General features: G+C 50.6%; 46 protein-coding genes. 12 read left to right on the top strand and 34 right to left on the bottom strand.

What is annotated here, in order from left to right:
* Window positions 1-72: 72 nt before the first annotated feature.
* The 9 genes from TPRIMZ1_RS0107690 to TPRIMZ1_RS0107650 all read right to left on the bottom strand — a co-directional run bounded on the left by TPRIMZ1_RS0107690 (window position 73) and on the right by TPRIMZ1_RS0107650 (window position 9,025).
* Window positions 73-1,041 (bottom strand): carbohydrate kinase family protein, encoded by a 969-nt coding sequence (locus TPRIMZ1_RS0107690; RefSeq protein WP_010257329.1) that lies wholly within the window; start codon window positions 1,039-1,041, stop codon window positions 73-75.
* A gap of 10 nt (window positions 1,042-1,051) precedes the next feature.
* Window positions 1,052-1,936: a serine O-acetyltransferase EpsC gene (epsC, locus tag TPRIMZ1_RS0107685; protein WP_010257327.1), complete on the bottom strand. Its 885-nt coding sequence runs from the start codon at window positions 1,934-1,936 to the stop codon at window positions 1,052-1,054.
* A gap of 13 nt (window positions 1,937-1,949) precedes the next feature.
* Window positions 1,950-2,858 carry a patatin-like phospholipase family protein gene (locus tag TPRIMZ1_RS0107680; RefSeq protein ID WP_038078179.1) on the bottom strand — a complete coding sequence of 303 codons (909 nt, stop codon included), beginning with the start codon at window positions 2,856-2,858 and terminating at the stop codon, window positions 1,950-1,952.
* Between the two features lie 135 nt (window positions 2,859-2,993).
* The gene (locus TPRIMZ1_RS0107675) at window positions 2,994-4,742 is read right to left on the bottom strand and encodes an ABC transporter ATP-binding protein (RefSeq protein ID WP_010257323.1); all 1,749 of its coding nucleotides are present in this window, start codon (window positions 4,740-4,742) and stop codon (window positions 2,994-2,996) included.
* 81 nt (window positions 4,743-4,823) lie between these two features.
* The gene (locus TPRIMZ1_RS20465) at window positions 4,824-4,979 is read right to left on the bottom strand and encodes a hypothetical protein (protein WP_157784194.1); all 156 of its coding nucleotides are present in this window, start codon (window positions 4,977-4,979) and stop codon (window positions 4,824-4,826) included.
* Between the two features lie 44 nt (window positions 4,980-5,023).
* Window positions 5,024-5,611 carry a hypothetical protein gene (locus TPRIMZ1_RS0107665; protein ID WP_010257320.1) on the bottom strand — a complete coding sequence of 196 codons (588 nt, stop codon included), beginning with the start codon at window positions 5,609-5,611 and terminating at the stop codon, window positions 5,024-5,026.
* A 34-nt stretch (window positions 5,612-5,645) separates the two neighbouring features.
* On the bottom strand, window positions 5,646-7,535 hold the full coding sequence (locus TPRIMZ1_RS0107660) for a heavy metal translocating P-type ATPase (protein ID WP_010257316.1): 1,890 nt from the start codon (window positions 7,533-7,535) through the stop codon (window positions 5,646-5,648).
* A 30-nt stretch (window positions 7,536-7,565) separates the two neighbouring features.
* Complete coding sequence (locus TPRIMZ1_RS19715) at window positions 7,566-8,597, bottom strand: M20/M25/M40 family metallo-hydrolase (protein ID WP_010257312.1); 1,032 nt, start codon at window positions 8,595-8,597, stop codon at window positions 7,566-7,568.
* A 155-nt stretch (window positions 8,598-8,752) separates the two neighbouring features.
* Window positions 8,753-9,025 carry a metal-sensing transcriptional repressor gene (locus TPRIMZ1_RS0107650; protein WP_010257311.1) on the bottom strand — a complete coding sequence of 91 codons (273 nt, stop codon included), beginning with the start codon at window positions 9,023-9,025 and terminating at the stop codon, window positions 8,753-8,755.
* 195 nt (window positions 9,026-9,220) lie between these two features.
* Here TPRIMZ1_RS0107650 and TPRIMZ1_RS0107645 point away from each other — a divergent pair, with 195 nt between their 5' ends.
* From TPRIMZ1_RS0107645 to TPRIMZ1_RS0107620, 6 genes are all read left to right on the top strand, one after another.
* Window positions 9,221-9,973, top strand: coding sequence for an amino acid ABC transporter ATP-binding protein (locus TPRIMZ1_RS0107645; RefSeq protein WP_010257308.1), 753 nt, complete (start codon window positions 9,221-9,223; stop codon window positions 9,971-9,973).
* 64 nt (window positions 9,974-10,037) lie between these two features.
* Window positions 10,038-10,850 carry a transporter substrate-binding domain-containing protein gene (locus TPRIMZ1_RS0107640; RefSeq protein ID WP_010257305.1) on the top strand — a complete coding sequence of 271 codons (813 nt, stop codon included), beginning with the start codon at window positions 10,038-10,040 and terminating at the stop codon, window positions 10,848-10,850.
* Between the two features lie 33 nt (window positions 10,851-10,883).
* Window positions 10,884-11,573 (top strand): amino acid ABC transporter permease, encoded by a 690-nt coding sequence (locus TPRIMZ1_RS0107635; RefSeq protein ID WP_198429914.1) that lies wholly within the window; start codon window positions 10,884-10,886, stop codon window positions 11,571-11,573.
* Between the two features lie 11 nt (window positions 11,574-11,584).
* On the top strand, window positions 11,585-12,256 hold the full coding sequence (locus TPRIMZ1_RS0107630) for an amino acid ABC transporter permease (RefSeq protein ID WP_010257300.1): 672 nt from the start codon (window positions 11,585-11,587) through the stop codon (window positions 12,254-12,256).
* A complete protein-coding gene (locus TPRIMZ1_RS0107625) occupies window positions 12,253-13,269 on the top strand; it encodes a uroporphyrinogen decarboxylase family protein (RefSeq protein ID WP_010257298.1) in 1,017 nt (338 codons plus the stop codon). Before TPRIMZ1_RS0107630 ends, TPRIMZ1_RS0107625 begins: the two co-directional genes overlap by 4 nt.
* Window positions 13,270-13,313: 44 nt before the next feature.
* Window positions 13,314-13,793, top strand: coding sequence for a flavodoxin family protein (locus TPRIMZ1_RS0107620; protein ID WP_010257294.1), 480 nt, complete (start codon window positions 13,314-13,316; stop codon window positions 13,791-13,793).
* 184 nt (window positions 13,794-13,977) lie between these two features.
* Here TPRIMZ1_RS0107620 and TPRIMZ1_RS0107615 read toward each other — a convergent pair whose 3' ends face one another.
* From TPRIMZ1_RS0107615 to TPRIMZ1_RS0107605, 3 genes are read right to left on the bottom strand one after another with little or no spacing between them, the layout of a single operon-like run.
* The gene (locus tag TPRIMZ1_RS0107615) at window positions 13,978-14,793 is read right to left on the bottom strand and encodes an energy-coupling factor transporter transmembrane component T family protein (protein WP_038078176.1); all 816 of its coding nucleotides are present in this window, start codon (window positions 14,791-14,793) and stop codon (window positions 13,978-13,980) included.
* 8 nt (window positions 14,794-14,801) lie between these two features.
* Window positions 14,802-16,535 (bottom strand): ABC transporter ATP-binding protein, encoded by a 1,734-nt coding sequence (locus TPRIMZ1_RS0107610; RefSeq protein ID WP_038078161.1) that lies wholly within the window; start codon window positions 16,533-16,535, stop codon window positions 14,802-14,804.
* 1 nt (window position 16,536) lies between these two features.
* The gene (locus tag TPRIMZ1_RS0107605) at window positions 16,537-17,088 is read right to left on the bottom strand and encodes an ECF-type riboflavin transporter substrate-binding protein (protein ID WP_010257287.1); all 552 of its coding nucleotides are present in this window, start codon (window positions 17,086-17,088) and stop codon (window positions 16,537-16,539) included.
* 213 nt (window positions 17,089-17,301) lie between these two features.
* Here TPRIMZ1_RS0107605 and TPRIMZ1_RS0107600 point away from each other — a divergent pair, with 213 nt between their 5' ends.
* On the top strand, window positions 17,302-17,529 hold the full coding sequence (locus TPRIMZ1_RS0107600; RefSeq protein ID WP_010257285.1) for a hypothetical protein: 228 nt from the start codon (window positions 17,302-17,304) through the stop codon (window positions 17,527-17,529).
* Window positions 17,462-17,926 (top strand): PIN domain-containing protein, encoded by a 465-nt coding sequence (locus TPRIMZ1_RS0107595; protein ID WP_332829112.1) that lies wholly within the window; start codon window positions 17,462-17,464, stop codon window positions 17,924-17,926. Before TPRIMZ1_RS0107600 ends, TPRIMZ1_RS0107595 begins: the two co-directional genes overlap by 68 nt.
* Before the next feature lie 161 nt (window positions 17,927-18,087).
* Here TPRIMZ1_RS0107595 and pgmB read toward each other — a convergent pair whose 3' ends face one another.
* From pgmB to TPRIMZ1_RS0107560, 7 genes are all read right to left on the bottom strand, one after another.
* Window positions 18,088-18,786 carry a beta-phosphoglucomutase gene (gene pgmB / locus TPRIMZ1_RS0107590; RefSeq protein ID WP_010257281.1) on the bottom strand — a complete coding sequence of 233 codons (699 nt, stop codon included), beginning with the start codon at window positions 18,784-18,786 and terminating at the stop codon, window positions 18,088-18,090.
* Window positions 18,776-21,043, bottom strand: a complete 2,268-nt coding sequence (locus TPRIMZ1_RS0107585; RefSeq protein ID WP_026043599.1) for a glycoside hydrolase family 65 protein — start codon at window positions 21,041-21,043, stop codon at window positions 18,776-18,778. The genes pgmB and TPRIMZ1_RS0107585 overlap by 11 nt, the downstream gene beginning before the upstream one ends.
* Before the next feature lie 5 nt (window positions 21,044-21,048).
* A complete protein-coding gene (locus TPRIMZ1_RS0107580; RefSeq protein ID WP_010257275.1) occupies window positions 21,049-21,900 on the bottom strand; it encodes a carbohydrate ABC transporter permease in 852 nt (283 codons plus the stop codon).
* Entirely contained in the window at window positions 21,897-22,772 is an 876-nt protein-coding gene (locus TPRIMZ1_RS0107575) for a carbohydrate ABC transporter permease (RefSeq protein ID WP_010257272.1), read from the bottom strand. The genes TPRIMZ1_RS0107580 and TPRIMZ1_RS0107575 overlap by 4 nt, the downstream gene beginning before the upstream one ends.
* Window positions 22,773-22,886: 114 nt before the next feature.
* Window positions 22,887-24,110: an ABC transporter substrate-binding protein gene (locus TPRIMZ1_RS0107570; protein ID WP_010257268.1), complete on the bottom strand. Its 1,224-nt coding sequence runs from the start codon at window positions 24,108-24,110 to the stop codon at window positions 22,887-22,889.
* Between the two features lie 192 nt (window positions 24,111-24,302).
* On the bottom strand, window positions 24,303-25,295 hold the full coding sequence (locus tag TPRIMZ1_RS0107565; protein ID WP_010257264.1) for a LacI family DNA-binding transcriptional regulator: 993 nt from the start codon (window positions 25,293-25,295) through the stop codon (window positions 24,303-24,305).
* 62 nt (window positions 25,296-25,357) lie between these two features.
* Complete coding sequence (locus TPRIMZ1_RS0107560; RefSeq protein WP_010257262.1) at window positions 25,358-26,479, bottom strand: MalY/PatB family protein; 1,122 nt, start codon at window positions 26,477-26,479, stop codon at window positions 25,358-25,360.
* Window positions 26,480-26,604: 125 nt separating this feature from the next.
* On the opposite strand from TPRIMZ1_RS0107560, the gene clpB reads away from it, so the two are divergent.
* Window positions 26,605-29,211, top strand: coding sequence for an ATP-dependent chaperone ClpB (gene clpB, locus TPRIMZ1_RS0107555; RefSeq protein ID WP_010257259.1), 2,607 nt, complete (start codon window positions 26,605-26,607; stop codon window positions 29,209-29,211).
* A gap of 8 nt (window positions 29,212-29,219) precedes the next feature.
* Here clpB and TPRIMZ1_RS0107550 read toward each other — a convergent pair whose 3' ends face one another.
* Together TPRIMZ1_RS0107550 and hflX are read right to left on the bottom strand one after the other, a co-directional pair.
* On the bottom strand, window positions 29,220-30,407 hold the full coding sequence (locus TPRIMZ1_RS0107550; protein WP_010257255.1) for a Fic family protein: 1,188 nt from the start codon (window positions 30,405-30,407) through the stop codon (window positions 29,220-29,222).
* Window positions 30,408-30,571: 164 nt separating this feature from the next.
* Window positions 30,572-31,843: a GTPase HflX gene (gene hflX / locus TPRIMZ1_RS0107545; protein WP_010257251.1), complete on the bottom strand. Its 1,272-nt coding sequence runs from the start codon at window positions 31,841-31,843 to the stop codon at window positions 30,572-30,574.
* 358 nt (window positions 31,844-32,201) lie between these two features.
* Here hflX and TPRIMZ1_RS0107540 point away from each other — a divergent pair, with 358 nt between their 5' ends.
* Window positions 32,202-32,609 (top strand): helix-turn-helix transcriptional regulator, encoded by a 408-nt coding sequence (locus TPRIMZ1_RS0107540; protein ID WP_010257249.1) that lies wholly within the window; start codon window positions 32,202-32,204, stop codon window positions 32,607-32,609.
* Window positions 32,610-32,737: 128 nt separating this feature from the next.
* On the opposite strand, the gene TPRIMZ1_RS0107535 is transcribed toward TPRIMZ1_RS0107540, so the two are convergent.
* Complete coding sequence (locus TPRIMZ1_RS0107535) at window positions 32,738-32,962, bottom strand: hypothetical protein (protein ID WP_010257246.1); 225 nt, start codon at window positions 32,960-32,962, stop codon at window positions 32,738-32,740.
* A 126-nt stretch (window positions 32,963-33,088) separates the two neighbouring features.
* Here TPRIMZ1_RS0107535 and TPRIMZ1_RS0107530 point away from each other — a divergent pair, with 126 nt between their 5' ends.
* Window positions 33,089-35,245 carry a hypothetical protein gene (locus TPRIMZ1_RS0107530; protein WP_010257243.1) on the top strand — a complete coding sequence of 719 codons (2,157 nt, stop codon included), beginning with the start codon at window positions 33,089-33,091 and terminating at the stop codon, window positions 35,243-35,245.
* A 2-nt stretch (window positions 35,246-35,247) separates the two neighbouring features.
* Here TPRIMZ1_RS0107530 and TPRIMZ1_RS0107525 read toward each other — a convergent pair whose 3' ends face one another.
* From TPRIMZ1_RS0107525 to TPRIMZ1_RS18630, 3 genes are all read right to left on the bottom strand, one after another.
* Entirely contained in the window at window positions 35,248-36,237 is a 990-nt protein-coding gene (locus TPRIMZ1_RS0107525; RefSeq protein WP_010257240.1) for a peptidoglycan DD-metalloendopeptidase family protein, read from the bottom strand.
* Between the two features lie 61 nt (window positions 36,238-36,298).
* Window positions 36,299-36,973, bottom strand: a complete 675-nt coding sequence (locus TPRIMZ1_RS0107520; RefSeq protein ID WP_010257239.1) for a bifunctional nuclease family protein — start codon at window positions 36,971-36,973, stop codon at window positions 36,299-36,301.
* Window positions 36,974-36,982: 9 nt separating this feature from the next.
* Window positions 36,983-38,059 (bottom strand): polyprenyl synthetase family protein, encoded by a 1,077-nt coding sequence (locus TPRIMZ1_RS18630; protein WP_010257236.1) that lies wholly within the window; start codon window positions 38,057-38,059, stop codon window positions 36,983-36,985.
* Window positions 38,060-38,089: 30 nt separating this feature from the next.
* On the opposite strand from TPRIMZ1_RS18630, the gene TPRIMZ1_RS0107510 reads away from it, so the two are divergent.
* Entirely contained in the window at window positions 38,090-38,722 is a 633-nt protein-coding gene (locus TPRIMZ1_RS0107510; protein WP_010257231.1) for an SAM-dependent methyltransferase, read from the top strand.
* An 11-nt stretch (window positions 38,723-38,733) separates the two neighbouring features.
* On the opposite strand, the gene purD is transcribed toward TPRIMZ1_RS0107510, so the two are convergent.
* The 9 genes from purD to TPRIMZ1_RS0107465 all read right to left on the bottom strand — a co-directional run.
* Window positions 38,734-40,068 (bottom strand): phosphoribosylamine--glycine ligase, encoded by a 1,335-nt coding sequence (gene purD / locus TPRIMZ1_RS0107505; RefSeq protein ID WP_010257225.1) that lies wholly within the window; start codon window positions 40,066-40,068, stop codon window positions 38,734-38,736.
* Between the two features lie 113 nt (window positions 40,069-40,181).
* Window positions 40,182-41,156: a biotin synthase BioB gene (gene bioB / locus TPRIMZ1_RS0107500; RefSeq protein WP_010257223.1), complete on the bottom strand. Its 975-nt coding sequence runs from the start codon at window positions 41,154-41,156 to the stop codon at window positions 40,182-40,184.
* Window positions 41,157-41,166: 10 nt separating this feature from the next.
* Window positions 41,167-42,828 (bottom strand): bifunctional phosphoribosylaminoimidazolecarboxamide formyltransferase/IMP cyclohydrolase, encoded by a 1,662-nt coding sequence (gene purH / locus TPRIMZ1_RS0107495; protein ID WP_026043594.1) that lies wholly within the window; start codon window positions 42,826-42,828, stop codon window positions 41,167-41,169.
* 11 nt (window positions 42,829-42,839) lie between these two features.
* The gene (locus TPRIMZ1_RS0107490; RefSeq protein ID WP_010257218.1) at window positions 42,840-43,994 is read right to left on the bottom strand and encodes an aldo/keto reductase; all 1,155 of its coding nucleotides are present in this window, start codon (window positions 43,992-43,994) and stop codon (window positions 42,840-42,842) included.
* Window positions 43,995-44,006: 12 nt separating this feature from the next.
* A complete protein-coding gene (purN, locus tag TPRIMZ1_RS0107485) occupies window positions 44,007-44,585 on the bottom strand; it encodes a phosphoribosylglycinamide formyltransferase (RefSeq protein ID WP_010257215.1) in 579 nt (192 codons plus the stop codon).
* 120 nt (window positions 44,586-44,705) lie between these two features.
* On the bottom strand, window positions 44,706-45,791 hold the full coding sequence (purM, locus tag TPRIMZ1_RS0107480; RefSeq protein ID WP_010257211.1) for a phosphoribosylformylglycinamidine cyclo-ligase: 1,086 nt from the start codon (window positions 45,789-45,791) through the stop codon (window positions 44,706-44,708).
* Window positions 45,792-45,826: 35 nt separating this feature from the next.
* On the bottom strand, window positions 45,827-47,269 hold the full coding sequence (purF, locus tag TPRIMZ1_RS0107475) for an amidophosphoribosyltransferase (protein ID WP_010257208.1): 1,443 nt from the start codon (window positions 47,267-47,269) through the stop codon (window positions 45,827-45,829).
* Entirely contained in the window at window positions 47,244-47,957 is a 714-nt protein-coding gene (gene purC, locus TPRIMZ1_RS0107470) for a phosphoribosylaminoimidazolesuccinocarboxamide synthase (RefSeq protein WP_010257204.1), read from the bottom strand. The genes purF and purC overlap by 26 nt, the downstream gene beginning before the upstream one ends.
* Window positions 47,954-48,168 (bottom strand): AIR carboxylase family protein (locus tag TPRIMZ1_RS0107465; protein WP_010257201.1); only part of this gene is annotated, 215 nt, incomplete at its 5' end. The genes purC and TPRIMZ1_RS0107465, both read right to left, overlap by 4 nt.

Here is a 48,168-nt window from a genome sequence, read left to right as displayed (position 1 = left end):
AAGCGTGCGAGCGCCGGGGATGCCCCTCCCTCCGCCCGTCTTTGCCGATAAGTACTACAAGAAGAGAGCCACTTACTTCAGCGATTCTACTTCCTTCAGCGTAGGCGGCTCCGCGCCCTGCCGAGAACAGACCAGAGAAGCAGCCCGGTTAGCAAAGTAAAGCGCATCGTACAGTTCTGCTTCGGTAAGGGAGGCCAGAGCGGACTGGGACATCTTGCCCCGGAGTTCCAGCCAGGAGAGGAAGGCGCCGTGGAAGGTGTCCCCCGCGCCTATGGTGTCCACCACCGGAAGGTCCACCACCGGGGCGCTCACCCGGAGAACCTTGCCGTCCTCTTTGCGGAGCAGGGCCATGGCGCCCTTAGCTCCCAGGGTGGTAAGGGCCATACGAGGCCCCAGGCTCAGAACTTTTTCCAGGGATTTTTCCAGACCCAAACCGGGGTAGATAAAATCAAAATCAACTTCGGAAATTTTGGCAATCGTAGCGTAGCGTACCCAGTTTTCAAAGCGCCGGACATACGCCTTTTGATCCCCGATCATAAAGGGCCGCACATTGGGGTCCAGGGAAATGACAAGAGCAGAATTACTGTCCCTGCGGGCTTCCCGCACAATGAGTGATTCAATGGTGGAAGCCGACGGCTCCATGGTTAGGGCGATGGAACCGAAAAGGACGCACTTGATTTCGGCGGGCAATTCTTTGGGCAGATCCTCCGGGGAAAAGGAACGATCCGCGGCGCCTTCGGTATAGAAGACGTACTGAGGCTCCTTGCCCTTTTCCAGCTTAACAAAGGCCAGGGTTGAATTCTGATCCGTCCGGCGGATCAAATCTATCCCCACCTTATTCTGAACAAGCCCATTCACCAGGGCTTCACCGAAAAAGTCCGTGGAGAGTCTGCTGAGGAAGCGTACCGGTACTCCAAGCCGCCCGATGGCTATGGCGGTATTGTAGGGACTGCCCCCAAGACAGGGTAAAAAGCCATCCCCCCTGCCGGGAATATTCAACGGCACCATGTCGATAAGCGCTTCACCACAGGATAAAATCATACCACACCCCTTATTTAGTCCGAACCACCTGATCGCCGCTGGTGGTATACACCATGGCCCCGGGGGGCACCGATTCGGTGATCCATACATTGCCCCCGATGGTACTTCCCCGGCCTATCACCGTTTCGCCGCCCAGGATGGTGGCCCCGGAATAAATGGTTACCTTGTCTTCGATTGTGGGATGCCGTTTCTTGCTAACCCCATCCTTTTTGACCGAAAGAGCGCCCAGGGTTACCCCCTGATAGAGTTTAACATTTCTACCGATCACCGTGGTTTCTCCAATCACCACCCCCGTGCCATGATCAATAAAAAAGGATTCGCCAATTTCAGCGCCCGGATGAATATCGATCCCCGTACGGCCATGGATGAGCTCACTCATGATGCGGGGGATAAGCGGTACCTCCCGGGTCCAGAAAAAATGCGCCATACGATGGATGGTGATAGCCTCAAATCCCGGGTAGGACAGGATCACCTCGGCGGTGCTTTTTGCCGCTGGATCTCCCTCAAAGGCGGCCTGCAGATCCTTGGCAAGCATACCCCGGATAAGGGGGAGCTCATCAAAAAAATCATTCACAATAAGCTCCGCCGCCACATGGCACCCGTCATGGCCGCAGGAAGCTTCTCCGAGCCGTGAAGAAAAGGCGATGCTCTTTTCAACTTCCCCGATAAGCTCCCGGGCTAGGTGGTACACCTTTTCGGCGGTGGATAGATGCAGGTTATCGTGATCCAGGGCTCCGAATTCCCGGAACCCCGGAAATACCAGCTCGTCCAGCCCGCGGAGTATATCCGCAATACTGTCGCGGCTGGGTAGATTCTCGCTGCCCGCCTGGTTTACCAAACCATAGGTATCGTAGGAACGAACCAGGGTTTCTATACTTCTATGCAGTCGTTGCAAGGACATCCTCCTTTCAAGTACCGGAAATACCACATTCGCGGCGCCGCCTTCGAGTGGCATAGGCGATCATCCCACCGCTGAAAAAGGGGAGCACCGCCTCTTTGCTCTCCCTTACCGCCCGTTCGCCAAGTTCAATGAGTTCCCGCTTTCGCGAAAAGTCAAAGGGTATTGCCCCATTAGCGGCGTGTATGGTTAGGGTCGCCCCGGGCCGGCGCTTTCTTTCCATTCCGTCAAGCATTATCTCAATAGAACGATACACAATTTTGGAAAAGGTTTTAAGATCCGATAGGGCCACCGGCTGCAAAAGCCCCACATCCACCGCCAGGATCCGCTTAAATCCTTCGTCCTTGGCTATACGCACGGGCATGTTATCACAGAGCCCCCCATCCGCCAGGCAAAGCTCCCCCTCCCAGTAGGGTTCAAAAAACCCCGGAAAGGACATGGACCCCCGCATAGCCCGGGCGACCGAACCGGAACTAAACACCACTTCCTTGCCGCTGACCAAATCCGCCGCATTACACCGGAAGGGGATACGGGTTTCCGCAAAGGTCTTGCCCCCGGACAGATCCTCAAGCAATTTCAGCACCTGCTGCCCCGAATCGATCCCCGGCCGGGTTGCGGCGTTTCCTAGGATCTGCCCGGTCTGAAATATCTTCCCCATGGCGCCGGATATCTTAAACACGAAGCTATCCAGATATTCGGTGATATCAAAATCATTGATAAGAAACCGGGACAGTTCCCCGGGACTCATACCACAGGCATAGAGGCCGCCAATAATGGCTCCCATGGAAGTCCCCACCACCAGGGAAGGCTCGGGGATCCCCATCTCCAGCAGGGCGTTTAACACACCCACATGGGCTATACCCCGGGCGCCTCCGCCGGCCAAAACCAGGGCCCACTTTAGATTTTTTTTAATACGCATATTCTCGTACAATATCGGGATAATATCCCCGGTGCAAGGGGAAAAGCCCCGGCGGCGTTGTTCAGATACACCCGCGATTCCTTCATACAAGCTAATGTATCACGGATTATGTAAAAAAATCCATCCGAGTAAGCCCTAGGTTCTCAGTTTCGCAGAATCAAACTGCGCCGCGTACAGTTCCGCGTAGATCCCGCCCTTAGCCAGAAGCTCGTTGTGGGACCCCTGCTGCTGGATGCCGTCGTCGGTGATCACCGCGATTGAATCGGCATTGCGGATGGTGGAAAGCCGGTGGGCGATGACTAGGGTGGTACGGCCCCGGGAAAGCTCCCCGAGGGCGCGCTGTATCCGCAGTTCCGTGGCGGTGTCCAGGGCGGATGTCGCCTCGTCCAGGATCAATATGGGTGGGTTTTTCAGGAAGATCCGGGCTATGCTGATCCGCTGTTTCTGGCCGCCGGAAAGTTTTACCCCCCGTTCACCTACCAGGCTGTCGTAACCCTCGCTTAGTTTCATGATATCATCGTGGATATCCGCCCGTTTGGCGGCGGCGATCACCTCATCGTCCGTAGCATCGATCCTGCCGTATTTGATATTGTCCCGGATGGTTCCGGCAAAGAGGAATACATCCTGCTGGACTATACCGATATTACGCCGCAGCGATTCCAGGGTAATATCCCGGATATCCATGCCATCAACAGTAATACTACCCTTCTGGATTTCGTAGAACCGGGGCAGGAGATGGCAGAGGGTGGTCTTACCGCCCCCGGAAGGACCCACCAGGGCAATAGTTTTCCCCGCCGGAACAGACAGGTTAATGTGGTTAAGGACCATAATATTGTTATTGTAGGAAAAACTCACATCGGCAAATTCGATATCCCCCCGAACCTTATCCAGGGCTGCAGCGCCGTCCTTATCAATAATATCGCTCCGGATCCGCATGATCTCTATAAACCGGTTAAACCCGGCCATACCGGTGGTGTACTGCTCTACAAAATTCTGCAGCCGCCGGATCGGCTGTAGGAAGGCGGCTACAAAAAGATTACAGGCGATAAGCTCCGGCAGGGTCATCCTGCCCTTCATGATCAAAAAACCTCCGGCGGCAATCACCACCACGTTGAGTATATGGAGCAGGAAATCCAACCGGCTCTGAAAATTTGCCATGGAACGAAAATAGTATTTCCGGGCGGTTTTATAGTTTTCGTTTCCCCCGCGGAATTTGGTGGTTTCATAGGACTCGTTGGTAAACGCCTTGGCTATCCGGACGCCTGAAATACTCGATTCCAGAGCAGCGTTTATTTCGGCGGTCCGTTCCTTTACCTTCCGGGCAGTCTTCATCATATTGGACCGTGACCGGAGAATATGAACTATCATGAAGGGTACAAAAACTAACAAAACCAGGGCCATTTCCCAGCGGATAGAAAAGACCAGAAATATGGAACCCACAAAGGTGATAATAGAAATGAACAGATCCTCCGGGCCGTGGTGGGCAAGCTCGGTTACCTCAAAGAGGTCGGTGGTCACCCGGGACATAATATGGCCGGTACGGTGGTTATCGTAAAAAGAGAAGGGCAGCTGCTGGAGATGGCTAAAAAGATCCCGGCGCATATCCGCCTCAAGGTATACCCCAACGGTATGCCCCCAATAGGTAATAAAATAAGTAAAGCCCATACGGAGCAGGTACATGATCCCCATGGCGGCGATCATGATGAAAAAGAATTTGTACAGACTGTTGGGCAGAAAATGCTCAATGGTATACTTGGTCATCATGGGGAAGGACAGATCTACGGCGGCGATTAGAGACGCGGCGAACATATCCGCCGCAAAGAGCTTCCAATGAGGCCGGTAATAGGAGGCGAATATCCTCAGGGACGATTGTTCAAGATTCATGTCGTACTAACACTCTCAGTATATTCTGCCATGAATATGGTAATAGAGGCTAGACTTAGAATTGGGATATCCGGCAGACCCTTAGGTATTCCTTTGCCCTGAGGCAGAAGAAGCTCCATCCTTTTCCTTGTTTTCGGTCTTCTTTTTCATATCCACCCCATCTTCTTCATCATCTTCGCCAAACAAGGCGTCCATTTCTTCCACATCGTCCAAAATACCATGTTTTCCTTCGTGCATAATCATCTCCTATAAAGTAAATTTGCCGATTTGATCAGCCGTTATCATGAATCCAAATCCACCAGTACAATTTTCTTCTTCCGGTAATTTTTTTCACAAATTTCAATCCAATCTTCAGGGATATCAGAAAGTGGAAATCTTCCCACCATAACAGGATCATAGCCGCCCGGATAATCAATGGTATCATGGGAAATGATATCCGATTCCTGACATAATATCTCCAACCCAAATTTATATACTTCCAGGTTTTTTGTATCAAGATCGATAAAGTACTGCCAGCGGTTACGCCATGCTTCCAAAAAGCTTTCATAGTTTACTAAATAGCGAAATCCGTCCTTTAACGGCTCGGTAATATCCTTTGTGTATTTTAAAGCCATGGTCCACGTAAAATCGTCCGTCCAGGTTTCAGGGGGTACATATTTTTTATAGGCTTCCCGCTGTTCCCTGGTCATGGGACTTTCTTCTTCTACCAGGATCAGGTTTTCATAGATGGTGTTCAACTGTTCTGCCGTATGCCCCCTGCACAGACGAACCACCTTTCTCCCCAAGCCGCGTAGATGAGCATTACGATGGCAGTAACTTAACTTGACTTTTCCGTTTTTACGGAAAACCAAACACCCCTTTTTAACCATATCTTTCCTCCTTTATAAAACTATGCTTTGTCTATTACAACTCACCCGCATAACGGTACCCCAATAAACGGGAAGAATTAAGTACTACAAAAATGGAAGATGCATTATGAATCACCGCCGCCGTTATCGGATTCAGAAATCCAAGTCCGGAAAACAGTACGCCGATAACATTTACTATCACCGCAAAAATCCAGATGTTCTGCCGTATAATACCAAAGGTCCGGCAGCATAAGGCGAAGGTAGCGGGCAGCATATCAATATTGTCTGACATCAGGGCAATGGAAGCTGCTTCCACCGCCGTATCAGTCCCTGCGGCTCCCATGGCAATGCCCACGTCGGCCAGAACCAGAGCCGGGGCATCATTTACGCCGTCACCGACCATGGCAACGACCTCGCCCTTTGCCTGCATTTCTTTTATAGCTTCCAGTTTTTGTTCAGGCAGAAGATTAGCCCGAAACTCTTCTATGCCAACTTCATCGCAAATAGCCTTGGCTGTGTATTCATTATCCCCGGTCAGCATAACTATCCGCGAAATGCCCCTTTCCCTTAATTGCTGCACCACCCTCGGCGCAGATTCCTGTATCGTATCGGCTACGGAAATAGCCCCCAGGATACGGTTGTTATCCGTCACAACCATTACCGTCCGGCCCAGAGATTCCTGTTTACGGACGAATTCTTCAATCGCAGTATTTCCTCCGGGGGGCAAATCGGCTAAAAGTTTTTTGTTAGAAACTTCATATAGGTTGTTTTCCAGGCGTACCCTGACCCCTCGGCCATAGAGCATTTCAAATTCACCATTGGGGATATCTTTCATGGATAAGGATTTTTTTTTGGTCAGGTAATTAATGATAGCCCTTCCTATGGGATGGCCCGAATTTTTTTCTACTATCCCAAGGGCGTATAAATAATCCTTTTCGGAAGTATCCATCGTAATGAGGGTGTCCAAAACTTCGGGGGCGCCTTTTGTCAAAGTGCCTGTTTTATCAAGGCACAGGGTAGTAACCTTAGCGAACCGTTCTATAACTACCCCGCCTTTGATCAAAACCCCGCGTTTGGCCCGATTACCAACACAGGCCACAACGGCGGTTGGAGTGGCTAATACCAGCGCGCAGGGACAGGCAATAACCAAAATCGTCATAACCCGCATAATGTCATGGGTAATAAAAAAGGTAATAGCGCATATTGAAAGAATAATCGGTAGGAAATATTGGGCAAATTTGTCAGCCGTCTTTTGGGCTTCACCCTTGTTTTCCTGGGCTTGTTTGACAACTTGGATTATTTTCCCCAAAACAGTATCACTGCCAAGACTTTCTGTTTCAATCTCTAGTACACCATTTTCATTCAGGGTGCCTAAAAAGACCCGATCCCCGGCTTTTTTGTCTACCGGCATGGATTCCCCGGTTATGGAGGCCTCATTAATCGCGGCTTCCCCTTTTTTTATGACGCCGTCAACGGCAATTTTATCCCCCGCCAGTATTTGGATATAATCGCCCCTCCGTATTTTTTTAATGGAAACCACCTGATACTCCCCATCGATCAGCTTGCGGCAGGTAGCGGGAACAAGGTGAATCAGCTCCCGAACGGCATTCTTGGTTTTTTCCATGGTTAAATCTTCTAAGAATTCGCCAAAAATCATCATAAAAGCAACAATAGCCCCTGAAAGGTATTCACCTACCAGGGTAGTACCAATCAAAGCCAAAACAACAAGCATCCCCGCAGTAATTCTCTTTTTCGCAAAGGTGGCCTCAAAGGTCGACTTACATACCACAAATCCGCCCATGGCCAAGGGGATCAGGGCAAAGGGCAAGGGCAAAATTTCCGGCCAGACAAATTCAAATAGCATCGCGGTGAATATCAGAATCGCTAAAACAGCAGGGAAAATAAAAACTCTGTAATTGAAACCGTGTTTTATAGTTTTTGCCATAAACTCCTTCCCTTATAAATCAAACAAAAGTTACCAGCCGGCCAATGTCTTCAAAACAGAAAAAAAATAATTATATGCAATGAGCAGGGACTCCATGCTGATATACTCATAATCTCCATGAATTCCACCGACATGATTATGGGGGTCAAGGGGAAAAAACCCCCAAGTCTCGATATGACACGCACGCAGATAACGGTTATCGGTATATCCCGGACTTATGAAAGACATAACCCTGTAATCAGGATTAATTGCAGACAGACTGGAGGAAAGAACGGCAAAATTCCTTTCCTGAAAATTGTTGGTTCCCCGTTGCTGAAGAAATGAAATCAAACCATGATAAAAGTTTTCTTCCGGAATGTGACGTTTTCTGCTGTTAAAAGGCAATTCCGCCAGATATTGCAGGGTGTTTTTATCGAACCATTTGGCAGCCAGGGCTTTCCGGTAGAGTTCCCAACAGTCGGAATCCGGCAGGGACGACTCGCCGCCTATTCCGGAACCTTCGTGTTCTCCCGTTTGCAGCGTAAAATACCATAATTCTCCCGATTGAACCGGAATGCCTCCGCCTTCTCCAAACGCCAGAACAACAGAAGAAAAAACATTGGTATGTTCCAAAAGCCATTTAATGCCCAGCTCACCACCGTTCTCTTCATCCGCCGTGGCGGCAAAAAGGATGGTTTTTTCGGGGGTAATTCCTTGTCGTTTCAATTCCTGCAGCAACATACAAAAGACCGTGATGTTCCCCTTGCAGTCCAGGGCGCCCCGGCCAAAAATACGATTTTTTAGTATCTTCCCCTTTATGGCAGAATATCCCCCCGGACTTTGGGCGTTTTCGGTATCCAGGTGGGTTAAAAGAAGGATACTTTCCGAACTTGAGCCGGGAATATGAGCCGTTATGCTGCCACGTCCGGGATAGGGTTCAAATACCTGATAAGAAATTTGTTCCCGGGAAAAGAAGTCTGATAAAAATCGCACAGCGGCGGTTTCATTTTTTGCTTCCCGGGTGGTATCAATATCAATCAAGCTGCACAAAAAAGTTGCCGCCGCCTCAGCATCAAAAAACATCTTGATTCCTTACGGAAATATTATATACCCATAGGGGTATGGGTATATAATATACCGCCGGATACTATTGTCAATAGTGAAAATTGTCTGTACAGACCGCTTAAAAGGATTTTATTGGGGTTTATAAAAAATAGTCCAATTTTCAAGCTTCACTATTACATTCGAGAAAATTGTTCAACGGCTTTGGTAAATTTTTTGATGGTACTTTCGGCGTTTCCGTGTTCAATGCCTTCACGGACACAATGATTCAGGTGTCCTTCCAGTATAATTTGTCCAGCCCTGTGCAAAGCGCTTTTTGAGGCGTTTATCTGTACCAAAATATCCTCGCAAGGGATATCTTCATCTATCATTTTGTCTATGGCCTTGAGCTGCCCTATAATCCTACTTATGCGTCTATGAAGAACAGGGCCGTCTATACATTGTCCCATAGTTTTACCCCCTTTTGGGCATTAGATGTATTATAGAATTATATGGTTAAATTTGTATAGGTCAAATTTTTGTCCTTATAAATGTCCTTGACAAATTCATAGTAATATGATAAAGATACTATATATTAATTTCGTAGTAAATCTTGACACAATTTTCAGTTAACCGATATACGTACTATACAATGGAGCAACCATATGATTTCCATAAGAAATATACATAAGTCCTTTGGTAATAAGGAAATACTGAAGGGGATAGACCTCGATGCGGATAAAAAGGATGTGATCGCAATTATCGGGCCGAGTGGTACAGGAAAAACGACTCTACTCAGATGCATCAATTGTTTGGAAAAGCCCGATATTGGTACGGTTACTATTGACGATATAAGTTGTGAAAGCCCCCATATTACAAAAAAACAGGTACTTTTGCTCCGGCGAAAAACGGCGATGGTTTTCCAGCATTATAACTTATTCAAAAATATGAATGCCTGGGAAAATGTGGCGGAGGGGCTCATTACAGTACATAAGAAGCCAAAAAAGGAGGCTAAAGAGGCAGCCTTTGCGCAGCTTCGGCTGGTTGGGCTGGAGGGACGGGAGACCGCCTATCCCTACGAGTTATCCGGAGGGCAGCAGCAGCGTGTGGGGATTGCCCGGGCGCTTGCTTTACAGCCTAAGGTACTGTTGTTCGATGAGCCTACGTCATCTTTAGACCCGGAATTGGTAGGGGAAGTCCTATCGGTAATGAAGAAGGTTGCCAGTTTGGGGATTGCTATGCTGGTGGTGACCCACGAGATGCGTTTTGCCGACCAGGTAGCGAATAAAGTAGTATATATGGAGGATGGAGTAATCGTAGAGCAGGGCTCCCCTCGGGACATCTTTACCCATCCACGGGAAAAAGCAACCCAGCGTTTTCTTGAAAACACACTACAGCCTTTTATGTACGAGATTTAGTTTACAGTGGAATTTCCTACCCGAAGAGGTGGAAAAAATAATATTTCAAAGAAAGGAGCATTTTATGAAAAGGTTTATTGTAACAGGAATGGTTTTTCTTTTGTCAGCCTTCGTATTGTTTGCGGGAGCTTCAAAAGAAAAGGATTCATCGGTAAAACGAGTAACTGTGGGGCTTGAATCCGGATCCCGGCCGCTTAGTTATATCGACGAAAAGGGTAACAAGGCAGGTTACGAGGTTGATGTATTAACGGCTGTGGATGAATTAATTCCGGAGTATTCCCTTAACCTGGAACTCGTTGAAGACGATGCCACACAGATTGGGTTGGAAACCGGTAAGTATGTACTCATAGGCGGAGGCCTTTTCCGTACCCCCGAACGGGAGGCAAAATATCTTCTGCCCAAAGCTATTTCGGGGGTTAGTGTAATCTATATCTATGTACAGGAGAACAATACCAGTATCCAATCTTTTGACGATTTAGTCGGGAAAAACCTGGTGCCATCGTCACCCAACGGCGGTATCTATAATCTGCTGACCGCATATAACAAGGAACACCCTGATGCACAGATAACCATTACTACCGCTGAAGGTATTTCTCTGGCCGATCGTTTTACGTCGGTGAGTAACGGTCAATACGATGCGATCGTGTTGCCGAACAACCTGGGATTTGAAGGTATAAAACAGGAACTGGGACTTAAGGTAAAAGCCGTAGAAAAACCGATCCAAGTAAACGGTACCTATTTCGCACTGGCAAAAGACCAAACAGACCTCGCCGCTAAAATTGATACCGCCCTTTCCACACTCAGGGAAAACGGTAAGCTCTCGGAACTTTCGATAAAATGGTACGGCAGCGACACTATTAAGTTATTTAATCAATAAATACTTATGTTTTTCGGTATCGACTGGGGCTACATGGTGAAAATTCTCAACAGACTGATCACCACGGTGCCCTATACGATGCTTATCGTAATCATATCCGGATCGCTCGGGTTAACGCTTGCAATGGGTATTGCTATCATCCGTATTAAAAAAGTGATGTTCCTTTATCCCATTGCAAATGTTTATGTGTCCTTCTTTCGCAGTACCCCTCCCCTGATTCATATTTTTTTGGTGTATTACGGACTCCCCTTAGTACTGCGCAAATTCGGCATTGACGCAAATGAATGGAGCAGGACTGTTCATGCCTCCCTGGCCCTGGTTCTGTTTAATGGGGCACATATGTCAGAATTTCTACGCCCCGCCTATTTGTCCGTTGATAGGGGGCAGCTTGATGCGGCAGACAGTATTGGCATGACTGGTATGATGAAATTCCGCCGGGTTATTCTGCCGCAAATGCTTCCTATAGCATGGCCAAACATTGAAAACGCATTAATTGAGCTTGTAAAGGATACTTCCGTGCTCTTTGTTATCGGGTTGTTTGACATTATGGGAATGGCTAAAATGTTCATCCAAAACGATTACGGTGTAAAGAAACTTGAAGTATATATTGCAGCAGGAATTGTCTATTGGTGTATAACTTTTCTCACCGAACGGGTTTTTGAGTTTGCCGAATACCGGAGAAATAAAAAAAAGAGAGTACCCGCAGGCGGAGGTGTACTCTGATAAACGTACAAATGATTTTTGAGGATGTAATCGCGATTTGTACCGTCATTCCCTTTTCACTGGGCACTGCCTTGGGAATTCTGGTATTCGGAATTCTTCTGGGGCTTGGAATGACCCTGATTCGTTTGTATCGGATTCCCGTAGCGCAAAATGTGGTCCGGGTATTTATGAATTATATGCGTGGTATACCCTTAATCATTCATCTGTATATCGCATACTATTTATTGCCAATAATATTGGAAACTATAACCGGAAAATCGGCTATCGGTGGTGTGAACCCCCTGGCAGTGATGATTATTTCCTATTCACTCTACGTGTCGGTGGGGCAGTCTGAAAACATCCGCGGGGCTTTTGCTTCAATAGAAAAGGGACAATGGGATGCGGCTTTTTCTACCGGACTTACCACCTGGCAGACTCTTCGGCGGGTTGTCTTTCCACAGGGCCTTTCCCTGGTAATTCCGATTTTTTTTAATAATTATCTCGCAATTATAAAAGGGTTGTCCCTGGCCTTTACTATCGGTGTTACAGATATATTGGCGCGGGCAAAATTGTGTTCTGCGGAAAATTTTTATTATTTGGAAGCTTACATATCAGCAGCGTTGGTCTACTGGGGACTTTGTGTGGGGCTTTCAATCATCTTTAAGAAACTGGAAAATAAATTTCGTAAATGGGAGCAAAAATGACAAAGAAAGAACGAATCAAGGCAGCCCTTTCGGGCGGCGAAGTTGACCGAATCCCCATTAATTTGTGGATGCATTTTTCTGCGGAAGATCAGGACATACGGCAGTTGGCAAAGCGGCAGGTAGAGTTTACTAAATCCTATGATTTTGATTTTATCAAACTCATGCCCTTTGGCTTATATAGCGTACTGGATTACGGCGCCAAAATTACCTTTTTTAATCAAACCGGTAAACCACCGGAAGTAGCGGAAGGCGCTATTCACCATGCGAAGGAGTGGGGTACATTGACGCCCCTGGATGCTTCCGCCGGTGCATACGGGAAACAAGTTGAGCTGGCCCGGTTGGCAGTTCGCGGCGCCGGCAGTGAATTCCCGGTGATTCAAACGATTTTTAGTCCCCTTACTACGGCGCGTAAATTAGCGGGAGACCGTATTTTACAGGACCTGGTGGAGGAACCGACATTGTTCAAACAAGCCCTGGAGGCAATTACCCAAACCACCATCAATTTTGTAAAGAAAAATATTGAAGCCGGGGTGGATGGTTTCTTTTTTGCTACCCAATGCGCTGACAGCGATTTTTTAAGCGAGTCCCTGTACGCGGAATTCGGAGAATACTACGATCGGAAGGTAATAGATTCCTACAAAGATGCAGTATGGTTCAATGTGGTTCATATTCATGGGAATCATCCGTACTTTGAACGTCTGGCCAAATATCCGGTTCCCTGCATCAATTGGCATGATCGCTGGGTTTCCCCTTCCCTTGCGGAGGCCCGGAAAATAACCGGCAAATGTCTATTGGGAGGTATTCGGGAAGCGCCCTATTACGATGAGAATCACAAGAAGATTCGGGAAAGCCTTCTACTTACCGGTACAGAGGCGGAACTACAAACCCATTTGCGGGAAGCGGTAGAATCCGCCGGACGCAGCGGTCTTATCCTAGGCCCCGGTTGTGTTGCCCCGCCTGAAACAACGGAAAAGAACATACGAATAGTGCGGCAAGCAGTAGAAAGCTTCTAATGTTTTCATATAATCTATTATAATATGTGTTAATGGAGGCTACTATGAAAACCCTTGTTGTTTATTATTCCTACGAAGGAAACAGCGCCCTGGTTGCGGATCAAATTAAGACTGCCCTGGGAGCGGAGATCCTGGAACTTAAAACCGAAGACGATACCAAGCGAACCGGTTTTGCGAAGTACCTCTGGGGCGGAAAACAGGTCATCACCCATAAAACCCCCAAACTCAAACCCTATACGGTTACCATTGAAGACTATGACCTTATCATCCTCGGCGCCCCGGTCTGGGCCGGCTCCCCCGCTCCGGCCCTGCAGAGCTTCCTCGGGGAAACGAAGATAAGCGGCAAAAAGCTCGCCCTCTTCTGCTGCCACGCCGGTGGCAAGGGCAAGTCCCTGGATAAACTCAAAACCCTGCTCCCGGGAAACACCATTGTCGGCGAGATCGATTTTGTAAACCCCGCCGGCCAGGACCGGGCAGCCCTGACTAAACAGATTGCCGAGTGGGTAAAGCTCCTTCAAGTATAACCCGCATCACTTACCCAGCCTGCCCCCAGTTCGGCGAACCGGCAGAAAAGAATATGCCCCCAATAATTTTATCGGGGGTGGTGGTGGAAAAAATATCAGGGGGACCCTTTGGGGGTTCCTGATATTTTTTCCAGCCACCAGGACCCCAAACAAATTTCTCCGGGGCATATTCTTTTCTGTTCTATTAAAAGGGATTGTAAAACCGGCTCCCATCCTTAAAGGTAAACCACATCCCCAAGGCGAAGAGGAGCCCCGCGATAACCAGAACCAGTACATCCGCCCGGGCAAAGGGCCGCCCGGAATACCAGGTACGGCGCTTGTGTTTACCAAAGCTGCGGAGCTCCATGGCGTGGCTAATCACATCAATCCGGTCCAGGGAAGAAAATATCAGAGGGAGGAGAATTGCCGAGGCGCCCTTTATGCGCTTTATCCAGGACACCTTCCGGGAAAGCTCAACCCCTCGGGCCTGCTGCGCCTGGGAGATGGCCTCATAGTCCCGCTGCACATCCGGAATATAGCGCAGGGCAAGGCTTACCGCATAGGCTATGGAATAGTTTACCCCTACCCGGTTCAGGGAAGCGGCAAATTCGCTGGGGTTGGTGGTAACGATCAGCAGGATTGCCATGGGGACCATCATGGAATATTTTAACAGAATATTAAATTCGTAGAATACCTGTTCTTTTGTGAGGGTAAATCGCCCTATACCGTCAGAGATGACGTGCCGGGTCCCGTAGATCTTCACCCCCTGCTCCGGCGAAAAAAGATAGATAGTAATAATATTAATAAGCATAAACAAAATAAGCATTTTGAAAATGAATGCCACATCCCGGAATTTAGTCCCGGAAATGATAAACACCGTTATTCCTAAAACACTCATGATAAGCATTATCCGGGTATCGTAACCCGCCATGGTCAGCACCGACCAAAGGAGAAATACTATCAGTTTTGATGCCCCCGTAAGCTTATGAACCGGAGAAGGCCGATTTATGTAGGACAGCATGAAGCGGCTCATAACGCAGGCCGCCGGTGGCTTTGCTCGTAGTCGATGAAGCGTCGGACAAAGGCCCGGGGGTCCGCCAGACCAGCCTTAACAGCCAAGTCATAGAGGCTGGTCCGTTTCAGGCTTGCCGCTTCCACTATGCTGTCGTCAGTGAGTATTGCTGCGGGGGTGTCGCCGCCGCCGGGACCGTCCCGGGTTAAAAGATTCCCCTCGGAAAGAACCAGGGCCCGGCGGGTATACTCCAACATCAGGTGCATATCATGGGTAATCAACAGAAAACTAAGTCCCTGTTCCCGGTTGAGCTTTCGCAGGAATTCCATGATCTCCGAATAGTGGCGGTAATCCTGTCCGGCGGTGGGTTCATCCAGGATGATCAGGGAAGGCCCCATCACGAGTATCGACGCAATAGTAAGGCGTTTCTTCTGGCCAAAACTCAGGGCGCTCACCGGCCAATTTCTAAATGGATAGAGTCCGCATATTTTGAGGGCGTCATATACCCGGTCCCGGACCTCGTTTTCGGGAACACCGGAATTCCGCAGGGCCAGGGCGGTTTCATCAAAGATCAGGGGAAAGGAGATCATCTGATTTGGATTCTGCATCACATAACCGATATGCTCTGCCCGTTCCTTGATTGAGTAGTCCGCCAGATCCTTCCCGTCCAGAAAAATCTTCCCCGAGTCGGGATGGATAAACCCTGCGATGAGCTTTGCCAGGGTGGACTTACCCGCCCCGTTCCGGCCCACCAGGCTGACACACTCCCCCTTGGCCAGGGAAAAGGAAATACCCTCCAACACCCGTTTCGTCCCAGGGTAGTGATAATCCAGATCCCGTACTTCCAGAAGGACCGGCGCTTGACGGGGGAGTTCATCTCCCTTCAAGGCAGCATCCCAGTCCGCAAGGGGCCGGGGATCAAAGCGCAGTGTTTCTACCGACTCAAGCCCCATATCGGGTTTCAGTTCAATACCGGCATACCGCAGGGCGCCTATGTAAAAGGGTTCCCGGATTCCGGTCTTACCCAACAGATCCGAAGCCAAAAGTTCCGCCGGGCTCAGGTCTGCAATGATCCGCCCCCCATCTATAACCACGATACGATCCACCGGCCGGTGAAGGACATCCTCCAGCCGGTGCTCCACGATGATAACCGTTTTTCCCGTTTCCCCGTGGAGCCGGTCGATCAGTTCTATGGCTTCCTTCCCCGTGGCGGGATCAAGATTTGCCAGGGGTTCATCAAAGAGAAGGATTTCCACATCATTCATCAAGAGCCCGGCCAGGGAGACCCGTTGTTTTTGCCCCCCGGAAAGATCCTGGGGCGATTTATCCAGGTACTCCTCCATGTGGACCAGCGCTGCCGCGGTCCGCACACGGCGGTACATCTCTTCTGTGGGCACACAATCATTCTCCGCCGCAAAGGCGATATCCTCGCCGGCACTGAGCCCTACGAACTGACCATCCGTATCCTGCAGCAGAGTTCCTACTTTTGTTGAAATAGCAAAAATATCCAGCCCCGACGATTCATCTCCCAAAATAGAACAGGAACCGCTGATTTCCCCCGCAAAGGCGTGGGGGATGAGCCCGTTTATGCAATGGGCCAGGGTAGACTTCCCCGATCCCGACGGCCCCAGGATGAGTATCTTTTCCCCCGGGTGTACGACAAAATTGATATCGTACAGGGTCTGTTCCACCTGGGACCGATACCGAAAACCAAAGTCTCTAAAAATCAGAGCCGTGGAATCATTAGAAATACTATTCAGCCTTTAAGCTTCCCGCCTTAACCTTGGTCCGGCTGTATCCAAAAGCCAGAAGGGTACCAAGGATCAGAATAACTACACTATTGAGCCCACCAGCAACCAGCCCCTGGAGATACACCTTATCCGCAGGTTCCTGGTAGATGAGGATATCCAGGGTGGGGGCGATGGCAAGCCATGCGACCGCGTTGGCAAGGATCTGGATCACATTAAAAATGATGGCGTTCTTAAGCCCAAATTCCCCCTCTTCTATCTTATAGAGCTTCCAGAACAGGCCGATCAAAAGGCCGTAAACCGCATCGGCGATAACCCAGCTCCACCAAACCCCGCCCCAGGTAAGGTCCGTCAGGGTATGTCCGATAAAGCTGATGAGAAACCCCGCCAGGGGACCAAAAATCGCCGCAAAGACCGTCAGGATCGCCGAAGCCAGATTCAGGTTGGTATTGGGCACCCCCGAGGGAATAGCGACAAAACGCATCAATACAAAAAACAGTGCGGCGCCTATACCGACGGCCACCACAGTTCTGACAGAAATAACCTTATTTGCCATGTTTACATGACCTCCTTTAATTGTATTTAGTATAACCTCCATTTCTAGGATATTCAAGTCCTAATATGCGTATTGATTTACTAGGATATAATTAAATCTGTTCACTGTATACTATTTTATACACATTCGACTAAATTTCATCGCTACGCATATTGGTAAATTTTTCCCCACATGGTATACTAATTCTGATAGGAGGAGATTTAGGAGGCAATCATGTTATTAACATTTCAAGGTTATTTTGCAGACGGTAAATTTATTCCAAGTGAGCCAATAGAAATACCGGAACACAAAAAGGCTATCGTAACAATTCTAGAGGAAGATCCGGAAAAGTCAACCAAAATGTCTGCGTGGAAAGAATGCTTGCGGCTTCTTGATGAAAGCATGGATGAGGAAGTACCTGACTTCCCACGGGCAAATTTACACCGAGAGGTTGAAATATGATGATATACACTTTAGACACAAATATCATCTCATACTTCTGCATAAAGATACTAAGATTATCAATAGAATTGATACTATTTTGACTCAAAACGATAAGATAATCATTTCGGATATTGTTTATTATGAAGTCAGGAGGGGGTTATTGTCAAATTTTGCCCCAAGAAAAGCGGTAGCATTTAATCAGTTTTGCAATGTTCATGAAGTTGGCATAACCGATAAGGAAACCACAGAGATAGCCGCCACAGTATATTCCAAACTCAAAAAGAAAGGCAGACTCATCGAGGATGCTGATTTATTGATTGCGGCATTTTGTTTACAAAATGACTATATTTTTGTAACCAATAACGTTAAACATTTTGAAAATGTTGAAGGCCTGAAGATTGAAAACTGGGTATAAAATATTATTTGGGCAGTATATTTCATTTTGAACCGGCTAATGACATCGGATGAACGGCGGGCAATTCTTCGCATCATCCATTAATTCATATAATTTTCTTGTAGTATTCCAGTTTCTTATCGTTAATTTTGGGTAGATTTCTGATTCTACCCAACACTACATCAGAGCAGCATATCCCTAAGGGAAGTTATATACCGGTCCGCTCCGGGAAGCAGGGTTTCCCTGCCCACCCCTATGGCCATCATCCCGCCATTCTTTGCGGCCTCAATGCCCGCCAGGGAATCTTCAAATACCACACAGGAACCGGGAGGGAGGGACAGGGCAGCGGCGCACTGTAAAAAAACTTCCGGGTCAGGCTTTGCCTTGCTCACGGCATTGCCGTCAATAACCGCATCAAAGAGAGCCGCAATGTTTAGCCGGTCCAGAATAAGGGGTGTATTTTTACTGGCGGAACCCAGGGCAATTCCCACCCGCTGTTTCCGCAGATAGATCAAATATTCTCCGGCCCCCGGCAGCATCGCTTTTTCATCCAGGGTATGGAGGTATTCCACATACCATGCGTTCTTCCTCGCCGCCGCAGTTTCCCTTTCCTCGGCCCCCATGGTGCAATGTCCCAGTTCCAGCAGGATCTCCAAAGAACGGGTCCGGCTTACCCCTTTGAGCCGTTCATTGTCTTTTTTGGAAAATTTGAAACCCAGTTCCCAGGCAAGCCGTTTCCACGCCAGGTAGTGATACTTCGCCGTATCTACCAATACTCCGTCAAGATCAAAAATCGCCCCTTTGATGGGTGGGTTTTGAAAAACACCGGGGGAGCTTTTTTCAAAGGGGTAAATTACCCCGCTTCCCATATCAACAGCCAAGGGGCGCCTCCAGGGTATCCCTCAGCTGACAAACTTTTCCATACACATGGATTGTTTTTTCCGATCCCGAAATGAGGGTAAAGACAAGGCCGGAGTTTTTTACTTCCACCAGGATCTGACTCCCCTGGTAATGAACCTTAAAGCGGTAGGCCTTCCAGGGCTTGGGAAGGTGGGGGGCGAAGTAAAGCCCCGTCTCTTTAAGCCGCAGCCCTCCAAACCCATAAACGATAGCCATATAAGCGCCGCCCATATTAGCGGTGTGGATACCGTCCTTGGTATTCCCGTGGGTGTTGAACAAATCAAGCTTGGCAGAATCCCCAAAATATTGGTAAGCCTTATCATGGAAACCCAGTTTGGAAGCCACAATGCTGAAAATACAGCTTGATAAGGATGAATCGTGGGTGGTCACCTGCTCATAATACAAAAAGGATTTTTTAATCGTTTCGTAAGACTGTGCATCCTCAAAGATAAAGTGGGCCAATACCGTATCGGCCTGCTTGCAGACCTGGTGGCGGTATAAATACAATGGATGGTAATGGAGCAATAGGGGAAATTTATCCCTTGGGGTATGTTCCAGATCCCAGCGTTTTTTTGCCAGGAAAGAATCGTCCTGGGGATTGATACCCAGCTTTTCATCGTAGGGAAGGTACATATTCTGTGCGGCCCGGGAAAATTCTGCAACCTCATCGGCGCTAAGCCCTGTCTTTATGGCCAGAGTTTTAAGGACGCCGGCCTTGCCCAGGAGCTCGTAAAATTTTACCGCCCAGGAGAGGTTAAACTGGGCCGATACATTGGTATAATAATTGTTGTTCACCAAACAGGTGTATTCATCCGGGCCGGTAACATCGTTGATATGAAATTTCCCCTGATAATAATTTCCCGCGTCCATCCAGAGCCGGGCGCATTCAAAAATAATTTCCCCGCCCTTTTGGGCAATAAAATCCAAATCTCCACTTGCCAAATAGTAGAGGACCACGGACCACGCGATGTCACCGTTGATATGGTACTGGGCTGATCCCGAAGGAAAGTAGCCGGAACATTCCCTGCCCATGATGGTACGCCAGGGGTACAGAGCGCCCTGCCCATGGCCGAGCAGCCTGGCGTTTTTCCGGGCCTCATGCAGGGTTGCGTAGCGGTAGCTTATGAGGGTCCTGGTGATATCCGGATTAGTTAGGGTAAAGAAGGGCTGGATATACATTTCCGTATCCCAAAAAAAATGCCCCTCATAGCCTTCCCCGCTCAAACCCTTGGCGGCAATATTACTATGTTTATCCTTGCCTACAGACTGAATAAGCTGGTAGAGATTGTACTGAACCGCACATTCAAGTTCATCGTCCCCATCAATTTCGAGCAGCGCCTGTTCCCAGTAATCCGCCAGATAGTCCCGCTGTTCCCGGTACAGGGTTTCGACATCAACGGCCCGTACATTTTTTAATTCGGCGGCTGCGGTTTGCCGGCAATCGGCGTTACGGATGCTGTCGCAAAAGATAGAATACTTATGAAGGGTAAGCGTCTCCCCTTTCCCTATCGCCGAATCGATACGGCAGGATGCGCCGTGGCCTTCTAGGACCGTGAGGATCTTTCCCTTAGAGACCGCGTGATCCACGGCGGTACAGACCAAAAGAGCCGACTTCGAGGTTCCGCTGGTAACATAGGATACTGTGCCATCCAGTTCGGCCTTCTCAGGAATTATATGCTGGAATGTTTCAGCCGCAAGCCGTGGGTCATTGGGGTCGCTGTAGTTTTCAACATCCCCCCGGTGGGTGGACACAAAAGTCAGGGGACCTTCAAAATTCAGGGCCTTAACAGAATAGTCGATCAGAAAGAGGGAGGGCCTGACAAAGGAAGTAAGCCGTCGTATGGTAATTTCAGCTTCCCTGCCCTCAGGCGAACGCCAGTGTATGTACCGTTCGGTGTACCCCGCTTCCATATTAAGGATCCTGCGGCTTTCCAAAACTTCACCGTGAAACATACTGAATTTTTCATCCCCAAGGTACAGTTGTATTCCCTGGGTATCCGCCACATTCACCATGGTCTGTTTTTCTTCGATAAGGCCGTAGAGCTTTTCCGCCTGCTTCATTTCTGCAAAATCATAAAACCCGTTGATATAGGAGCCGCGGATGCTGTTTATTCCCGGTTCATATCCCTCTTCATAGTTTGAACGGATGCCGATATAGCCGTTGGCGTTATGGAAGAGGGTCTCGTTCAGCATAAGCGCCGCCGGGTCCTTTTTTAAATTTTCTATTTTATAGATCATGGACACTATTTTACCGCTCCGGCCGCAACGCCTTTAATAATATATTTTTGGGACAGGAGATAAAAAATGACCACCGGAATAATGGTCAGCATGAGGGCCGCCATGGCCATATTCCACTGGATGGAAAATTCCCCAAAGAAGGAAGCGGTGGATAGGGGTATGGTGCGGTTCGCTTTACTGTTTAAGACCAGGGAGGGCAGCAGGTAGTCGTTCCATATCCAGATAACATCCAACACCAAAACGGTGACAGTCACCGGTTTCAGCATGGGAAATACAATTCGCCAGAATACCCCCCAGGCGGTACAGCCGTCGATGGTTGCCGCCTCTTCCAGGGAGATGGGAACCGACTTGACAAATCCGTGGTAGAGGAACACCGCAAGGCTCGCCCCAAAGCCTATGTTCATATAAACCAGGGCCCCCAGGGTATCAACCATGGGAATTCCCAGATACCGTTTTATGCCGCTCATCTCCTGCATCAGGGGCATCATCAAGGTCTGGAAGGGGATGAGCATGGTGGTAACGAAAACCATAAAGATAATTTTACTCAATTTGTTGTTTGACCGGACCAGCATCCAGGCGGTCATGGAGGCCAGGATCGTGATAAACAGGATTGAAAAAATAGTAACGATACATGAATTCCCCAGGGAGTGGAGAAAATTCATCCTTTCCATGGCGTTACGGTAATATTGAAAACTAAAACTCAGGGGGGGCGCAAGGATATCCTCATAAAGCTCCGCTCGGTTTTTAAAGGAATTAACCAAAACAATATAGATTGGGAACAGGTACAAAAGGCACAGAATCATTACCAATGTACAAAGGCTGAAATTTTTTATATGGGCGTCTTGTTTTTTTATCACATCTCCACCTCCCGTTTTTTCGTTATCCCAACCTGTACTGCGGTAATAGCCGCCACTATGATGAAAAAGAGGATCGCCTTGGCCTGACCATATCCGTAATTATTCAGGCTGAAGATTTCATGGTAGATATTCATGGCAAACAATTCGGTGGAGCTGTACGGCCCTCCTCCGGTAAGGGAAAGGTTTACGTCGAAGATCTTAAAACAATTGGAAAGGGTCAAAAATAAGCAGACCGTAAAGGACTGCATGATCAGGGGAAATTTGATCCGAAAAAGGACGGTCCAAAATCCGGCGCCGTCCATATAGGCGGCTTCAATCACCTCTTCGGGGATCGACTGTATGCCGGTGATATAGATTATCATGATATACCCCGCCATTTGCCAGGTGATAACCACCGTAAGGGCAAGGAGGGCAAACTGAGGGTGGAGAAGCCAGTTGAAAAATACCGTTGTAAGGCCGGTCTTCTCTCCGATGGTCCGGAAACCCTCCCCCAGGATGAATTTCCAGATATACCCCAGGATCAGCCCCCCGATCATATAGGGGGCAAAAAGCATGGTTCTGGCAATGTTTCTGACATTGAGCCGGGTGGTAACTCCCAGGGCAAAGGCCAGGCCCAATACATTGATGGTCACAATAGAAAGGAGCGTAAAAAACACCGTATGCCCCGCAGAAGCGAGAAACCGTTCATCAGAAAAGATTTTGATAAAATTGTTTATCCCCACAAAAATTTTAGGATTCAGGGGAAGGCCGTCCCAGGAAAAAAAAGCGTATACGATACCGATTATAAAGGGAATAAGTACGACGGTGGTAAAAACAAAAATCAAAGGCAGGGTAAACAGGGCATACCAAGCGGGACCGCGCATTTTTTTCATATATGCTCCTTCTCATCAATATTAAAAAAACAGTTTTACTGCGGAAAGAACGGCACGGAATTTTCCACGCCATTCCTCCGCCGCAACGCCCCGGCGCCGGGGCGAATTCTCAAACTATCTTCCCGATGCCTTTGCCCAGGCGTTATCCAGGGCGACCAGGAATTCCTGGGGAGTCATTTTGGAGGTAAAGAACTGCTGGGCCGTCGGAGCCAGGTAAACATCCACAATGCCCGCAGGATAAAGATTCGTCGCCCAGGGGATGGTCTTGCCTTCCGTAGCATACCGGGAAACTTCCGCGGAAAGGGGATCGAGGTTGTTTGAAGTCATACCCTTAACCACGGGGATAAAGCCGAATTCTTCGGTAACAAAGCGCTTACCGTTTTCGCTGGTATACAGCCAGGTAAGGAAGTCCTTAGCCAGCTTCCGCTGAGCCTCCGGAGCCTGGGAATTGACGCTCCAGACCGTGGGGACGCTGACCGCCAGCTTATCATTGCCGCCTAAGGGGAAGGGCATAAGACCTATTTCAAAGTTGACCTTGTAGTCCGCAAACATGGGGTAACACCAATTCCCCTGGTGAATAGCGGCGGTCTTGCCGGTGGCAAAGTCCCCGCATTCCCGGTCGTAGTTTACCTCCAGGGGGTTATAGGAGTTGTCCCGGATGGCGGCATAAAACCGGGCGAATTCCTGGAATTCCTTGGTGTCCGCCATCTTTACTTCTCCCTTGGCGAGCCGGTCCATATACTGTTCCATATTAGGCATCACCGCAAAGGGAGTGTTAAGGATGTGGCCGATGAGGAAATAGCTTTCCTGCGAAAGACCAACGCCGTTAATCCCCGCTGCTTTGGAATCCTGCAGCAGCTTTACAAAGGAATTGTAATCCCGGACAGCGGCAGGGTTGGTAAGGCTCTTATTGTAAACCAAACCAAAACCTTCCACCGTGTAGGGTATGCCGATAACCTTACCGCTGCTCTTGGAAAGCATGGAATCCGCGATGTCCTTAACAAAGGGCAGGGCGCTCAAATCCTCAAGGTAATTCGCCACCTGGGTGATTTCTGCCCCCGGGGTCAGGGAAAAGAGGGTAGGTCCCTGGTTATTGGCAATCCGGGTTCGCAGCTGGTGGAAATAGTCGTCCCCGGTGGTACTCCAAACTTCCACCTCCACCCCTGTTTCCTTCTGATAAGCCTTGGCGGCCGCCTCAAGCTGGGTGGTAATTTCTACCTTCGATTGGAAAATAACAAACTTATTCCCACCGGCATCCTTTGACCCTCCCCCATAAAGGGGCAAAGATAGGGCCAATCCGATCAATACCAAAGTTCCTGCCTTTACATGATTTTTCATAAGCATCCTCCATAAAATAAATCGTTATAAAACGTTTTACTAATGATAAGCCAGGTTTTTTGATCTGTCAACGCTTTTTTTATTATTTTTATGAGATCCTATGGTTTATTATCTTAATTAAGGAGATTATGCCTGATAATTGCTGTTTCCGGAGTATTTTGATAAAATAAAAATAGTAAAATGAAGTAAATTTTACTTATTATTGATAAAAATCGGCGCCACGGTTTTCCGCCAGGTTACCGCCGCGGAAATTTTCATGGGTTCAAAATTATTTTTCCCGTTTATGTTTTCTATTAAAGAACGGGCGGCCAAATAGCCCCGCTCATAATTCGGGATGGTCACGGTGGTAAGCCCCAGGGTTTCAGCCCGTTCGCAGTCGTCAAAACCCGTTATGGCCACATCCTCAGGTATCCTAAGCCCCCGTTCCTGCAGGGCTTTCATGGCGCCTATGGCCATGTTATCGTTGGCGCATATCAGGATTTCCGGCAGCTCTTCCGCCAGCATGAGGATCTTTACCGCCTGGCCCCCGCTGTTCTCCCGGTAATCCCCGGAAAAATAATTTTCCCGCCGAAAAGGGATATCGCTTTTGTTCAACACATCTAAAAAAGCCTGGAATCGCTCTTTATTGTCATCGGTATGCTCGGGGCCGCCTATAAAAGCGCATTTCCGGTATCCCCGGCGCAGGATTTCCTCCATCATTTCGCTTACGGGATCGTAGTTATTCACCACCAGACTCTTGATATGGGGATGGGGAACGGCCAATACCCGGTCAAGCGTCACGATGGGATACTGTTCCCGGGCCGCTCTAAGGAGTGTTTCGGTTTTCATCCGCCCATCAAGGATGATACAGCCATCGGTTAGGCTGTTATGCATGTACTTTTCGCAAGACTTGGTGGTACAGATCATCAGATCGTAGCCGTTAGCCCCGGCATAATCGTTGATCCCCTCAATAATTTCTAAATAGAAACTCCGGTCAAAATCGCTAAAGTTAAATAGAATGGTTTTGCTTTTCCTGGATTTAAGGCTCTTCCCGGCGGCATTGGGGATATAATTCATCTCCTTGCAAATTTTCAGCACCCTGGCCCTGACTGCTTCCCCCACATTGGGCCGGTTGTTCATCACATTGGATACCGTGGAAACTGAAACTCCCGCCGCTGCCGCTATATCCCGTATCCCTATGACCATAAATATCCCTTTGTAAAATTGTATGGTGTTCTTATAAATTATAGCATAGTTTTATCGCCATGTTACCCCTTAGGTAGATTGTCCTTAATCCGCTTAACCGCTTCCTCCAACCTGGCCCGGGTTGTTCCGAAATTGATCCGCACATAGCCGTCCAGTCCGAAGGGCTTCCCATTGTTGGGGAGGATTTTGGCCTTGTCCTGCAGCCACTGGTAGGGGTTCGGTATTCCCAGGGGGCGGAAATCGATCCACTGTAAGTAGGTACCCTCCACATGGGTAAATTTTACTCCGGAGATAGATTTAAGTTCCTTTTCCAGGTAATCCCGGTTCCCCTTGAGGTAATCCACCAACTGCAGATGCCATTCCCGGGAAGATCCATAGGCAGCCTTCGCTGCAGCCACGTTGAGAATTCCCGGATTGGACAGGGCATAGCAGGTTTTGACGAATTCCTCCCGAAGAACCGGGTTGGGGATGATCGCAAAACCAAAGGGCAGTCCCGCCATATTGTAGGTTTTTCCGGGCCCCATGATGGTGATACTTTGGTTAGCGGCGTATTCATCTACCGAGAACCAGGGAAGGTGGGGGCGGTCATACACCAGGCCGCAATGGGCCTCATCGGATATGACGATAAGCCCCCTCTCCTGGGCGAAACGGCTTAATTCCCTTAGCTCTTCGTATTTATAGACCCTCCCCACAGGATTCTGGGGGTTACAAAGGTAGAAAAGTTTAACATCATCCTGAATGCGGTTTGCCAGATCGTCAAAATCGATCTCGTAATACTCTTCGGTGTTTTTCAAAGGTGAAAGGATCGTCCCTTTCCCGGCTTTACCCGGAGCGGCCAGGAGCACATGGTAGTTGGGGGTGTTGATCAGGACCCGACCCTCCCGCAGGCGGCTTACCGCCGCAAGGACCGGGACAATCGCCGGGAGCAGTGTCAACCACTCCTCCTTAATGGTTACCTTGTACTCATCCTGGAACCATTTCTTGATTACCCCGGGGAATTCCTGGTCCCGGCCGTAACCAAAAACGCCATGGTCCAGCTTTGCCTGTATCGCCTCAATAATCGCCGGGGCGGATTTGAAATCCATATCCGCCACAAACATGGGGAGCACGTCTCCCGCAGTAGTATCCCACTTGGTACTGCCGAAACCCCTGCGGTTGAGGGGTTCATCAAAATTATAGTTCATATTAAACCTCTTATCCTATTTAACATACTATATTACTAGGAATATATTGGCAATAGCAATGAATACACCTTTTTCTTGTCCATCCCTGTCCCTTTCTGTATCTTATAATTATAAGGAAAAAAACCATGGATTTCGAAAAATTAACCGTTAAAGCGCAGGAAGCTGTTAATGCGGCCTCCGGAATTGCCCAAAAAAATGACCATTCCCAGATTGAAACCGAACACCTGCTTCTGGCCCTGCTTAGCCAAGAAGATGGCATTGTTTTGCCTATTATCAAGCAAATCGGGGCCAATGCGGACCGGATCAAAACCGATACTGAAGCCCTGGTTACGGCGAATCCTAAAATTTTCGGCGATGCTGCACAGATCTACTTATCCTCCGCAGCCTCCAAGGTATTGGCCAAGGCGGAAAATGAAGCTGCCTCCTTAAAGGATGATTTCATTTCCACCGAGCATATCCTTCTCGCCATTACCGCCGGGGAAGGAAAGGTTGCGGAACTTCTTAAAAAAGCCGGGGTCACCAAAAACGCTATCCTCGCCGCGCTGAAGCAGGTGCGGGGGAACACCCGGGTTACGGACCAAAACCCCGAAGGTAAGTACCAGGTCCTGGACAAATACTGCCGGGACCTCACCGCCCTGGCCCGGCAGGAAAAGCTGGACCCGGTAATAGGCCGGGACGAGGAGATTCGCCGGGTAATGCAGGTCCTGTCCCGCCGCACCAAGAACAATCCGGTTCTCATCGGCGAACCCGGTGTAGGGAAAACCGCTATCGCCGAAGGCTTAGCCCGGCGTATCGTTGCCGGGGATGTACCCGAGGGGCTCAAGGGGAAGAAGCTCCTGGCCCTGGACTTAGGGGCCCTGGTGGCGGGGGCCAAGTTCCGCGGCGAATTTGAGGAGCGGCTTAAGGCGGTGATCCACGAGGTCCAGGCTGCGGACGGAAACATAATACTGTTCATCGACGAGCTCCACACCCTGGTTGGAGCCGGGGCCGCAGAGGGGGCTACCGACGCATCCAACCTGTTGAAGCCCGCCCTGGCCCGGGGGGAACTCCGCTGCATAGGCGCCACCACCCTGGACGAGTACCGCAAACACATCGAAAAGGACGCCGCCTTGGAACGGCGCTTCCAGCAGGTCTATACTGCGGAGCCTTCCGTGGAAGATACGATAGCGATACTGCGGGGTCTGCAGGAACGCTACGAGGTGCACCATGGGGTGCGGATTAAAGACGAGGCCCTGGTTGCCGCAGCAACACTGTCGGACCGGTACATCACCAGCCGCTTCCTCCCGGACAAGGCCATTGACCTGGTGGACGAGGCGGCGAGCCGGCTCAAGATGGAGCTGGACAGCCGGCCCACGGAACTGGACAAGCTGGAACGCAGGCTGCTGCAGCTCTCCATCGAACAGCAGGCGCTGAAGCGTGAGGAGGACGGTGCATCCAAAGACCGGCTGCAAAAGCTGGAAAAGGAAATCGCCGACCTCAGCTCCGAACGGGACGCCATGAAAGCCCGGTGGGATAACGAAAAACAGGACATTCAGAAGATCCGGGAGATCAAACAAAAAATAGAAGAACTGCGCATTGAAGAAGCCCGTTGGGAGCGGGAAGGAAATTTATCAAAGGCTGCGGAAGTGAAACACGGCCTGATCCCCGATGCGCAGAAAGAACTGACCCGGCTCACCGGTCTCATGGAGGCGAAGCGGGAAAGCTCCACCGGCAAGGGTACGCCGGCCCTGCTCCGGGAAGAGGTGAGCGAAGAAGATATTGCCCAGGTAGTATCAACCTGGACGGGCATCCCCGTTTCAAAGATGCTCAGCGGGGAACTGCAGAAGTACCTGGAACTGGAAAAGGTACTGGAACAGCGGGTGGTGGGCCAGCGTTCTGCGGTAGAAGCGGTGGCGGACGCCATACGGCGCAACAAAGCCGGGCTCTCCGACGCAGCCCGTCCCCTGGGCTCATTCCTGTTCCTCGGCCCCACCGGCGTGGGCAAGACGGAACTGGCAAAAACCCTGGCGGACTTTCTCTTCAACGATGAAAAGGCCCTGACCCGGATCGACATGAGCGAGTACGGCGAGAAACATTCCGTAAGCCGTCTCATCGGGGCGCCCCCGGGTTATGTGGGTTACGAGCAGGGCGGCCAGCTTACCGAAGCGGTACGCCGCCGTCCCTACAGCGTTATTCTCTTTGACGAAATCGAAAAGGCTCACCAGGAGGTATTCAACGTCTTCCTCCAGATCCTCGACGATGGCCGGCTCACCGACGGTCAGGGCCGGGTGGTGGACTTTAAGAACGTGATCATTATTATGACCAGTAACCTCGGATCGGACCTGATTTTGGGAACCAAAAACCCCGATGAAATTAAAGATGGGTTGATGGAACTCCTCAAACAGAGTTTCCGTCCAGAATTCTTAAACCGCATCGACGAGACAGTGATATTCAACCGCCTGGGCAGGGACGAGATCAGTAAAATTGTGGACATCCAGCTCAAGCGCCTTTCCGCCCGGCTTTTGGACCGGAAGATCACCCTTACGGTCACCGACGGCGCTAAACATCTTTTGGCGGAGCGGGGTTACGATCCCCTCTTCGGCGCGCGGCCCTTAAAGCGGACCATACAGTCGGATCTGGAAAACCCCCTGGCCAAGGGGATCATCGCCGGAAAGATCAAGGACGGGGAAACCGTGGTTGCAGACCGGGCTTCTGACGGAAAGACAGAAGGCTTGGTGTTCAGGAAGGGGTAGGCGTTGCGCTACTCCGTATCCTTTCGCAGTATAGCCAGGTAGTCCTCATAGGCAAAACAGCGGTTCCGCTTGGCATCGGCGGTGGGACGGAGGATGTTCAGAGTTGTCAGGTGGTTCACCGCCTTTGCCGCAGTATTAAAGGAAAGATCCAGGTCCTCCGCGGTTTTGCCGATCTCGATAATGGGGTTCCGTTCAATATAATCATACAACTTCCGGGCTGTTTTGGCGGATCTTCCCAGGGCGGCGATGCGCCCGGTATTCCGCTCCCGCAGGGCTGTCATCTGTTCTATCGCACCAATGGCGTCTTCCGTCGTGTCCTTGATGCCCCGTATGAAAAAGTGTATCCACTGCTCATAGGAACCCCTTCGTCGGACTTCACTGAGCCGGTTGTAATATTCCGCCTGGTTCTGTTTTAGAAAACAGGAAATATACAGCGCCGGCTTGGAGAGCAGTTTTTTTTCACAGAGGTAGAGGATGATTAAAAGCCTGCCCATGCGGCCGTTTCCGTCCAGAAAAGGGTGGATGGTTTCAAACTGATAGTGAATCAGGGCGGCCTTAATAAGGGGATCAACGGCAAACTCCGCCGTAAGCGGGATATCGTCGTTGATGAACCGTTCCAGATCATCCAGGGCCGGGGCCAGATCCTCCGGGGCCGGCGGAACGAAACTTGCGGTTTTAATAGTACTTCCCCCGGGGCCTATCCAGTTCTGGGTACGCCGAAATTCGCCCGGGGCTTTTTCCCCACCCCGGTTACCTGCCAAGAGTATCCCGTGGGTTTCCCTGAGCAGCCTGATACAGAGGGGCAATTTCCCCAGGCGATCCAGGGCATGGTGAACTGCTTTTATATAATTGATGACCTCCGCCACGTTGAGATTGCGGTTCCGTTCCGCCTGGGGATCGAGAATATCGTCCAGGGTCGCCTGGGTCCCTTCTATTTGGGATGATAAGAGCGCCTCTTTGCGGACATACATGGAAATAAACAGGTCCATGTTTGGAATTCGGGAAGAAAGTACATCAAGAACCCCAATTTGATGCCTGGTTTGGGCCATTAAAAAATAGAAGGAATCATCCAGCCCGTTCAGGGTTATGGACTGTAGGGGGCTTGGGAGAAACGAAAAATACCGCGCCTCCCCGCTTAATTGAGCTTTAAGATAACCTGCCCGGTTATACAGGGGAAATTTCGCCTCAAGTTGCATACCTTCCTGCCTGAAAATGAAATAACAGCGTCTTTATAAGGCGCTTATTTCAGTTTCAAATATAAAACTGAAATAACGACTTCATTTTATCATTCTTATTTCATTTTTGCAAGTAAAACTGAAATAAAATTACTTATTTTCCTGCTTTATTTCAGTTTCCACCTTCATGTATCAACCAGGTACTCCCGCAGTTTTCCCACCACATCCTCTTCTACCTGGGCTTCCAGTTCAATGTAAGTTCCTTCATAGGTTTCCTGCAGCACCGTCCCGCTCCGGTGTACCAGAGCTGCCAGGTCGGAACGGTCCGGGGGAAAGCGGAAACGCCGAACCGGACCGGAAAGGGCGTCGATCATCCGCGCTTTCAGTTCATCCAGCCCGGCGCCGCTCAATGCAGAAACAGGAATACCGCCGGGGTAGCGGCGGAGCAGAGATTCCAGGGCATCCGGAGATGGCTCCAGGCAGTCGATCTTGTTCAGCGCCGTGAGCATAGGTTTTTTGTCTGCCCCCAGATCCCGGAGTACCGAAAGGGTAGTTTCAAAATACGCATCCATATCCGGGTCCGAGGCGTCCAGGACGTGGATCAGCAGATCCGCCTGGACAGCCTCTTCCAGGGTGGAGCGGAAGGCGTCCACCAGGGCGTGGGGCAGCCGACGGATAAAGCCCACAGTATCGGTGATAACCAAGTTGCGTCCCTTGGCGGGGAGGACCCGGGTGGTGGCGTCCAATGTGGCGAAGAGCTTGTCCTCCGCCAAAACCTCTGCGCCGGTCAGGGCGTTAAGCAGGCTGGACTTCCCCGAATTGGTGTAACCCACCAGGGTGCAGGACACCGATTCCTTGTCCCGCTTCTTCCGCTGGACCGCCCGCTGCTTGCGCACCTCCGCCAATTCTTCCTTAAGCCGGTATATACGCTGCTCCACCTGACGCCGGTCGGTTTCCAGCTTGGTCTCCCCGGACCCCTTGGTCCCATAACGTCCCCCCCGCTGCCGGGACAGGTCGATGTACTTATGGGTCAGCCGGGGCAGGGAGTAGAAAAGCTCCGCCAGGGCAACCTGGATTTCCGCCTCCCTGGTTCTGGCCCGTCCGGCAAATATCTGGATGATAAGCTCCTGCCGGTCCACTGCGGCAATCCCCGTAAGCCGTTCCCAGTTCCGCTGCTGGGAGGGGCTGAGCTCACCGTCAAAAACCAGGCAATCCACCCCCAGTTCCGCAGCCTTTCCGGCAATCTCGTCAGCCTTCCCGGTCCCCAGTCCAAATTTATGATGATGCTCCCGGATATGGACCTTCTCCTGGGCGGCAATCTCAAAGCCCAGGGTCTTCGCCAACCCAACAAGCTCCTTCGCCAGGGATTCCGCCTCCGCCGCATCGGATTTACCATCCCGAATGCTGATAAGGAAAGCCCGGGTGGGGGCAATTTCAGTCGTGTGCAATTCAGCCATGGCTTTACTATGACATCCTATTAAAGGAAAAGGAACTACCATTTTAAATATTGACGGAAAAGCTCATTTTTTCCCGTTTACACAATGTTTACTTGATCCTAAATGGCATTCTATAATAGTATATGACAAATCAATGGATTTTTTGTAAAAAAAGAGGGATTAGTACTATGTCAGTAAAAAATGTTAATGTTTGTACCCCCCCCCCCCCCCCGATAGGTATACTAGGATATAAAAACAGGATTTCCGGTAATTTTTTATTCTGTATTCATTTGCCTCAAAATATGAATCCCCTTGAAATTTACCACCCTGAAAGAGGAGTTATGTGTGGGGGCGATGTTTTTCAAAAAGGTAGTACCAGATGGAAGTTATAAACGATGCTTCCCTATCAGTTAATCGGCGCATAGCCCAAGTGCGGGCTGTGCTAAACATTTCTCAAGTTAAATTCTCCCAGGTTATATCCTTGTCCAGCGGATACCTTGCGGGGATTGAAGTTGATAGGCGGAGAGTTAACGACCGGGTTATTAAACTTATCTGCGCTTCCTTTGCGGTTAGTGAAAAATGGCTTCGTGATGGCGAAGGTGAAATGTTTGATCATAATCCTGAAAATGAATACACCAAGCTAATTGCACTTTATAAAGAACTTACGCCTGCTTATCAGCAGTACATTTTAAAACAAATAAATCTTCTTTTGGATATTCAGGATATGGATAATAATAAAAATTATACCCAGAGAAATCAATATGTCCAGAGCATTACGCAAGTGTAAAAAATGCGGCAAATATATATTCACAGATTTAAAGATGTGTCCACAGTATATTTTCTGAAATTTGTTTTAATCCAAGTCTTCTTTTTGCAATTAATTTATTTTTAATTATTTTTTTCGTGCGATCATTTCTATTTCCCCGGCTTTGACCCAATAAGCGTAAAGGTCAGCCCGCACTGATATCGCTCGCCACTTTCCGGATTGGTTGCCTTTTCGGATCCATAAAAGCCGACCGATCCGGAGGAAAAGTCTTTGGGCTGGGCAATAGTTGTGGTCCACTCTTTACCCTCGCTGTCCTTGATGGTAATTTGAAGAAATCTTGGGGCTTTGGGGTCTCTTTTAGCTGGTTCGGGCATGGGTATCTCCTTAAAGAGTATTCTAACACAGAATTAGGATGACAAAAAAGGGATAAGCCCAGCCTATACTAAGCACCCCAAATCACCTATAATAGAATATATATCTGAATTTGGCAGGATTTGTTAGTGGTTATTTCTCGGAAGGCCGTACTGAGCTTACTCATTTCCGTCGTTTTATTCGCCGGTTTTTCAGCCCTGACGTTTACGGGCTTATTTGAGCTGGTGGAAACCCGGTTCTATAACCCGGCCGTAACCAAGGCCGTAAGCCGGGAAATTGCCGAGGATACCGAAGTCATAGAGAAATTTCTAGAGGAATTGCAGATCCGCTTTGCCGCCACCCTGCAGGAAGATGCGGTACGGCGGAGCTTTCTTTCCAACCTGGAAGGGGAAGATATCGTCCGGCGGGCAAACATTTACGGAACCCTGCTGGAATCCTTGGGTGGGTTCCAGTCGGTGCGGTTCATCGATGCTGCGGGGAGTCGTATCCACTACTCCACCTGGCAGCCCGATATCCTGCGCCAGAATCAGACATCCATTGCGTACCGGAATTACAATGATACCCGCAGTGACAGCAGTTCCGGCTATATCCCCTATTGGCAGATAGAAGTTCCGGATCGGGGAGACCCAAGGCTGATTCTGGACGAGGCCGGGGAACGGATCCTCTTTTCCCATCCCTTCTACGATTCCTTTGAAGTATACCGGGGAACCGCTATTTTCTCCCTATCCGTAAGGGCCGTGATGGAACAGATGGTCACCGAGGGGCGGATAAAGGTTGGGGAGGATGTAACTATCATCTCCGAACCTCCGGGAATGGTTACGGGCCTTCCCTTTACGGGGAAAAGTACCCTGATTCCTCTCATCTCCCAGGTTTGGAGTGAAAATATCCTTTCCCTGGGTAGGCTCAAATCCGGTCTTACGGAAACGAACCTGGCCCTTATCTCCGAAAAAACTTCCCAGGGTATCTATATAGGACGTCTGGTAAACGAATCCATACTGAGTTTCCCCCTAGCCATGAGGATCATACTCCTCGCTTCGTTCCTCATCACCGTCTATCTCATCATTTTCCTGCTCCTCAACATCCGTCAGGACAATATGACGATTATCCAGAACAGGCTAAAACGGCTGCAGATCAATCTGATCGAAGAATATTATGAACACAAGGGCGATTTTGACCTGAACCACTGGCGAAAAGAGCTTGAGCAGCGTAAAGAGGACGTTCATTCCGAATTAAAACGGGGCATAAAAGCCGAGGACCCCACAGAAATTGATGTTTTTATTGATAAATCCTGGGAAGATCTCCTTGCGATCATCGGTGGCCGGGCAGAAAGAAGAACCGCCATCGACGAAGAAAAACTCAAGACCATCCTGAACCGGTTCCTCGCCACGGCCCCCGTAATATCCCCGCCATCCAAACCGGCGGAGGAAATGCCGGGAATACCTATCCAAACTCCACCCTCCACTCCTGACCTGGAAGAGCTGGAAGAAGCCGAAGCCATTGATGAAATAGGGGCGATGGAAGACATACAACATGAATCGGCCTCAACGGAAATGATCCTGGAAGAAGTTTCTCTGGAAACGCTGGAGGTACCGGAATACCTGGAAGAGTTGGAAGGAGAAGAACCGGTACAGACAGAAGAATTAGCGATCGAAGAGCCGGTGGTGGAGGTAGAGCCGGAGTTGGAAGAACTGGAAGAAATTGAGCCCCTGGAAGCGATACCGGAATTCGAGCAGATCGATGCTTCGGAATTAGGGGGCTCCGATGATACCTCCGATAAGGATATGAGCAGCCTGGCCAGCGAGATTGAATTCAGCCCTGTTCCGGAGGAAGTTGAAAAGGCAAAAGAAGAAGCCGCAGAATCCATGGTCGATGATTTTGAAATTCAATCTCCTTTTACCGCCATCTTTTCAGCTTTATCCGAAGTGGAATTTGAGCCCGAGCCTTCAGAAAACCTTGAATCCCTTGAAAAGGAAGGGCTGATAGAACCAGATGATTCCCTGGAAGCCGAAGCGGAACCACTGAATACCGATTTCGTAAAACCCCTGCTCTCCAAGCCTTTTTTTGCGGCGTCATACGAAGAAATTGAAATACTTGAGGCACAAGCCGAAGACGAAACGCCGGTGGTCGAAGATGCAGAAACGGCGTTGGAAGAAGAAAAAGAAATTATTGCCGAGCGTGATGGGATTAGTTATATAAACGAAAGCATCCTTAACCCGGATGAAGAAACCCTAAAAAGTCTGGACCGAAATTTTAAAAATCTTATCGATTCGGTACTTAACGATTAGGATTACTTAATCAATGCCCGAGGATTAACCGTAACACCGTTCTTGTAAACCGTAAAATGCAAATGGGGGCCCGTACTTAAACCGGTACTGCCAACGTCTCCTATAATATCCCCGGTACGGACATAGGCGCCGGTCTTTGTTCTGACAACGCTCATATGAGCGTAAAGGGTCCGGTATCCGGAATGATGGGTAATCACCACGTAATTACCGGAGGTGGCGTCATAACCGACGGAGGAAACTCTGCCCGCCATGCCCGCCCGTATAGGAGTCCCCTGGGGGGCGCCTATATCAAGACCGGTGTGGAACTGCCGCTCCCGGGTAAAGGGACTGGGCCGGTAGCCATAGGGAGAAGTAATATAACCCCGGATAGGCCAGAGGAAAAGGTCCCCGTTGATTTCCTGGAGATCCGTCGGAGAAAGCCGGGCGCCGGGGATAAACAGGCTGGTCTTGGGATTTATGTTTTCCGAGAAAAGCTCGTTTGCCGTTAAAATAGTTTCGGGGCTGGTCTCGTATTTTTCAGCAATCGCAGCGAGGGTATCCCCCGTTTTTACGGTATAAAGGATACCGTCCTGATTGGGGATTCTAAGTATCTGGTCTATCTGAAGCAGCCGGGAATTTTTAATACCGTTCAAGGATAACAGGGTATCCTGGTTAAGGCCGAAGGTTTCCGCAAGCACCCCGATAGTATCACCCTGCTGAACCTTATAGGAAAAACTGAGCAGCATCTGAGGTTTTGAATAGGCCTCCGGCTCCGGCATACCGGCTAGGGAAGCATCCGCATCAGAATTGAGGGATAAGCCCGCAGATTCCGGCAAGGTCAGTGCGGCATTTTCGATATAGGGCATACCCATACCGTTTTCGGCATCGAGAATCTTAGACTTTGGGGGTTTTTTAAAGGCAGCCTCCCTCATAATTCCGGGGGAATAACCAGGGAAGGGGGAAAAATAAACAAGAGAAAAAACCATGACCAGTCTGATTATTTTTTCCATCATTGTATTTTACACGGCTTTTCTATAATAGGCAATTACAATAATTAAAAAAGTGGGGTTACTTTTATTCATCCCGTATTTCCTTATCCAACAAGGCCAGAACATCCCGTATTTCCGCAGCCTTTTCGTATTCTTCAGCGGCTACTGCTCGATTCAATTCCAATTGGAGCGTCTCCCGCCGGGCAATAAAACCGAACAAATCCGGATCATGACCATTTAATTTCCTTATATCAGTATCGGCAGAAATCCCCGTATTATCACCAACTGCGTCAAGGAAAAACTCCACCGGCAACCCTGCCTGATCCACCACCTTTGGGGCAATAAAAACCGGGCATTTACAACGAACCGCCAAGGCAAGGGCATCGGAAGGGCGGGAATCCAGGATCAGTGGAGTTTTTTCGGAAAATTCCCTGCCCGTAAGGAGCAGCCGAGAATAGAAGATATTATCGCTTAAATCGTGAACCTCCGCCCGGTACAACGTAAGCCCTTCCTTTTTGATAAGTTCCAGAAGCAGATCATGGGTAAGGGGCCGGGAAACCGCAGACTTAAGATCTGCGGACTTTCGGTCTACAGACCTTCGGTCTGACACATCCCCCAACCCGAGGAGTATGGCCTGGGCTTCGCTTTCCCCGATAAAAATTGGGACCGCGACAGCGGAGCCTAATGGCCGCAGAAGCACCGCAGTTCCGTCATCCATCCGGGCAATGGTCCATATTTCAGCTTCCAGCATCCTCTTCATGCCTCCCCCCTAACTAATCGAATCGATCAACCCCGCAAGCAGCTCACCGCAGGACGCTTCGCTGGAAGTACCGAGAAAGGCCTCCCGGGCTTCGGCAATGAGGGAAAGTCCCCGAGCTTTAGCTTCCGCCAGCGCCCCAGAACGATCCAGCTCAACGATAAGCTCCTCCACCTCCGGCGCGCCTATCCCCGAAACCCTGGCTGCCTGAAAGCAGCGGCTTACCAATGCGGCGGCGTCCTTCTGCCCGTGGAGATAGAGCAGTACGGGAAGGCTCTTTTTTCCCTCCACAATATCGTCACCCCGTTTCTTGCCGGGGTTACCGGTGGTCAGATTCTTAACATCATCTAAAATCTGGAAACCCACCCCTAGTTTCTCCGCCGCATCCCCAAGTGTCCCGGCCCATTCGTCAACCTTCTCCACGGATATTCCACCGGAAGCAGCTGCCCCGTAAATACCGAGGATCGCCGCGAATCTGGCCAGACAACCGGTTTTAAGACGACACATCAGGTCGTATTCATTCAAACCTGGCAAAGAGGCATGGTCCCGGTGCCAGGCAATGTCCATGGCCTGCCCCAGGTGGAGCCGCCGCATATGCTCCCCCCAAAGACGGTACACGGCGTTTTTCAGTTCAAGCGGCGCATCCCAGGCCTCAACACAGGTGAGGGGAAGGAAATACAGAAAGCAGCCGGCATTGATCGCCGTATCGGTTCCGTAGAGTATGTGCGCCGCAGGCTTTCCCCGGCGCTCATCGGAACTATCCTCAATATCATCGTGGATGAGGCTGGCATTGTGGGGCAGTTCCACCAATGGAACCAGTGGCAACGCCCCATCGCCCCCGCCAAGGCTCTCGCAGATCAGGGTAGTCAGCAGGGGCCGCCACCGCTTGCCTCCCCGGGAGATAAGGTCCCAGCCCGGAAGGGTAAGAGACTTTACCAAGCTTGGGGAAACCGCGCCGGGTAGAGCGGGAAAATTACCGCCTACCCAGGGAAGATCCGGGGTTTCCGGTAATTGGGCGTTTAAAACAGCTTCTATTTTTGCTAAACGATGGGTATACTGTGGGTCCATGCCCCATTTTACACGGGGCAAATTGTATATTAAAGCCCCCAAGGGACAAGCATGGCAAACTACGAAAAACCGGACCACTGGTCTCTAAAGGCGCAGAAAGAGGGTTACCCCGCCCGTTCGGTATACAAGCTGAAGGAGATGGATGAAAAGTTCGGGCTGTTCCGTCCCCCCACCGGCTCGGCGGCGTTAAAGGTCCTGGACCTGGGGGCCGCCCCGGGAAGCTGGAGTCTCTATGCCCTGCGGTATTTCCAACAGAAACAGGACAAGCGCTGCCTGCTCACCGCCGTAGACCTTTCCCCCCTTTCCCGGCAGTACGACAAGGGTCTTTTTGATGGGGAGAACTTTTGTTTTATCCAGGGGGATATCACCGAGGCGGAAATCCGGGAGGCCATCCACGCCCGGGGCCCATTCAACCTGGTGATGAGCGATGCTGCCCCGGCCACTACGGGGAACCGTTCCGTGGACACCCTCCGTTCCCTGGCCCTGGCGGAGGCGGTCCTCTGCTATGCCGAAACCGCTCTGGTTGCCGGCGGCAGCCTCGCAGTAAAGGTGTTCCAAGGCGGAGACACCGCTTCGATACTCAAACGCATACGGGAACTTTTTAAAACCGGCAAAAGCTTCAAACCCGAAGCTTGCCGCAGCGAATCTTTTGAAACCTACTACCTGGGACTAGGGAAAAAATAATAGAGCTGGCCCTACTCTCGCCCTATATCTTTCCTATAAGCCATACCCGCAAAGCTGAGCGCCCCCAGGGCTTCGTAGGCCTTGGTCCAGGCCTGATCAGCATCGGCGCCCCAGGCGGAGGCTGCCAGGACCCGGCCGCCTGAGCTACGAAGAACCGGTACGGCCGCGCCTTCATCCAATAGGGCTCCGGCGATAAAGATACGGGCGCCGGTTTTGGCGAGGGCCGCTGCGTCCAGGGTGATAGGGTCCCCCTTGCGGTAAGCGCCGGGGTAGCCATCGGCCACCGCCACGGGAGCGCAGACCGCACCGGGCTTCCAGTTGAGGGGAAATGCGGCCAGGGTTCCATCCAGGATTGATGAACAGAGACCGGCAAAGTCAAAATCTGCCAGGGGAAGTACCGCCTGGGTTTCGGGGTCGCCAAGGCGTACATTGTACTCCAGCAGGGAACAACGGTCATCCTTTACCATGAGACCAAAGAAGATAAAGCCCCGGTAATCCATACCCTCGGCTTCCATGCCCCCGAGGGTGGGCTGGAGGATGGCGGTCTCGAAGTCCTTCTGTGCGGCGGGGGTAAAATCCGGTACTGGGGCGATGGAACCCATGCCGCCGGTATTGGGGCCCTGGCCGCCGTCAAAACGGCGCTTGTGATCCCGGGCGGAAACAAAGGGCCTTATCACCCCCTTGCCGCCGGGCTGTACGCTCACCGCTGCCAGAACCGAAACTTCCTTGCCCTCAAGAAATTCTTCCAGTACCACCGAGGAACCGGCGGCGCCTAAGGAACCATCCTTCATAAATGAGCCAAGGCAGCACTCCGCTTCGGCAAGGTCCGCAGCAATAACCACACCCTTTCCCGCGGCAAGTCCATCGGCCTTTATTACTAAGGGCGCTTGCTTCCCATCAAAATGCTTTTTCGCATAACTAAGGGCTTCTGCGAGGTTAGTAAAATTTTCGCTCCCGGCTGCGCGGACACCGTATTTACGCATAAATGATTTGGAGAAAACCTTACTCGCCTCAAGCCGGGCAGCCTCTTTGCAGGGACCCACTATGGCAAGCCCCTTGGCACGGAACCGGTCAACGATACCTTCAGCCAGAGGAAGCTCGGGACCAACCACGGTGAGGGCTATCCCCTCCCGCTGAACAAAGCCGATCAGGACATCCTGCCCCGATTCTGTTACGGCCAACACCGAAGGGTCGCCCAGACTTGCCGGAGTGTTTTTACACTTAACTTCCACTGCAGTACCGCCGTTTCCCGGAGCCACCCAGACTGTTTCCACATTTTTCGATTGGGCCAAGCTCCAGGCCATGGCGTGCTCCCGACCGCCGGAACCTATAACTAAAATCTTCATAAAATTATCTTACCATTTTGTCCCTGTCTGTGGAAGCAGGAATTTAGAATTCAACCACGGACCACACGGACTTAGTACATTATTGTCTTTGTCCGTGAGCTCCGTGGTTATTCCTAATTTTGAGCTTGGTATTCAAACCCTGCATCAATGATAATCTTAATGGTGTCGTCAATGCCCTGTCCTCCGGCGGTAAGGTAGCCTGAAGCGAATATCGAATCCACCGCTTTGAACATCTCCCGTTCCCGGCCCTTCAGATATACTTCTCTTCCGGCGGCACAGCGTATATCCGATTTTGGCATCATGAGCCGGGCAAGGCAGAGGATCTTCAGACAGTATTCAGGGGTGAGATGAGAGGTATCGCTTCCTTCCAAAGCCGTCCCCTTTAGGGGGAGGAGAAAATTGATGGGCACCGACTGGGGATTTACCGCCCGCAGCTCAAGGAGCATATCCGCCACATCGGTCTTGTTTTCCCCCAGGCCGACTATTCCTCCGCTGCAGATTTCAAAGCCCAAGCCCTGGAGCATCCTGATATTGGCCAGACGCTCATCATAACTGTGGGTGGTACATATTTGGGGATAGTAGTTCCGGCTGGTGTTGAGGTTATGGTTGATCCGGTTTACCCCGGCGTCTTTAAGTTTCGCCGCCTGGGCGGGGCTAAGAAAACCGATGGAACAGCATATATGTGTTCCCGCTTCTTTTTTCAGGTTCCGGACATGGGCGGCGAATTCATCTATTTCCGAATCGGAGAAACGGATACCGCTCAAGCCTATGCAGTGCCGGGCCAGCTTCTTTTCCTTAACCGCCTGTCCGTCCCGGGAGAGTTTTTCGTAGGGGACCAGGCGGTAGGTTTCGATATCCGACTTTGCTTCCCGGGACTGGGCACAGTAGGCGCAGTTCTGGGAGCAGTTCCCGCTCCGTCCGTTGGTGAGGAGCTGCACACCCACGATCTTACCCTTGTACTTCTTCCGCAGGGCATAGGCGGCGTCCAACAACTCTGTTAAATCCCCATCATTTAGATCAAGAATGTCCAGGGCTTCATCCTTTGACAGGGGACTGGTTTCAAAATCCTTTTTAAAATCCACGGGCATACCTTTTCTATTAGTGTTTGAAATGCCGGGTTCCGGTAAAGACCATGGCAAGCCCCAGCTTATCGCAGGCTTCGATAGAAAGATTGTCATTCTGGGAACCGCCCACCTGGATGATGGTTCGTATCCCCGCATCGGCTGCGGCTTCCGCCACGTCCGGGAAGGGGAAGAAGGCGTCCGAGGCAAGCACCCGGGCAGGGGCGCCGTCGGCCTTAATAGCGCCGGACGCGCCTTTTTCAACAGCCGCAGCAATGGTGCGGGCGCTCCGGTTCAGGGCAAGCTCCGCCGCCCAGATACGGTTGGTCTCACCGCCCCCTATGCCCACCGCCGCCGCATCCTTCACCACCACGATGGCGTTGGACTTTACATAGCTCACCGCCCGCATGCCAAAAAGCATATCAGGGATATCCGCACTTTCAGGGGCAGCCTTGGTAACCACATCCCATTTTTCCAGGAGCTTCCGGTTGGATTCCTGTACCAGAAGGCCGCCGTCCACGGAAACACATTCCTGATTTTCTCGGGGAGCCCGGCGAGCCCTCATGACCCGGAGGTTCTTTTTCTTTTTGAAAATTTCCAAGGCCCCGCTCTCAAAGTCCGGCGCCACCACTATTTCTAAGAAAAGTTCCCCCAGTTTTTCTGCGGTGGCGACATCCATGATCACATTGGAAGCTACGATACCCCCAAAAATGGAAACCGGATCGCAGGCAAAGGTTTTGGCATAGGCTTCCACCAGATTCCGTCCCAGGCTTATTCCGCAGGGAGTATTGTGCTTAACCGCCACGCAGCACACCGGAGATCCCAATGCCTTGAGGGTATATCCGGGTAAAAGCCGGGCCACATCATCCTCCCCCTGGGGCGGCGTGTTATCCGCAGAAAGGCCGAAGGCACAGACAGCCTTCCAGGCCAGATCCAGGTCCCGAATATTGTTGTAGCTCAACTCCTTACCCTGGAGCTGCTCCATGGAGCCCAAAGCGCCGGGACGATCCGTATTGATATAGAAGGCCGCAGACTGGTGGCTGTTCTCGCCGTAACGCAGGCCTTGAGATTTTTTCAGAGATTGGGGCCAATAGCTGGGATAGGCCTCCGCCGTATCCGCAGTTCCGGTTCCCAGGAGGTACCGGGAAATAGCGGCGTCATAGGCGGAGGTAAGGTTGAACACCTTCCCTGCCAGACGCATACGGAATTCCACAGGAACATGACCGGCCTTGAGGCCCCGAATGGTTTCAGCATAATCCGCAGGATCAGTAAGGACGATCACATCCCGATAGTTTTTCGACGCGGACCGAAGCATGGTGGGCCCGCCTATGTCGATAAACTCCACGGTCTCCTCCAGGGAAAGCCCGGCCTGGACCTTATCAAAAAACGGATAGAGGTTTACACAGACCAAGTCGATAGTGGAAAGGCCCTGATTTTCCAGGGTCTCCATATGGGAGGCCACATCCCGCCGGGCAAGAAGCCCTGCGTGGATCGCCGGGTGCAGGGTCTTTACTCTGCCGTCAAGGCATTCCGGAAAACCCGTAACCGCCGATACATCGGTAACAGGGATATTGTTTTCCTGGAGATGCTTTGAGGTTCCTCCGGTAGATAAAATCTCCCAACCCGCCCCGCTTAAATACGAGGCAAGCTCCAGGATCCCGTCCTTGTCAAAAACACTAATTAAGGCCCGCTTCTTCATCATCTCTCCTGTTATTTTTTAGGTAATTGCGCCTGGTGTACTTCATTTATAAGGGTCATCCAGTGGGGGATATCAATATGCTGGGGACATTTCTCGGCGCATTCGCCGCACTGCACACAGTGATTGGCCTGCTTCTCTTCCCCAAGTACCCGGTATTCCATCTCGAAACTAAAATTATAATTAGGCCGGTTCCTTGATTTGTTAAAAAGGTAGTTATTGTAAATTGCCAGGGCCTTGGGAATGTCGATGCCCTGGGGACAATCCATGCAGTACCGACAGCCGGTACAGGGAATAGACCCGGATGTCTTGTAGGCTATCAGGGCCTTATCGATCACCTGATACTCCTCTATGCTAAGGGGCTTAAAGTTTTCCATGGTACTGATATTGTCCTTCATCTGTTCCATGCTGGACATACCGCTCAAAACAACCTGAACTCCATCCAGGGAAGCTGCGTACCGTATGGCCCAAGAAGCGACACTGACATTAGGATTAGCGTTTTTGAAGATCAGCGTCGATTCATCGCAAAGGGCCGCCAGGGTTCCGCCCCGGACAGGCTCCATCACATTCACCGGAATATTATTTTTAGTGAGTATCTTGTACTGTTCTTTGGCGTTCTGCTGTTCCCAGTCAAGATAGTTAAGCTGTATTTGGGCAAAGTCCCAATCGTATTTCTGCGCCACCTGCCTTAACAGTTCCGGCTGATCGTGGAAAGAAAAACCCAGGCGGCGTATCAGCCCCTGCTTCTGCTTTTCTTTGAGTTTCTCATAGATCTTGAAGGTCTCGGCAACCTGAAGATGGTCCTTGTTGATATTGTGAAGCAGGTAATAATCAAAATATTCGGTACGGCATTTCTTGAGCTGTTCCTGAAAGATCCGTTCCACATCCGCTTCAACCTTTACAAACATCAAGGGCATCTTAGTGGCCAGATTAAAACTGCTCCGGTCATACCGCGACAGGGCTTCCCCGGCAAAGGATTCGGAGTTTCCATCGTGGTACATATAAGCGGTATCAAAGTAATTGATCCCCTTATCCCGGGCATAGTCTACCATGTCCAAGGCCTGGGCTTTGTCGATCTCCTGGGTACCGGCCTTTAAGGGCAGCCTCATTAAACCAAAACCCAAAAGGGAAAGCTCCTCGCCGCTCTTTTTAATAAAACGCTTTTCCATACAAACACCTCTCTATTTATTGCTTAACCGTTCAGCCATCAGGATCGCAGCCTCGACAATGGCGATATGCTCTTCCGTATGGATCCGCTCAGCCAGTGAATCCGCAGTATCCGTGGGCAGCACCGGAACTTTCCGCTGCAGCAGGATAGGCCCTGTGTCAGTACCGGCGTCTACCAAATGCACCGTGCAGCCCGACTCTTTTTCCCCAGCCTCCAGTACCGCCCGATGGACCCGCTCGCCGTACATCCCCGCCCCGCCGAATTTCGGCAGCAGGCTCGGATGAAGATTGACGATCCGTCCCTCATAGCCGTTGATAATTTCCCCTTCCAATATGGAAAGAAACCCCGCAAGAATGATAAGCCCCGCGTCCATTTTCCGAGCATCGTGAAGAAGCCGGTCCGAAAGTCCGCTGCCCGCTTTTTCGACTAAGATAGGTATCCCCGCGGCCTTGGCCCGTTCCAGGGCATACACCGACTGCTGGTCAGAAATAACTCCGGCGATCCTCCCCGGCCTAAGACGGCCCGCCTTCTCCGCATCGATCAACGCCTGAAGGTTGGTACCACCCCCGGAGACTAGCACTAAAATATTCACTATCATCGCCTCGAAAAAGCAAAATGTGCAAACAGGAACGCCGCTAAAACAAAAATTATTAAACCACCAAGGCGGACAAGGATCGTAAGAAGGGGCGATGGAGGCTTTTTCGCAGTATCCTTACTCAAAACGCACTACCCCATTCCCCGCTTCTACCCGGCCTATCTCCCAGGTGGGAAAGCCCTTGCCATCCAGGAATTCGATAGCTTTTCTGCTATCCTCAGGCGTCAGGGCCAGAACAAAGCCGATACCCATATTATAGGTATTGAACATCTGTTTCCGTAAAGCGGCGTCTGTTTCCAACAGCTTTACCCCTGCTTCCCGGGCAGCGAATCCTCTTTCTTCAAGACCCGCGGCGCCGGCTGTAATACGGGCAAAGATGGGCGGAATAGTCCAGGAACCGGTTGTTATCACCGCGTCAAGAACCGCAGGCGCGGCGAACATACGGGGGATATTTTCGTAGAAGCCCCCGCCGGTAATGTGGGCCATGCCCCGGATACCTATCTGTTCCAGAAGGGCAAGGATGGGCTTAACGTAGAGCCGGGTCGGTTCCAGGAGGGCATACCCCAGGGGCATACCATCAAAGTCTTCATTCAAGTCCGGCAGGGCCTTACGGATCAGACTGAAACCGTTGGAATGGGGACCCGATGAGGCTATGCCCACCAGGATATCCCCTTCCTTAATGTTCCTGCCGTCAATAATATTTTTCTTATCAACGATACCTACGGAAAATCCCGCAATATCGTACTTTCCCTCGTCGTAGAAGCCGGGCATCTCCGCAGTTTCCCCGCCCAAGAGGACGCTCCCGGTTTCCCGGCAGCCTACGGATACGCCCTTAACCAGATCCGCCGCCACATCGGCGTCCAGTTTACCGCAGGCCAGGTAATCCAGGAAAAAAAGGGGCCGAGCGCCATGACAGATTACATCGTTTACACACATGGCCACACAATCAATACCCACGGTGTCGTACTTTTTCAGCCGAAAGGCGATGTCCAGTTTGGTCCCAACCCCATCGGTCCCGGAGACCAGGACCGGTTCTTCCATGCCTTTTCCGGCGCGAACCAGATCCCCGATGGAGAGCATCCCCGCAAAACTGCCTATGCCGTTCAGCACCGATGCGTTGGCGGTGGAAGCCGCCAGGTCCCGGTATTTTCCTACCGCCCGATAACCTTCCTCGATGTCGACGCCCGCCTGCTTATAATCCATCAAATATCTCCGTTTCCGATTTCAACTAAACTTTTTTATTCCGTTTCTCCCGAAACCGGGATAGGATATTCCCCAATAAAGCAGCCCAGACAGTAGGATCGGTCCTCATCGGCATCCAAGGACTCCAAAAGCCCCTCCACGGAAATAAAAGCAAGACTATCCGCACCCAGGGACTTGCAAAGCTCAGTAACACTATTACCGTTGCTGATAAGATCCTTCCGGTGGGGCGTGTCGATACCGAAGTAACAGGGGAACCGTACCGGAGGTGAACAAATACGGATATGAACCTCCTTGGCGCCGGCATTCCGTAAAATAGAAACCAGGCGTCTGCTGGTGGTGCCCCGGACTATGGAGTCATCGATGATCACCACCCGTTTTCCCCGGACTTCCCGGTGGATCACGTTATGCTTTACCGAAACTGCCTTTTCCCGCGTCATCTGATCCGGCGCAATAAAGGTGCGCCCAACATATTTACTCTTTACTATACCCAACCCAAACAGCGTCCCGGTAGCCCTGCCATACCCTATAGCAGCGGGAACCCCCGAGTCGGGTACTCCGATAACCAGATCCGCGGAAACCGCCGATTCCCGGCCAAGAATTTCCCCCGCCCGTATCCGGGAACCGTAAACATCGATCTTGTCAATAATACTGTCAGGCCGGGCAAAGTAGACATACTCAAAGGAACAGACCGCCCGCCGGGTTTTCTCACTAAAGCTGAAGGAGAGGACATCCTCATTATTGATGATGATAAGTTCCCCGGGCTCTATGTCCCGGACAAATTCCCCGCCCACAGCGTCGATAGCGCAGGATTCGCTGGCTAATACCCAGCCTCCGTTGAGCTTCCCCAGGCACAGCGGCCTGATCCCGTTGGGGTCACGGGCGCCCACCAGAGCGTCGTCGGTAAGAACCACCAGGGCGTAGGAACCTTTGATGAATTTGATCGTATCGGTCAGGGCCTTTTCCAGCCCCTTCTTGTAGTTTTTGGCGATCAGGTTGACGATAACCTCGCTGTCGCTGGAGGATGTAAACCCAATGCCCGCGTCCTCCAGAAGTTCCCGGACCACATCAGCGTTAGTAAGGGTACCGTTATGGGCCACCGCGATGGACCCCAGCTTAAAGCGGCTTACAAAGGGCTGGGCGTTTTCGATGAGGGATCCGCCGGCGGTGGAATAACGCACATGGCCCACTGCGGCGGAACCCTTGAGCTGGGCAATGGTGTCGGAGTTAAAGACATCCCCCACCAGGCCCATCCCCTTCCGGCAGTCTATCAGTTTCTCGTGAACAGCGGCGATACCGGCGCTTTCCTGCCCCCGGTGCTGCAGGGACAACAGCCCGTAGTAGGCCAGGGAAGATGCATCCCGTGCCGGATCATTGAGAAAAACCCCAAAAACCCCGCACTCTTCATGGAGTTTGTCTTCATCCGAAAGACAAACTCCATGTTGAAGTTTGTCTTCATCCAATTCTATTGAGGATTTCAATATACGCTTCCTTCACGTTTCCCAGGTCACGGCGGAACCTATCCTTGTCGAGCTTTTCGTTGGTCTTGGCGTCCCAGAAACGACAGGTGTCCGGGGAAATCTCATCCGCCAGAACCAGCTCTCCCGTATTGGTTTTCCCAAACTCAAGTTTGAAGTCAATAAGCTTGATCCCCTTCTTTAGAAAAAATGCGGACAGCACATCGTTGATCTTAAAGGTAAGGGCCTTAATTTTTTCGATTTCCTCAAAGGTTGAGGCGCCGATGGCCACCGCGTGGTAGTCGTTGATCAGAGGGTCTCCCAGGGCATCGTCCTTATAGGAAAGCTCAAACACCGTAGTTTTAAGCTCCGCCCCTTCGGTAAGGCCCAGGCGTTTTGCCATGGAACCGGCGGCCACATTCCGGACTATCACCTCCAGAGGAACGATGGTAACCTTTTTGCAGAGCATATCCCGCTCGTTAAGGCGGGAGATAAAATGGGTGGGAAGGCCGGATTTTTCCAGCAGCTCAAAAAGACCGGAGGCAATCTTATTGTTCATCACCCCCTTATCCTCGATCTGGCCCTTCTTTTCCCCGTTAAAGGCGGTAGCATCGTCCTTATAATGGATGATAACCTGATCCTGGCTGTCTGTTGCGTAAACCTTCTTCGCCTTGCCCTCGTACAGCTGGGCTCCCTGCTTGATCTCACTCATAGATCCACTCCTCCGTTAGCTGATAACGAATTGTCCCTGGCAAATTCGGCTTTCATTTTGATCCTGAAGGCCGCCAACTTCTCTTTCAAGTCCGTATATTTAATAGAAAGAAGTTCACAGGCAAAATATGCGGCGTTGGCAGCGTTGTCTACCCCAACGGAAGCCACCGGGATGGGCTTGGGCATCTGAACTATGGAAAACAGGGCGTCCA

Origin of the sequence: Treponema primitia ZAS-1, from assembly GCF_000297095.1 — a bacterium.
Lineage (GTDB): Bacteria > Spirochaetota > Spirochaetia > Treponematales > Breznakiellaceae > Termitinema > Termitinema primitia_A.
Note: the sequence above shows the minus strand (reverse complement) of the source record. Positions and strands in the feature narration are given on the sequence as shown.

Excerpts from the sequence above, each read along its gene's own strand:
- TPRIMZ1_RS0107690 (WP_010257329.1), bottom strand. The coding sequence starts at position 1,041 with ATGATTTTATCCTGTGGTGAAGCGCTTATCGACATGGTGCCGTTGAAT.
- TPRIMZ1_RS0107680 (WP_038078179.1), bottom strand. The coding sequence starts at position 2,858 with ATGCGTATTAAAAAAAATCTAAAGTGGGCCCTGGTTTTGGCCGGCGGA.
- TPRIMZ1_RS0107675 (WP_010257323.1), bottom strand. The coding sequence starts at position 4,742 with ATGAATCTTGAACAATCGTCCCTGAGGATATTCGCCTCCTATTACCGG.
- TPRIMZ1_RS20465 (WP_157784194.1), bottom strand. The coding sequence starts at position 4,979 with ATGCACGAAGGAAAACATGGTATTTTGGACGATGTGGAAGAAATGGAC.
- TPRIMZ1_RS0107665 (WP_010257320.1), bottom strand. The coding sequence starts at position 5,611 with ATGGTTAAAAAGGGGTGTTTGGTTTTCCGTAAAAACGGAAAAGTCAAG.
- TPRIMZ1_RS0107660 (WP_010257316.1), bottom strand. The coding sequence starts at position 7,535 with ATGGCAAAAACTATAAAACACGGTTTCAATTACAGAGTTTTTATTTTC.
- TPRIMZ1_RS19715 (WP_010257312.1), bottom strand. The coding sequence starts at position 8,597 with ATGTTTTTTGATGCTGAGGCGGCGGCAACTTTTTTGTGCAGCTTGATT.
- TPRIMZ1_RS0107650 (WP_010257311.1), bottom strand. The coding sequence starts at position 9,025 with ATGGGACAATGTATAGACGGCCCTGTTCTTCATAGACGCATAAGTAGG.
- TPRIMZ1_RS0107645 (WP_010257308.1), top strand. The coding sequence starts at position 9,221 with ATGATTTCCATAAGAAATATACATAAGTCCTTTGGTAATAAGGAAATA.
- TPRIMZ1_RS0107640 (WP_010257305.1), top strand. The coding sequence starts at position 10,038 with ATGAAAAGGTTTATTGTAACAGGAATGGTTTTTCTTTTGTCAGCCTTC.
- TPRIMZ1_RS0107635 (WP_198429914.1), top strand. The coding sequence starts at position 10,884 with ATGGTGAAAATTCTCAACAGACTGATCACCACGGTGCCCTATACGATG.
- TPRIMZ1_RS0107630 (WP_010257300.1), top strand. The coding sequence starts at position 11,585 with ATGATTTTTGAGGATGTAATCGCGATTTGTACCGTCATTCCCTTTTCA.
- TPRIMZ1_RS0107625 (WP_010257298.1), top strand. The coding sequence starts at position 12,253 with ATGACAAAGAAAGAACGAATCAAGGCAGCCCTTTCGGGCGGCGAAGTT.
- TPRIMZ1_RS0107620 (WP_010257294.1), top strand. The coding sequence starts at position 13,314 with ATGAAAACCCTTGTTGTTTATTATTCCTACGAAGGAAACAGCGCCCTG.
- TPRIMZ1_RS0107615 (WP_038078176.1), bottom strand. The coding sequence starts at position 14,793 with ATGCTGTCCTACATAAATCGGCCTTCTCCGGTTCATAAGCTTACGGGG.
- TPRIMZ1_RS0107605 (WP_010257287.1), bottom strand. The coding sequence starts at position 17,088 with ATGGCAAATAAGGTTATTTCTGTCAGAACTGTGGTGGCCGTCGGTATA.
- TPRIMZ1_RS0107600 (WP_010257285.1), top strand. The coding sequence starts at position 17,302 with ATGTTATTAACATTTCAAGGTTATTTTGCAGACGGTAAATTTATTCCA.
- TPRIMZ1_RS0107595 (WP_332829112.1), top strand. The coding sequence starts at position 17,462 with ATGAAAGCATGGATGAGGAAGTACCTGACTTCCCACGGGCAAATTTAC.
- TPRIMZ1_RS0107585 (WP_026043599.1), bottom strand. The coding sequence starts at position 21,043 with ATGATCTATAAAATAGAAAATTTAAAAAAGGACCCGGCGGCGCTTATG.
- TPRIMZ1_RS0107575 (WP_010257272.1), bottom strand. The coding sequence starts at position 22,772 with ATGAAAAAAATGCGCGGTCCCGCTTGGTATGCCCTGTTTACCCTGCCT.
- TPRIMZ1_RS0107570 (WP_010257268.1), bottom strand. The coding sequence starts at position 24,110 with ATGAAAAATCATGTAAAGGCAGGAACTTTGGTATTGATCGGATTGGCC.
- TPRIMZ1_RS0107565 (WP_010257264.1), bottom strand. The coding sequence starts at position 25,295 with ATGGTCATAGGGATACGGGATATAGCGGCAGCGGCGGGAGTTTCAGTT.
- TPRIMZ1_RS0107560 (WP_010257262.1), bottom strand. The coding sequence starts at position 26,479 with ATGAACTATAATTTTGATGAACCCCTCAACCGCAGGGGTTTCGGCAGT.
- clpB (WP_010257259.1), top strand. The coding sequence starts at position 26,605 with ATGGATTTCGAAAAATTAACCGTTAAAGCGCAGGAAGCTGTTAATGCG.
- TPRIMZ1_RS0107550 (WP_010257255.1), bottom strand. The coding sequence starts at position 30,407 with ATGCAACTTGAGGCGAAATTTCCCCTGTATAACCGGGCAGGTTATCTT.
- hflX (WP_010257251.1), bottom strand. The coding sequence starts at position 31,843 with ATGGCTGAATTGCACACGACTGAAATTGCCCCCACCCGGGCTTTCCTT.
- TPRIMZ1_RS0107540 (WP_010257249.1), top strand. The coding sequence starts at position 32,202 with ATGGAAGTTATAAACGATGCTTCCCTATCAGTTAATCGGCGCATAGCC.
- TPRIMZ1_RS0107535 (WP_010257246.1), bottom strand. The coding sequence starts at position 32,962 with ATGCCCGAACCAGCTAAAAGAGACCCCAAAGCCCCAAGATTTCTTCAA.
- TPRIMZ1_RS0107525 (WP_010257240.1), bottom strand. The coding sequence starts at position 36,237 with ATGATGGAAAAAATAATCAGACTGGTCATGGTTTTTTCTCTTGTTTAT.
- TPRIMZ1_RS0107520 (WP_010257239.1), bottom strand. The coding sequence starts at position 36,973 with ATGAAGAGGATGCTGGAAGCTGAAATATGGACCATTGCCCGGATGGAT.
- TPRIMZ1_RS0107510 (WP_010257231.1), top strand. The coding sequence starts at position 38,090 with ATGGCAAACTACGAAAAACCGGACCACTGGTCTCTAAAGGCGCAGAAA.
- purD (WP_010257225.1), bottom strand. The coding sequence starts at position 40,068 with ATGAAGATTTTAGTTATAGGTTCCGGCGGTCGGGAGCACGCCATGGCC.
- bioB (WP_010257223.1), bottom strand. The coding sequence starts at position 41,156 with ATGCCCGTGGATTTTAAAAAGGATTTTGAAACCAGTCCCCTGTCAAAG.
- purH (WP_026043594.1), bottom strand. The coding sequence starts at position 42,828 with ATGAAGAAGCGGGCCTTAATTAGTGTTTTTGACAAGGACGGGATCCTG.
- TPRIMZ1_RS0107490 (WP_010257218.1), bottom strand. The coding sequence starts at position 43,994 with ATGGAAAAGCGTTTTATTAAAAAGAGCGGCGAGGAGCTTTCCCTTTTG.
- purM (WP_010257211.1), bottom strand. The coding sequence starts at position 45,791 with ATGGATTATAAGCAGGCGGGCGTCGACATCGAGGAAGGTTATCGGGCG.
- purC (WP_010257204.1), bottom strand. The coding sequence starts at position 47,957 with ATGAGTGAGATCAAGCAGGGAGCCCAGCTGTACGAGGGCAAGGCGAAG.